This is a genomic window from Paracoccus sp. FO-3, assembly GCF_006386455.1.
GTDB lineage: Bacteria > Pseudomonadota > Alphaproteobacteria > Rhodobacterales > Rhodobacteraceae > Paracoccus > Paracoccus versutus.
Window position 1 is genome coordinate 1 of sequence record NZ_VCBQ01000012.1, and the last position, 55,305, is coordinate 55,305.

Consider the following 55,305-nt stretch of genomic DNA (forward strand, 5'->3'; position numbering starts at 1 on the left):
CGGCGAACAGCGCCGCCTCGGGGTCGGTGGGCACGCCCAGCGCCGGGCCGATGGCGGCGGTCGCGGCATGGCGCGCGGCTTGCGCGGCCCGCGCCGCCACCCTTTCGGGACTGTCGGTCACGCCCTTGACCAGTTCGGCGGGGGCCGGCGCCTCGGTCACGACCGGATCGTCGGCCAGCAGCATGAATTCGATGCGCCGGTTCGCCTCGCGCCCGGCATCGCTGTCGTTATCGGCGATGGGCCGGCTTTCGCCATAGCCCTTGGCGGTCATGTTGCGGGTGTCCATCCCGGCCTCGGTCATCGCCGCCAGCACCGCCTGCGAGCGGGCGCGCGACAATTCGGCGTTGAAACCCTCGGACCCCTGCGAGTCGGTATGGCCGCCGATCTCGATGCGGAAATCCGCGCAAAGCTTCATCGTCTCGGCCAGAAGCGCCAGGGTCGGTCCCGGATCGCCGGCGATGACGGATTTGTTCGGCTCGAAGCCGATCTCGGATTGCTGCATCGCCGCGTTCAGCCGGTCGACGCATTCGACGCCCGAGGGCAGGCCCAGGAGCGGGTCCATGCGCCGGTCGTAGCGGATCGCCAGCTCATAGCGCGCGCCCGCACCCAGCCGCTGCGCCAGCCGCGCCGCCGCCATGTCCGAGGCGGTCTGGCTGCCCGAGACACCGCTGATGCGCACCAGCTCGGGCGTCACCCTGGCCTCGCCGCGCACCAGCCCGTCCAGCGCCTCGAGCGCGGCGATGGCGCGCAGCGTCCAGCCCTCGGGGACCGAGGCATCGCTGCGCAGCGCGCTGTCCACCTGGCCGAAACGCGCCCGCGCCAGGCTTTCCACCGCGTCGCGCATCCGCTCGTCGGTGATGCGGCCGCGCAGGCTGACGCCGCCTGCATCGACCATGGCCGAGAACTCGGCCGGTCCCGCCTGGACCTCGCCGGGCTTTTCGTGCCGGGCGGCCAGCGTGAAGGCCGGGGGCAGCGCCGCCTCAAGCCGGCCCACCGTCTCGTCGAAGGCTGCCGCCGCGACCTCGGGGGGGGCAAGCAGCGCCACATCGGTATCCGAGATCGTGACCGAGCCCGCCCCCAGCGCCTCGACGGCGCGGATGGCAGGGACGGCGGCATCGGCCCAGCGCGGAGAGGGCGCGCCCAGGCCCAGCGTGCAAGGCGCCGCGTCCGGCACGCCGGCAGCGCGCCCGGCCTCCAGGATGCGGTCGCGCGCGCTTTCGGTGTCGGCGGCGCAGGCGTCGAAGCGGGCGCCCGCCCCGTCCTTGACGAAGCGCAGGGTAAAGGGCGCGATCACCGGCCGCGGCGCGGTGATGTCGGCGGTCAGCGTCACCGAGGCCGGCCTGGCGCGGTTCAGCGCCATCTCCAGGTCGCGTTTCTCGCGCGGGCTGTCGGCGATGGCGCGGACCGAGACCGCCCCGGCCGCGATCGAGATCTTGGCCCGCTTGGCCAGCTGCGCGGCCCTGAGGCCGAGGGCAAAGGCATCCTCCCAAGCCTCGGGAACCGGGTAGTCGGCGCTTTCCATCAGGTCCGAGACCTGGGCTACGCCGGTCTGGCGCTTCAGCCGCTCGACCAGCGCGGCGCGGTCCAGCGTCGCCGGGACCAGGCCGATGATCGAAACGCCCCGGTCGTTGCGCAAAAGCTCGATCTCGAAGGCGGGGGTGGCCAGTTCGGCGGCGGCGGCGACCTGCATCCGGTCGATCACCCGGCCGGCATCGACCACGGTTTCGGCGCGCGCGCGGGCGCGAAAACGCTGCACCTCGTCGGGCGCGATGCCCTCCAGCCGCACCTGCAGGCCGTCGGTGCTGACCTCTACCCATTCGTAATCGGCCAGGGCGGCGCGCAGATCCTGGGCCGAGCGGGTCTGGATGAAATCCGCGGCCGCGCGGGCGCCCAGGAACGACAGGCCGGCGGCCGCCGCAAGGGCGATCAGGCTGGCGACAAGAACAGGGCCACGACGCGCTTGCCGCTGGGGATGAGCCATCCGGGGAACCTTGGGACTGTTACCGACCCGCCGCATGTAAACCCTGCGCCGGGTTTTCGCAATCAGACCAGCCCCGCCAAGGCAAGAAACAGCGCAACCACCAGCCCGGCGTCGCGGTTGCTGCGAAACAGCCGCAGGCAGCCGGCGCTGTCGGTCATGTCGAAGCGCCACAGCTGCCAGGCCAGATGCGCAGCGAAACCGACCACGCCCAGCAGGCCGAAGGTCAGGCCCAGCCCCTGGGGCGCGGCCGCCATCACCGCCAGCCCCAGAAGCAGCACCGAGGCGGTGCCGAAGCCCGCCAGCCAGCGCGGCGTGTCGGCGCCGAACAGCCGGGCGGTGGACTTGACGCCGATCAGCGCGTCGTCCTCGGCATCCTGGTGGGCATAGATGGTGTCGTAGAAGATCGTCCAGGCGATGCCCGACAGATAGGCCAGCACCGGCGCCGGGGCCAGGTTGCCGGTATGCGCCGCCCAGGCCAGCAGCACGCCCCAGTTGAAGGCCAGGCCCAGGAAGACCTGCGGCCACCAGGTGAAGCGCTTGGCAAAGGGATAGACCGCCACCAGCGCCAGCGAGGCCACGCCCAGCGCGATGGCCGCACCCCCCAGCGTCAGCAGGATGGCAAGGCCGGCCAGCGACTGCGCCACCAGCCAGACCAGCGCCCCGCGGACCGTCACCTGCCCCGAGGGGATCGGGCGCGAGCGCGTGCGCGCCACCTTGTCGTCGATGTCGCGGTCGGTGATGTCGTTCCAGGTGCAGCCGGCGCCGCGCATCAGCACCGCGCCCACGCCGCAGGCCACGGCGATCCACAGGTCGCGCCATTCCGGCCCGTCGGCGATCATCGCCAGCCCGATGCCCCACCAGCAGGGCAGCAGCAAAAGCCAGGTGCCGATCGGCCGGTCGGCGCGCGACAGGCGCAGCCACGGCCTCCAGTCCAGCGGCGCATGGCGGTCCACCCAATTGTCGGGCGGCGCGTCGGCGACGGTGCTTGGGCCCTCTGGCGTCTGCCCCTCTGGCGTCTGACGGTCGGTCTGCATTAGGCTGCGCCCCATCATGGCGAAAATCAGACTGTTCATAGATCACCCGCTGGCCGAGGGACAAGGCGTCGAGCTGAATCCCGACCAGGCGCATTACCTTTCCTCGGTCATGCGGCAGGCCGCGGGGGACGAGATCCTGGTCTTCAACGGCCGCGACGGCGAATGGCTGGCGCGGATCGAACGCATCGCCAAGCGCGGCGGCGCGCTGGAGGCGCTGCGGCAAACCGCGCCGCAGCTGAACCCGCCCGACCTGTGGCTGGTCTTTGCCCCGATCAAGAAGGCGCGCACCGATTTCATCGTGGAAAAGGCGGCCGAGATGGGCGCCGCCCGCATCCTGCCCGTCCAGACCGACCATACCAATTCCGAGCGCATTCGCCAGGACCGCCTGCAAGCCCATGCCGTCGAGGCGGCCGAGCAATGCGGCGGCACCTATGTCCCCGAGGTCTGCGACCTGGTGCCGCTGTCGCGGCTGCTGGACGGCTGGGACGCCGGGCGGCGCATCCTGTGGGCGGACGAGGCGCTGGCAGGGCCGGCGCAGGTGCTGTCCGGCCTGCCGCGCGGCCCCTGGGCGATTCTCATCGGCCCCGAGGGCGGCTGGTCCGAATCGGAGCGCAGGCGGCTTTCGGCGATGGATTGCGTCACGCCCGTCGCCCTGGGCCCGCGAATCCTGCGCGCCGATACGGCTGCCGTCGCGTCACTGGCGCTTTGGCAGGCGGCCCTGGGCGACTGGCGCTGAACGATCCGGTCTGAAACGCGCAATCTTCCCGCTGGAAACCGGCTCCGCGCGGGAGAATATTGCACCGCAGCATGATTTCCAGGCCCTTGCCGCAAAAAGTCAGGAATTCCGGTCTCTTATGCACAAGCTGCATGGCAGAGATGCCGGTTTGTCCGTGGTTTTCGCAAACTGCCCGGCCTATATGCTGATGCATCAACGAAGCGCCCGATGAGCGGGCAATGATCTCAAGGTGAAAAACTATGTCGGCGATTGACACGAACCGCATCCATGGCGGGGCGGGCTCTATCGGTATTGGCTCGAAAATCTGGGCGACGCTGTCGGCCTGGAACGATGCGCGGGTGACCCGGAACGCGCTGAGCCGTCTTTCGGATCGCGAGCTGGACGATATCGGTCTGTGCCGCGGCGATATCGAACGGATTGCGCGCGCCCGCTAAGCAGCGGTTGAAGACGCGAAAACGGCTGCGGCAAGCCCGCAGACCCTTTCCCGGCCCGGATGGGCAAGACGAACAGGCGGCCCCGCAAGGCCGCCTTCAGTATTTTCGGCGGGGCGCTTGCGGCGATCAGCCGCGCCGGACGACCAGGGTGGACCATTCGCCCAGGTCGTCGCGCCGCTCCAGCGCCAACCCGCCCGCCGCATAGGCCGCGATCACCTCATCCGCCTGGGTGGCGAGGATGCCCGACAGGATCGCCCTGCCGCCCGGCGCGACATGGCGCGCCATGTCCGGCACCAGATCGATCAGCGGCTGCTTCAGGATATTGGCAAAGACCAGGTCGAAAGGCGCCGCATTCTCGATCAGCGGATGGTCGAAGCCCACCGCCTCGACGCATTCGACGCGCCCGTCCAGCCCGTTGGCGATGACATTGGCGCGGGCCACGTCCACCGCCTGCGGGTCGATGTCGCCGGCCAGCACGATCACCGGGAACGCCCGCGCCGCCGCCATGGCCAGGACCGCCGTGCCGCAGCCGACATCGACGATGCGCCGCGGCGCGGCGCCCTCTGCGATCATGCGGTCCAGCGCCAGCAGGCAGCCCTTGGTCGTGGCGTGATGGCCGGTGCCGAAGGCCATGGCCGCCTCGATCAGCAGCGCCTCGGCGCCCTCGGGCACCTTGTCGGCATCATGGCCGCCATGGACGAAGAAGCGCCCGGCCTCGACCGGCGTGAGTTCGCGCCGGACATGGGCGACCCAGTCCACCTCGGGCAGTTCCGAGACCGCGAAGGGCGGCGCGTCCCAGGCGGCGGCCAGCAGCGCCAGCCCCACCTCGTCCGGGGCCTCGGTGAAGTAAAGCCCCACCTCCCAGCGATCCGAGCCATCCTCGATCTCGAAGACGCCGCTGCCGACGGGCTCGGGGGTCAGATCCTCGCCCGCCTCGGCAAGCGCCTCGGCCGCCTCGCGGCCTTTGGTGTGGGTCAGCGCGGTCCAGGTCGCCATTCAATATCCCTCGGCTGTATCGGTCAGCGGGGCTTTGACACCCGTGCCGCGCAAGCCGCAATAGCCATTCGGATAACGGTCCAGATATTGCTGGTGGTCGTCCTCGGCCCGCCAGAAGGGACCGGCGGGGATGATCTGCGTGGTGATGTCGGGATAGCCCTGCACCGCCAGCCGGTTGCCGTAATCGGCCTTGGACAGTTCCGCCGCCGCCTTCTGGCTGTCGTTGAACACCATGACGAGCGAGCGGTATTGCGAACCCACGTCGTTGCCCTGGCGGTTGCCCTGGGTCGGGTCGTGGTTTTCCCAGAAGATCTGCAACAGCCGCTCATAGCTGACGCGCGAGCTGTCATAGACCACGCGCACCACCTCGGCATGGCCGGTGCCGCCGGCGCAGACCTGCTTGTAGCTCGGGTTCTCGGCCGTGCCGCCGGTAAAGCCGACCTCGGTCAGCCAGACACCCTCCTGCTGCCAGAACAGCCGCTCGACGCCCCAGTAACAGCCCATGCCGAAGATCGCCTGGTCATAGCCTTTCGGCATCTCGGCATCCAGCGGCCGGCCGAAGATCCTGTGGATGGGGGCGCTCATGGTGCAGTCCTTTCGCATGTCCTGCCGCATTAGGTAGGCGCGGCGGTTCAACCGTGCAACGCCGGAATGCGGGCGCGGGTTGCGGCCGGGGGCGCGCGTCGTGCAGATTGCAGGTCGATCCCCCTCGCAGGAGACCCCGATGCGACCCGGACCGCGAAACCTGATCACCGATGTCGCCGGCCTGCGGGTCGGCAATGCCCGCGACGACGCCCTGCGCTCGGGTGCGACGGTGCTGCTTGGCGAGGCGCCCTTCGCCTGCGGCTTCAACGTCATGGGCGGCGCCCCCGGCACGCGCGAGACCGAGTTGCTGGCCCCCGACAAGCTGGTGCAGGGGGTGGACGCGCTGGTGCTGTCGGGCGGCTCGGCCTTTGGCCTGGCCGCCTGCGACGGCGTCTCGGACGGGTTGCGCGCCATGGGCCGCGGCTTCGAGATCGGGCCGGTGCGGGTGCCCATCGTGCCCGGCGCCATCGTCTTCGACCTGCTGAACGGCGGCGACAAGGATTGGGGCGCCAACCCCTATCCCGGACTGGGCCGTGCGGCGCTGGAGGCCGCCGGGGCCGATTTCGCCCTGGGCAGCGAGGGCGCGGGCACCGGCGCGATGACGCATCGCTGGAAGGGCGGGCTCGGCTCGGCCTCGGCAGTGCTGGAGGGCGGCATCACCGTCGGCGCGCTGGTGGTGGTGAACGCGCTGGGATCGGTGACGGCGGGCGAGACCCGGCAGTTCTGGGCCGCACCCTGGGAGCTGGGGGACGAATTCGGCGGGCTGGGCCTAGCCGGCCCCTACCCGGCCGGCCATGAGCCAAGCCCGGCGAAACGGCTGGGCGAGGCCACGACCATCGCCATCGTCGCCACCGATGCGGCGCTCGACAAAGCCGGGCTGACCCGGCTGGCGACGGCGGCGCAGGACGGCATGGCCCGCGCCATCGTGCCCAGCCACACGCCCTTCGACGGCGACCTGGTCTTTGCCGTCTCGACGGGGGCCAGGCCCCTGCCCGATCCGGCGCTGACGCCGTTCCTGCTGGGCCATGCCGCCGCCTGCACGCTGGCCCGCGCCATCGCGCGCGGCGTCCATGCGGCAAGCCCGCGGCCGGGCGACCTGCAACCCTGCTGGCGCGAGGGGTAATTCCGCCAGCAGGGCGAATCGAAGGGATCAATCCGCCGGGCGCCTCGTCGCGCCCGCGCCGGTCAGAACCAGATGCGGTCGCTGAAGACGTATTGCACGATCCGGTCGCGGGTCAGGCCCATCTTGGCCAGTTCGGCGTCGGATTTCGCCTTCAGAACCTCGATCTCGGCGCGGCGCGACTGCTGGCGGATATAGGCCTCGGTCCCGCGCGCCAGCCAGTCGCGAAAGCCGGAATACAGCGCCGCGAGACTGATCCGAGGACGATTGCTTGCAATGATAGCCATGGGAAACCCTTTCGGTATTGGCGAATGGTTTCCTCCCCTGCCGTCCAATCTAGGGCGGTTTCGCCCAGCCCGCCATGGCATCTTTTGCAACGCTGCATTGCAGCATGGGCGTGGCCGGCCACGCGACGCAAAGGCGGTCGGCCCGGCATGGCCGGCGCCGCCCGGCGCAAGGCTTGCGCCCGGCCCACCGCAGCCCGGCGGAATCCGTCGGCCGAACGGAATGCGCTTTCCCCCAAGGGCTTCGGCCATTATACGGTTCGCGGCATTCATGACCGCAAGGGGTAAGCACAATGGCCAATGTGGTGGTCGTCGGCGCGCAATGGGGCGACGAAGGCAAGGGCAAGATCGTCGACTGGCTGTCGGAACGCGCTGATGTGATCGCGCGCTTCCAGGGCGGCCACAACGCCGGCCACACGCTGGTCATCGGCAACCAGGTCTTCAAGCTGTCGCTCCTGCCCTCGGGCATCGTGCGCAAGGGCAAGATGGCGGTCATCGGCAATGGCGTGGTGCTGGACCCCTGGGCGCTGTTTTCGGAAATCGACAAGCTCGCCGCGCAGGGGGTCGAGATCTCGCCCGCCAACCTGATGATCGCCGAGAATACGCCGCTGATCCTGCCGCTGCACCAGGATCTCGACAAGCTGCGCGAAGAGGCCGCGGGCGCCAGCAAGATCGGCACCACCGGCCGCGGCATCGGCCCGGCCTATGAGGACAAGGTCGGCCGCCGCACCATCCGCGTCGCCGACCTGGGCGACGAAGAGACGCTGGATTCGCGCCTCGACCGCCTGCTGGCCCATCACGACGCGCTGCGCCAGGGCCTGGACGCCGCGCCCATCGACCGGGCGGAACTGCGCGCAAAGCTGCTGGAGATCGCGCCGAAGCTGCTGCAATACGCCCAGCCGGTGTGGAAGGTGATGAACGACTACCGCAAGGCCGGCAAGCGCATCCTGTTCGAGGGCGCGCAGGGCAGCCTTCTGGACATCGACTTCGGCACCTACCCCTATGTGACCAGCTCGACCACCATGTCGGGCATGGCGGCCAGCGGCACCGGGCTCGGCCCCTCGGCGATTGGCTTCGTGCTGGGCATCGTCAAGGCCTATACCACCCGCGTCGGCGAAGGCCCGTTCCCGACCGAGCTCGACGATGCCGACGGCCAGCGCCTGGGCGAGCGTGGCCATGAATTCGGCACCGTCACCGGGCGCAAGCGCCGCTGCGGCTGGTTCGACGCGGTGCTGGTGCGCCAGACCTGCGCCATTTCCGGCGTGGACGGCATCGCGCTGACCAAGCTCGACGTGCTGGACGGGTTCCAGACGCTCAAGATCTGCACCGGCTATCAGGTGGACGGCCAGCATTACGACCACCTGCCCACCGCCGCCTCGCTGCAGGCCAGGGCGACCCCCGTCTACGAGGAGATGGAGGGCTGGCAGGAATCGACCCAGGGCGCGCGCAGCTGGGCCGACCTGCCCGCCAATGCGATCAAATACGTCCGCCGCATCGAAGAGCTGATCCAGTGCCCCGTCGCGCTGCTCTCGACCTCGCCCGAGCGCGACGATACCATCCTCGTGACCGACCCCTTCGCGGACTGACCCGGACAGGACATGGACCTCAAGACGCGCAAACGCTGGTCGCTGGTGATCCTGCTGGTCGGGCTGCCGCTCTATATCGTGGTGGCGGTCAGCCTGGTGAACTGGATGGACCGGACCTGGGGCCGCCAGCCGATCCTGGTCGAGCTTGCGGTCTATGTCGCCCTGGGCATCCTCTGGGCCCTGCCCTTCCGCAAGGTCTTCACCGGCATCGGCAAGGGCGAATGAGGCTCAGCAGCGCCCGCCCGGTCACGCTGATCGGCGGGGCGCCGGTCGGCCGCGCCGACCTCGACCTGGCGCTGCGGCTCGCGCCGGTGGTGGCCGCCGCCGACAGCGGCGCCGATACCGCGCTCAGTCACGGGCTGATGCCGGCGGCGGTCTGGGGCGATTTCGACAGCATCTCGGCCCGCGCCCGGTCCGAGATCCCCCTGGCGAACCAGCACCCCATCGCCGAACAGGACAGCACCGATTTCGAGAAATGCCTGTCCAACCTCGACGCGCCCTTCGTCGTCGCGCTCGGCTTCTCCGGCGCGCGCCACGACCATTTCCTGTCGGCCCTCGGCGTCATCGCCCGCCGCATCGGCCCGCCCTGCCTGCTGGTCGCCGGCGAGGACGTGATCACGCTCGCGCCCCCGCGCCTCGCGCTGGACCTCGCGCCCGGCACGCGGGTCTCGCTCTTCGCGATGGCCCCGGCCAGCGGCCGCTCCTCCGGGCTCAAATGGCCCCTCGACGGGCTCGCCTTCGCCCCCACCGGCCTCAGCGGCACCTCGAACGAGGCCACGGGCCCGGTCACGCTGGAATGCGAGGGCCCGATGCTGCTGATCCTGCCGCGCTCGGAACTGCCGACGCTCGCGCGCGCGTTCTGACGGCTTCCACCGTTTCCCAAATACCCGTTCCCAGGCGCCAGGCGGGTGCTTCTCTGTTCCCCAAATACTCCTGCGACCGCGCCGTTGAACGCCCCCGGATCCGCGGGCCCATAACCTCGCGCAACCCGTCGCCGACAGGGTCCACCGCGCATCTGGGCCGCTTCGTCAAGACCGGCAGCCGCCGGCAGGTCTTCAAGAACCCGCAGCACCCCCATAGCCGGCGGCTGATCGCGGCCCATCCCCTCGCCGATCCATCCCGTCGGGCACCTGCCGCCGCCCCCGGTCCATCGCGAGATGGAGCCATCTGGTGCCGGCCGGGCCGGCAACGTCTGGTTGAACGCCCTGTTGCGGGATTGTCACAAGCCGGCACAAGCCCTTGCCGGCCGCCGACTCTGCTTGATCGCCGGCCCTCGCGGCGGGAATAGCGGGCATATCAGCCAGCCATGCGCCAGTCAGCACCCGAACCCTATCGGATGGCTTGCCATGACACATCGACCCCTGATCCCCTTCGCCGCGCATGCGCGGCTGACGACGGCGCTTTCCGCCGGCATCCTGGCGCTTCTGGCCAGCCCGGCCATGGCGCAGGAGACCGAGGAAGGCACCGCCGGCACCGTCACCCTGGACGAGGTGACGATCACCGCCGCCCCCGGCACCCAGACCGAGGGCACCGAAAGCTGGACCACGGAATGGATGCGCTCGGCCACCGGCCTGGTGCTGAGCCAGAAGGAGACGCCGCAATCCACCAGCGTCATCACCGACGCGCAGATGAAGGACCGCAACATCACCACCGTCGCCGAGACGATGGACGCGGCGACCGGCATCACCGTGCAGGCGTTCGAAAGCGACCGCATCAACTACTATTCGCGCGGCTTCTACATCGACGCCTACCAATATGACGGCGTGCCCGCACCGCGCAACGGCGCCTGGACCTTTGGCGACAACAACACCGACATGGCGCTTTACGACCATGTCGAAATCGTGCGCGGCGCCACCGGGCTGATGCAGGGCGCGGGCGAGCCGGGCGCCTCGATCAACTTCATCCGCAAGCGCCCGACCGAGGAGTTCCAGAACCAGGCCGCCGTCTCGCTGGCCTATCCCAAGGGCGCGCGCGCCGAATCCGACGTGTCGGGGCCGCTGAACGACACCGGCAGCGTGCGCGGCCGGCTGGTCAGCGTCGTGGACAGCCGCGACGGCATGCTGGACGGCTATCACAAGGACAAATATGTCCTGTTCGGCGCGCTGGACGTGGACCTGGGCGAAAGCACGCTGCTGAGCACCGGCCTTACCTATCAGAAGTCCAAGGCCGACAACGTGACCTGGGGCGGCCTGCCGCCCTATTATGCCGATGGCGGGCTGATCGACTGGGACTGGGGATCGACCCTGGGCGCGGACTGGACCTATGTCGATACCGAGCGGACCGAGGCCTTCGCCTCGCTCGAGCACGAATTCCAGAACGGCTGGACAGCGCGCGTGGTCGCCACCCATATCCGCAGCGAGGCGGACATGGAGCTGGCCTGGATCACCGGCGCGCCCGACCGGGAAACCGGCCTTGGCCTCAGCCCCTGGGCGGCGAAATACAATGGCACCACCAAGGTCTCGTCGCTGAACGCGGTGCTGAACGGCGACTTCCAGGCCTTCGGTCGCGACCACCAGTTCGTCGTCGGGGCCATGGCTTCGGATTTCAAGAGCAACTACTACGGCCACGCGGTCGATCTGGACACGCTGGCTCCGGTCGGCAATGTCTTCGACTGGGACGGAAGCTATCCCCGCCCCGGCTTCTCGGACGAGGTGACCAGCAGCTGGACCAGCAAGCAGCGCCAATACGGGCTCTATGCCACCACCAAGATCCAGGTCGCCGAGCCGTTCTCGGTCATCGCCGGCGCCCGCGCCAACTGGTGGAAGGGCACCGAGGGCTCGCTGGGCAGCCCGACACATGAATACAGCTATAGCGGCGAGATCACGCCCTATCTCGGCTTCACCTACGACCTGAACCCGACCTATACCGCCTACGGCAGCGTCACCAGCATCTACAAGCCGCAGATCGCCCAGGACATCAACGGCGACTACCTCGACCCGACCTATGGCTGGAACTACGAACTGGGCGTCAAGGCCGACCTGATGGGCGGGGCGATGTATGCCTCGGCGGCGATCTTCAAGACCGACCAGAAGGACGTGGCGAACTGGGTGGGCTATGACGAGACCCGGTTGCGCGACATCTACGAAAGCATCGACGGCACCACCACCCGCGGCTTCGAGCTTGAGGCGGCGGGGGCGATCAACGACCGCTGGAACGTCTCGGCCGGCTACACCTTCCGCACCTCGAAGGACAAGGACGGCAACCGCTTCGCCGCCGACCAGCCCAAGCATACGCTGAAGCTGGCGACCGACTATCGGCTGGCGGGCATGTTCGACGACAAGCTGACGGTGGGCGGGGCGATGCGCTGGCAAAGCGGCACCGACAGCATGGATTTCGACACGGATGTCAACGTCAACGTGCATCAGGGCTCCTATGCCGTCTTCGACCTGAACGCCTCTTACCAGGTGACGGACAAGACCGAGCTGACGCTCAGCGTGAACAACATCCTCAACGAGAAATACTATGCCACGACCGGCTTCTACGACACCGTGGTCTATGGCGACGAACGCAGCGCCGAGCTGACGCTGCGGGCGAAGTTCTGAACGGGGCGGCCGGCTCTCCGGCCGGCACCCCCCGGATATGGCCGTCATGGCGAAAACCCCGGCAGGTGCCGGGGTTTTTTCGTTTCCTCCCCGGCGCGCGCGGGGCGCGGGCGCCCGCACGGCCTTGCGGCGCTTGGCGAAAGGCGTAACCTGCGGGCCGAAGGAGATCGTCCATGCCCGTCAAGAACCGCTTTGCCGAATTGCTGCCCGAGATCACCGCCTGGCGCCGCGACTTTCACCAGAACCCCGAACTCGACTACCAGGTCCACCGCACCGCCGGCCGCGTGGCCGAGCTGCTGCGCAGCTTCGGCCTGGATGAGGTCGCCGAGGGCGTCGGCCGCACCGGCGTGGTCGGCGTCATCCGGGGCCGCAGCAATGCCAGCGGCCGGGTGATCGGGCTGCGGGCCGACATGGACGCGCTGCCGATCAACGAGCAGACCGGGGCGGAATACGCCTCGAAGACGCCGGGGGTCATGCATGCCTGCGGCCATGACGGCCATACCGCCATGCTGCTGGGCGCGGCGAAATACCTGGCCGAGACGCGCAATTTCGACGGCACCGCCGTGGTGATCTTCCAGCCCGCCGAAGAGGGGGGCGCGGGCGGCCTCGCCATGGTCCGGGACGGGCTGGTCGAGCGCTGGGGCATTCAGGAATTCTACGGCATGCACAACATGCCCGGCTATCCGGTGGGCAGCTTCGCCATCCGCGAGGGCGCGATGATGGCGGCCGCCGACCAGTTCGACATCGTCATCACCGGCAAGGGCGGCCATGCCGCCAAGCCGCATGAGGCGGTCGACACCATGCTGGTCGCGGCGCAGGTCATCGTCTCGCTGCAATCCGTCGTCGCGCGCAATGTCGATCCGCTGAAAAGCGGCGTCGTCTCGGTCTGCGTGGTGCAGAGCGATTCGACCGCGCATAACGTCATCCCGCAGGTGGTGAAGCTGAAGGGAACCGCCCGCAGCCTGGCGCCAGAGGTGCGCGACCAGCTGGAGGAGGGCATCAGGCGCGTCGCCACCCATACCGCCGCCGCCTTCGGCGCCATGGCCGAGGTCACCTATGAGCGCGGCTATCCGGTGACGATGAACCATCCCGAAGCGACAGGTTTCGCGGCCGAGGTCGCACGGCAGGTGGCGGGCGCGGTGGACATGGAAATGGAGCCGCTGATGGCCGGCGAGGATTTCAGCTACATGCTGAACGAACGCCCCGGCGCCTATATCTTCGTCGGCAACGGCGACACGGCGATGGTGCATCACCCGGCCTATGATTTCGACGACAATGCGATCCCGGCCGGGTCGAGCTGGTATGCCGGGATGATCGAGGCGCGGATGCCGCTGCCGGCGTGATCGTCGCGCCGGGGGTTTCACACCCCCGGACCCCCGTGGGATATTTGGGCACGAAAGAAGCAGGGGCCGTGAGGCCCCCTTGCCGTTTCAGAAGTGGATGGCGCGGCCATAGGCCGAGAGCGTGGCCTCGTGCAGCATCTCGGACAGCGTCGGGTGCGGGAAGACCGTCTCCATCAGCTCGGCCTCGGTGGTTTCCAGCGTGCGGCCGACGACATAGCCCTGGATCAGCTCGGTCACTTCCGCGCCGACCATGTGGGCACCCAGCAACTCGCCGGTCTTGGCGTCGAAGACGGTCTTGATCAGGCCCTCGGGCTCGCCCAGAGCGATGGCCTTGCCATTGCCGATGAAGGGGAAGCGGCCGACCTTGACCTCATGGCCCGCGGCCTTGGCCTTTTCCTCGGTCAGGCCGACCGAGGCCACCTGCGGGTTGCAATAGGTGCAGCCGGGGATCGAGTTCGGCTTGATCGGATGCGGGTGCTGGCCGGCGATCAGTTCCGCGACCATGACGCCTTCATGGCTGGCCTTGTGGGCGAGCCAGGGCGCGCCGGCGACGTCGCCGATGGCATAGAGCCCGTCCACGCCGGTGCGGCAATATTCGTCGGTGACGACATGGGTGCGGTCGATCTTGGCGCCCAGTTTTTCAAGGCCGAGGTTTTCCACGTTGCCGACGATGCCGACGGCCGAGATCACCGTGTCGAATTCATGCGTCTCGGTCTTGCCGCCGGTCTCGATATGGGCGGTGACCTTGCCCTTTGCGCGGTCCAGCTTCTTGACTGCCGCCTTTTCCAGGATCTTCATGCCCTGCTTGACGAATTGCTTCTTCGCCAGGGCCGAGATTTCCGCATCCTCGACCGGCAGCACGCGGTCCATGACCTCGACCACGGTAGTGTCGGCCCCCAGCGTGTTGAAGAAGCTGGCGAATTCGATGCCGATGGCGCCCGAGCCGATCACCAGCAGCTTTTTCGGCATCCGCGGCGGCTGCAGGGCGTGCTTGTAGTTCCAGACCAGGTCGCCGTCGGGTTCCAGCCCCGGCAGTTCGCGGGCGCGGGCGCCCGTGGCCAGCACGATGGATTTCGCGGTCACTTCCTCGGCGCCCTTGTCGGTCTTGACGCTGATCTTGCCGGGGGCGATCAGGCTGGCCTCGCCCATGATGACGGTGACCTTGTTCTTTTTCAGCAAGTGGCCGACGCCGCCGGCGAGCTGCTTGGCCACGCCGCGCGAGCGTTGCACCACGGCACTGAGGTCATAGCCGATCTTGTCGGCGGAAAGGCCGAATTCCTTGGCGCGGTGCATGAGGTGAAAGACCTCGGCCGAGCGCAGCAGCGCCTTGGTCGGGATGCAGCCCCAGTTCAGGCAGATGCCGCCCAGATGCTCGCGCTCGATACAGGCCACCTTGAGGCCCAGCTGCGCGCCGCGGATGGCGCAGACATAGCCGCCAGGGCCGGAACCGATCACCACCATGTCGAAGCTTTGCGCCATGGGAATCCCCCTCTCAGAAAAGATAGTTCAGCGTTAAACCAATTTTCAGACGTCAGCAAGCGACAGCTTGCCCGCGACCAGCGCGCCATAGCCGCCGGCCTCCATGACGCGGATTTCCGCCGGCGTGGGCACGCGATTCAGCGCCGCGTTGCGCCAGGGGAAGCGGCCGAATTTCGCGATGGTGTCGCGGTGCAGCTCGGCATGGCGCAGGTTCTCGCCCGGCATGAACTCGGCGAACAGGGCCACCGCGCGCTCCTGGTCCGCCGGATCCTCGGAATGTTCGAAAGGCAGGTAGACGAACTGCCGGGCAGGCGGTTCGATGCGCAGGTGCAGGCCGCTGTCGACCGCCTCGCGGGCCAGGCTGCGGGCCAGGGGATCGGTGGCGAAGGCGCGGGCGTCCTCGCGGAACATGTTGCGGGGGAACTGGTCGGTCAGGATCAGCCCGGCCAGCATCCCCTCGGGCGTGGCGGCCCAGCCGGGCACCAGGTCGGCGGCGCGTTCCCAGGCCGGCCGGAAGCGCCGGCGGACGGTTTCGTCCAGCGCGTCCGAGCGCTCATACCAGCCCTTCTCGCCGACCTCCTCGAGCCAGAAGCGGTTGATCTCCTCGGGTGTCGCGGTGTCGGTCATGGCCTTGCCCTCCGTTTTGACCGATGGTCGCAGAGCCGGGGGCGGGTCGCAAGCCGTTCAGGCGGGTTTGTCGCCGTCGTCGGAACTGGCGGTTTCCAGCGCCGCCTCGACCGCGACGGGGGTGGCCGAGGGGGCGATGACGGCGAAGCTCTGGTCCAGGACCGGGGTCGGGCGGCGGGTGCGGCGCCAGCCGGCATAGAAGGCCAGCATCGCCAGGAGCAGGCCGATATAGACCCAGAACCCGTCCGGGCCTAGCAGAGACATCAGCCAGCCGGTGATCAGCGGCCCGGCCATGGCGCCGACGCCGTTGATGAACAGCAGGCCCGCCGATGCGGCGGCCATGTCGCTTTGGTCCAGGAAGTCGTTGGTATAGGCCAGAAGCAGCGAATAGACCGGATTGGCCACGCCGCCGATCAGCGCCGCGGCCAGCAGCAGGCCCCAGATCCCCGGTTGCAGCGTCACCGTGGCCAGGCTGACCACCGCGCCCAGCACCGACAGGCCCAGCACGATGAAGCGCCGGTCGCCGTGGTCCGAAAGCCAGCCGATCGGATATTGCAGCAAGAGCCCGCCGGCATAGATCGCCGCCACGAAGGCCGAGATCTCGCGCACCGAGAGCCCCTTGGTCGAGCCCCAGACCGAGGCCATGCCGAACAGCGCCGAGAACACCCCGCCCATCAGGAAGATGCCGATGCAGCCCAGCGGCGAGGCGCGGAACAGGCTGCCGAAGCTCATCCGCTTCAGCGTCGAGAATTGCGGCGCGGGCTGGGTCGAAAGCAGGATCGGCAGGAAGGAGAAGCTGACCAGCACCGAGGGGATCACGAACAGCAGGTAGCCCGCCGGGTCGGCCGTGTTCATCAGGAACTGCGCCGTGATGATGCCCAGCATCTGCATGATCATATAGGCCGACATGGCCTGGCCGCGGTTCTCGTTGGTGGTGCCGGCGTTCAGCCAGCTTTCCGCGGTGATGTAGACCCCCGAGAAGCAGAAGCCGATCAGCAGCCGCATCAGCGCCCAGGCGATCCAGTGCGGCGCCGCCGCATAGAGGATCAGCACCGACGAGATCAGCGAGCCGAGCGCGGCGAAGACCCGGACATGGCCGACCTTGCGGATCAGTTCCGGCACCACGCGCGAACCCAGCAGGAAGCCGCCGAAATAGGCGGCCATCACCACCGACATCTGGGTGGTCGAGATGTTCTCGATCTTGCCGCGGATGCCCAGCAGCGTGCCCTGCATCCCGTTCCCGACCATCAAGAGCAGGATGCCCAGAAGCAGCGGCCAGGTGGTGCGCAGGACGGTCAGCATCACGGATCCTTCGGAATCAGCAGGGAGGCGTCGCCATAGCTGAAGAAGCGATAGCCCGATTCCACCGCGTGATGATAGATGCCGCGGATGCGGTCCTGGCCCATCAGGGCGCTGACCAGCATCAGCAGCGTCGATTTCGGCAAGTGGAAATTGGTTATCAGCGCATCCGTCACGCGAAAGCGATAGCCGGGATAGATGAAGATTTCGGTAACGCCCTGGAACGGATGCACGATTCCGTCCTGGTCGGCGGCCGATTCGATCAGCCGCAGCGCCGTGGTGCCGACCGGGATCACCCGCCCGCCCTGGGCGCGGGTGGCGTTGATCGCGGCGGCCGCCTCGGGCGTGACCTCGCCCCATTCGCCGTGCATCTTGTGCGTCGTCACGTCCTCGACCTTGACCGGCAGGAAGGTGCCGGCGCCGACATGCAGGGTGACATGGGCGAAGCGCACGCCGCGCGCCGCCAGCTGACCGAGCAGGGCGTCGTCGAAATGCAGGCTGGCGGTCGGCGCGGCAACGGCGCCCGAGCGCCGCGCCCAGACGGTCTGGTAATCCTGACGGTCGGCATCGTCCGGGGCGCGCAGCGCGGCGATATAGGGCGGCAGCGGCATGGCGCCGACCTGGGCCAGCGCGGCGTCGAACGCCGCGCCCGTCGCGTCGAAGCGCAGGGTCAGCTCGCCTTCGGAAATCCCCGCCACCTCGGCCGACAGCGCCTCGCCAAAGCGGATCACCTCGCCGGGCTTCAGCTTGCGCAGCGGCTTGGCCAGCGCCTTCCAGCCATCGGCCGCGGGCTCCAGCAGCGTGACCTCGACCTTCGCCACCGCCTCGCCCTGCGGGGTCGGGCGCGCGCGGGTTCCGGTCAGCCGCGCCGGGATGACCTTGGTGTCGTTCAGCACCAGCAGGTCGCCCGGCCCCAGCAGGTCGGCAAGGTCGCGCACGTGCAGGTCGCGAATCGAATCGCCCAGGGCCAGCAGCAGCCGCGCGGCGGTGCGCGGCCGCGCCGGGCGGGTCGCGATCAGCCCTTCGGGCAGGTGAAAGTCGAAATCGTCCAGCTTCATGGGCTTAGGTTCTGTCCGGGCCGCCGAGGGGCGTCAAGGCAGGCGGTCATCACAAAGTGAAAAACTCGGGCTTTACTTATCCGAGGGAATGAGTAAGTTTTGGCCAACCGAGGTGAGTAAATGATCGTCTGCCACTGCACCCAGATTTCCGACCACGACATCAAGGCCGCGATTGACTGGATGCGTGCCGCCGACCCCGAGACGATCATCACCCCTGGCAAGATCTACCACGCACTCGGCAAGCGGGCCGATTGCGGGGGCTGTATGCCATTGTTTCTGGACACCATGCGCGGATGCGATAATCTGGCTGTGCCCCCGATCCTGCGGGGGCTGAAAGCCAACCGCACAGGGGTAAGCCATGAAGGGCGACGCAAAGGTCATCGAGTATCTCAACGCAGCGCTACGGTCTGAACTCACCGCGGTCAGCCAGTACTGGTTGCATTATCGCCTGCAAGAGGACTGGGGTTACGGCAAGATCGCCGACAAGTCCCGCGGCGAATCCATCGAGGAAATGCATCATGCGGACCGCCTGATCCAGCGAATCATCTTCCTGGAAGGCCATCCCAACCTGCAAAAGCTGGATCCCCTGCGGATCGGCCAGAACCTCAAGGAAACGCTGGAATCCGACCTGGCGGCCGAATACGACGCCCGCACGCTTTACATCGAGGCGCGGGAATATTGCGACAAGGTCGGGGATTACGTCAGCAAGAACCTGTTCGATTCGCTGCTGACCGACGAAGAGGGGCATATCGACTTCCTCGAAACCCAGCTGGGCCTCTACGAAGAGATCGGCGCGCAGAACTACGGCCAGCTCAACGCCAAATCCGCCGACGAGGCGGAATAGGGCCCTGGACCGGGGGGTCTTTGCGGCCCCCTTCGATCCCGGCTCAGCCCAGCCAATCGGCGGCCAGCCCCGGCAGGTCGTCGAAATGCGCCAGCATCGCCTCGGGCGCCAGCCGGCGCAGCGCCTCGCCCTCGGGGCCAAAGGCGACCAGGGCCACCCGCACGCCGGCGGCGGCGGCGGTCCTGCGGTCGGTTTCGGTGTCGCCGACCAGGAAGGATTGCGCCACCATGCCGCCCGCGGCCTCGACCGCTGCGGCATAGGGTCGCGGGTCGGGCTTGCGCACCGGCAGCGTGTCGGCGCCGATCATCGCGGCAAAGCGGTCGCGGATGCCCAGTTCGCGCAGCAATGTCTCGGCCAGGGCCTCGGGCTTATTGGTGCAGACCGCAAGGCGGTGGCCCGCCGCGGCCAGCCGGTCCAGCGCAGCCTCGGCGCCGGGGTAAAGCCGGGTATGGACGGCGATCGCCTCGCCGTAATGGGCCAACAGGCGCGGATAATCCTCGTCCTCGGCGCCGGGCGGCAGCAGCCTGTCGCCGGGCAGGCGGCCATAGCCGGCGCGCAGCATGGCCCGGCCGCCGTGAAAGGCGATCAGCGCATCCTCGACCGGGTCCAGCAGCGCGCCCAGGCCGCGCGCCGCAAAGCAGGCATTGGCCGCCGCGATCAGGTCGCCCGAGGTATCGGCCAGCGTGCCGTCCAGATCGAAGACCACCGTTCCCGCCATGCTGTAACCTTCCGTCAAGATGTTTGATCTGCCGGGGTCTTTCCCGGCTGCCGCCCTCTAGGTAGAACGCCCGGCAAGGATAAGGAACAGGCAAGAGGGCAGAGATGACCGATAAACCCGTCGCGCTGATCGTGCTGGCCGCCGGACAGGGCAGCCGCATGCAGTCGGACCTGCCCAAGGTGCTGCACCGGCTGGGCGGCCTGCCGCTGGTCGCCCATGCGCTTGCCGCCGGCCGGACGCTGGAACCCGAGGCGGCGGTCGTCGTCGCCGGCCATGGCGCCGAGGCGGTGGCCAAGGCCGTGGCCAAGCTCGACCCCGAGGCGCAGATCGCCCTGCAGCAGGAACAGCTGGGCACCGCCCATGCCGTCAGCCAGGCCCTGCCGGCGCTGGAGGGTTTCGCGGGCCGGGTGATCGTGCTTTACGGCGACACCCCCTTCATCGGGCAGGAAACGCTGGCAAGCCTTGCCGCCCATCCCGCCGATGTGGTGGTGCTGGGCTTCGAGGCTGCCGACCCCGGCCGCTACGGCCGCCTCGTCACCGGCCCCGAGGGGCTGGAGCGGATCGTCGAATACAAGGATGCCGACGAGGCGACGCGGGCGATCCGCCTGGTCAATTCCGGCGTGCTGGCGGCGGATGCGGCCTTGCTGCGCGAATTCCTGCCCCGGATCGGCAACCGCAATGCGGCGGGCGAATATTACCTGACCGACATCCCCGGACTGGCCCGCGCCGCCGGCCACCGGGTCGAGGTCGTGACCTGCGACGAAGCCGAGACGCTGGGCATCAACACCCGCGCCGAACTGGCGCAGGCCGAGGCCGCCTTCCAGGCACGCGCCCGCGCCCAGGCGCTGGAGGACGGCGTGACGCTGAGCGACCCCGCGACGGTCTGGTTCGCGCTGGACACCTGCATCGGCCGCGACGCGGTGATCGGGCAGAACGTGGTTTTCGGCCCCGGCGTGACCGTGGAAAGCGGCGCCGAGATCCTGCCCTTCTGCCACCTGGAGGGCTGCCATGTCAGCGCCGGCGCCACGGTCGGCCCCTTTGCCCGGCTGCGCCCCGGCGCGGAACTGGGCGGCGACGTGCATGTCGGCAATTTCGTCGAGATCAAGAATTCAGTGCTGGACGAAGGCGTCAAGGTCGGCCACCTGACCTATCTGGGCGATGCCCATGTCGGCGAGGCGACGAATATCGGCGCCGGCACCGTGACCTGCAATTACGACGGCGTCGGCAAGCATCGGACCGAGATCGGCGCCCATGCCTTCATCGGCTCGGACACCATGCTGGTGGCGCCGGTCCGGGTGGGGGCGCGGGCGATGACCGGCTCGGGCTCGGTCATCACCCAGGACGTGCCGGACGACGCGCTGGCGCTGGGACGCGCCAAGCAGGTGGTGAAGCCGGGCCTCGCCACGCGGCTGATGCAGGCCTTGCGCCAGAAAAAGGGGAACTGACATGTGCGGCATCATCGGAATCCTGGGCGATCACGAGGTTTCGCCGCAACTGGTCGAGGCGCTGAAACGGCTGGAATACCGCGGCTATGACAGCGCCGGCGTGGCGACCGTGGACGCCTCGGGGCGGCTGGACCGCCGCCGCGCCGTGGGCAAGCTGGTGAACCTGTCCGACCGGCTGGTGCATGAGCCGCTGACCGGGCATGCCGGCATCGGCCATACCCGCTGGGCCACCCATGGCGCCGCGACCGAGGCCAACGCCCATCCCCATCGCCGCGGCCCGGTCGCCGTGGTCCATAACGGCATCATCGAGAACTTCCGCGAGCTGCGCGACGAGGTCACGCGGCTGGGGATGCAGCCGGAATCGCAGACCGATACCGAGACCGTGGCGCTGCTGACCGCCTGGCACATGGACCAGGGCCTTGCGCCCGTCGAGGCGGCGCGGGCCACGCTGGCGCGCCTGCACGGCGCCTTTGCGCTGGCCTTCCTGTTCGAGGGCGAGCCCGACCTGATGATCGCCGCCCGCAAGGGCAGCCCGCTGGCCGTGGGCCATGGCACGGGCGAGATGTTCCTTGGCTCGGACGCGGTGGCGCTGGCGCCCTTCACCGACCGCATCACCTATCTGGAAGACGGCGACCACGCCATCATCCGCCGCGCGGGGGCCGAGATCTTCGACGCCGAAGGCCGCCCCGCCAGTCGCGAGATCCAGCAGATCGACGTGGGCGCGACCCAGATCGACAAGGCCGGCTACCGGCATTTCATGGCCAAGGAGATCGCCGAGCAGCCGGTGGTGCTGGGCGACGCGCTGAACCACTACATCAAGGGCGACCGGATCGTGCTGCCCGAGGCGCTGGATTTCCGCGACGTGGACCGGCTGGTGCTGGTCGGCTGCGGCACCGCCTTCTATGCCGCCCATGTCGCCCGCTACTGGTTCGAGGGGCTGGCCGGCCTGCCCTGCGACCTCGACGTGGCCTCCGAGTTCCGCTATCGCGAGCCGCCGCTTTCGCCGAAAAGCTGGGCGCTCTTCGTCAGCCAGTCGGGCGAGACGGCGGACACCCTGGCCGCACTGCATTACGCCCGCGACAAGGTGGCGCGCACGGTGGGGGTGGTGAACGTGGGCACCTCGGCCATCGCGCGCGATGCCGACATCGCCCTGCCGACGCTGGCCGGGATCGAGGTCGGCGTCGCCTCGTCCAAGGCCTTCACCTGCCAGCTTGCGGTGCTGGCGGTGCTGGCCTTGAAGGCGGCGCGGGATCGCGGCCGCATCTCGGAGGCCGAGCTGGCCGCGCATCTGGCGGACCTGCGCGCGCTACCGGGGCTGCTGAACCAGGCGCTGGCGGTCAGCGACGAATGCCGACGCCTGGCCGGCTGGCTCAGCGAGGCGCAGGATGTGCTGTATCTGGGCCGCGGCGCGCTTTACCCGGTGGCGCTGGAGGGGGCGCTGAAGCTCAAGGAGCTCAGCTATATCCATGCCGAGGGCTATGCCTCGGGCGAGTTGAAGCACGGGCCGATCGCGCTGATCGACCGCAACGTGCCGGTGGTGGTGCTGGCGCCGCGCGACGCCCTGTTCGAAAAGACCGTCTCGAACATGCAGGAGGTGATGGCGCGCCACGGGCAAGTGCTGCTGATCTCGGATGCCGAGGGGCTGGAGACCGGCGGCCATGGCATGCGGGCCGGGCTGGCGATGCCCGCGGGCGGTGGGCTGTTCCAGCCCATCCTTTACGCGGTGCCGATGCAATATCTGGCCTATCATACCGCGGTGGCGAAGGGCACCGACGTAGATCAGCCCCGCAACCTGGCGAAATCGGTGACGGTGGAATAGGGCGGGTCGGCAGTCGGGGTATATGGGAAGTTACTTTTAACCAAGCTTGCAACGTCCCATCGAGAAGCCGGGGATCGAGCGGCGCTGCTGGACCGGAAAATATATCGATTGGGCCGTCAGAATTGCCGACGGCGCTACTGCACCACCTGGAGCTTTGCAGGGCCGTGCCCTGCTCGATGATCCGAACCCGTTCGAGGGCTATGCTTGCGGAAGAACCGGAACCCCGGCCGACCGCGGTATTGCAGGTCTTTGCCGGGCGACAGACCTGCAGCTTAGCCTTGATTCCCGCGCTGCGCGGCTGTTTGTCCTGCAAGATCGGGCTTCGGGGGACACACGCCGATCCTATGCCGCCGGGGTCGAGAACGATTCGGTTCTTGCGGTGAACCGGCGCGGCATCCGCTATCAGGAAGGCGATATGTTGTCGGGGCGGCAAAACTCATGTGCCGGCCGGCAGAAGCGGGCGATGCCAATGGCGGGTTCATTTGCGGGCTGGCCCGGTTCAACGGCCAGGATGTCGGCAAGGCGGTGCGCTTCTGAGAGAATACGGCCAAACAGGGTAATATCGGCTCAAAGAACTTTCCAAGCGCAGTTTTCCTTAGCGGCAACGCATCCGCAGGGATCGCCGCAGATAGCGCGAAAATGCTCAGCTCTTTCGAGAATACGGCCGATGCCGGCAATACGCCGGGTTTCTATCACCTCACGCAGATGGACGCCGCAGCCGATGCGAATGGCAACCACAGTCGACGCCGCGGAGGCCTGCAAGTTCGCCTCGCGGCCAGCGGTGCGTCGCATGCGCGAGGCTGCTCGCCCTGCGCGACCAGCTGGCGCAGATGAACGCTGGGAACATTCTCGTTGGCAGGCCAAGGCCAGGACCGGTGTGCCCATGGCCCATGCCCTCCGAGCGCCCGAAAGGGCATGCGTCACCTGGCGGCAACGTGAGGGCCCAGAGGGCACGACGGGATCTCATGAAAGAGATACCCGGACGCTGTGCCACGGGTGACGCCCAAGCCGTATGCTTCCGACCCTGCCGTTCGGCATCGGCCTGGCGCTTGCCGACTTTGCGCGCCCCGGCGCTGCGCAGGGGATCTCCTGCATGCCAATCGAGAAGATCGAAACCCGCGGCGCGAAATGCCTGCCTGCGTCCAGCATCAGACAGGCGGGCACCCCTTTAAAGGGTAGCTGCCACGGCTTGGCGGAGTTCAACGGCACCCTATAGGGTCGTGACCGAACTCTATATCGAGGCTCTATCAAGGCGGGGGCTGATCACATCGCGCGTCTATCTGCCCGCATAGGGCCGGCGCAGCGGCATGTTGCAACTAGCCGCGGTCGAAGGCGGGATCGAAGCCGCGGGGTTCCGCAACTGTCAGGGCGTGAAGATGACGCTGAGCGGCCTCACGCCGTGCGAATGCATCGGCAACCCCTGGAGGTCGGACCCACATGGATTCATCGGTGATTCGATCCACCAAATGCGGTGACTAAACCGGCTAAGCCGGGTTTTCCTCGACGATGACAAGATCGCGCTCGGCCGCCTCTCGGGCGTGGTCCAGCGCCGCCTGATACTCGGCCGAACGATAGCAGGCCACCGCATCCTCGACGCTGGGAAAGCGCGCCACCACGTTGCGGGCGCGGTCCTTGCCTTCAAGCTGCACATAGCGCGAGCCGCGGGCAAGAAAGACCCCGCCATATGCGGCAATCGCCGGACCCGCCAGCCGGGCATATTCGCCATAGGCCTCGGGGTCGGTCACGTTGACATGGGCGATCCACAGCGCGGTCATGCTTTCTCTCCGATCAGGGTTTCGACGGCAGCGATCGCGCTGTCGGCAGCGGCAAGGCTGGGCGCCCCGCCCTGGGCGCGGTCGGGCCGGCCGCCGCCGCCCTTGCCGCCAAGCGCAACCGTCGCGGCCTGCACCAGTTCGATGGCGCTGATCCGGCCGGTCAGGTCAGGGGTCACGCCGGCCGCCACCGTCGCCTTGCCGTCCGCCTCGGCCAGCACCACCACTGCGCCCGAACCAAGCCGCGACTTCATCTCGTCGACCAGCGGGCCAAGCTCCTTGCCGCTCACCCCCTCGACGCGGCGGGCAATCAGCTTGACGCCGTTGATCTCGCGCGGCTTGTCCTCGGAGCCGCCGCCCATGGCCAGCTGGCGCTTGAGCTGCGCAACCTCGTTGGCCAGCGCCTTGCGCTCATCGGCCAGGGCGCGAACCTTGTTCACCACGTCGCCGGTCTGCGCCTTGAGGATGCCGGCGATTTCATTGAGTTCGCCATCCACGCGGCGCAACTCGTCCATCGCCGCCTGGCCGGTCAGCGCCTCGATGCGGCGGATGCCGGCGGCGGATGCGGTTTCCGAGGTCAGCGCGAACATGCCGATGTCGCCGGTGCGCGCGACATGCGTGCCGCCGCAAAGCTCCAGCGAATAGGTCTGGCCGCCGGTGCCCTTGCCCGAGCCCGGCAGATCGCCCATCGAGACCACGCGCACCTCGTCGCCATATTTCTCGCCGAACAGCGCCTGCGCCCCCAGGGCGCGGGCGTCGTCCGGGGTCATGATCCGGGTCTCGACCGGGCTGTTCTGGCGGATGAAGTCGTTCACTTCGCGCTCGACCCGCACCAGTTCCTCGGGCGTCATCGCCTTGGCATGGCTGAAGTCGAAACGCAGCCGGTCGGGCGCGTTCAGGCTGCCGCGCTGCGCGACATGTTCGCCCAGGGCGCGGCGCAGCGCCTCGTGCAGCAGATGCGTGGCCGAGTGATTGGCGCGAATGGCGCTGCGGCGGTCGTGGTCGACGGAAAGCTGCGCGCCCTGGCCGGGCTGGATCGTGCCCAGCGTCACCTCGGCGATATGGATGAAGACGCCGCCGGTCTTTTTCGTGTCGGTCACGCGCGCGGCGCCGGTCTCGGTCTTGATCAGCCCGGTATCGCCGACCTGGCCGCCGGATTCGGCATAGAAAGGCGTCTGGTTCACCACGATCTGCACCGCCAGGCCCTCGCCCGCCTCCTCGACGGCGGCACCATCCTGCACCAGCGCCAGGATCTGGCCCTCGCTGATCTCGGTGTCATAGCCCAGGAACTCGGTCGCGCCATGTTCTTCGGCGATGTCGAACCAGATCGCGGCGTCCTTGGTCTCGCCCGAGCCGGCCCAGGCGGCGCGGGCCTTGGCCTTCTGCTCGGCCATCGCCGAATCGAAGCCGGCGGTGTCGACCGCGCGGCCCTTTTCGCGCAACGCGTCCTGAGTCAGGTCCAGCGGGAAGCCATAGGTATCGTAAAGCTTGAAGGCCGCCTCGCCCGGCAGGTTCGCCCCCTCGGGCAGCTTCGCCAACTCGTCGTCCAGCAGCCGCAAGCCGCGGTCCAGCGTCTGCTTGAAGCGGGTCTCCTCCAGCTTCAGCGTCTCCTCGATCAGCGCCTGTGCGCGGCCAAGCTCGGGATAGGCGGCGCCCATCTCGCGCACCAGCGCCGGGACCAGGCGGTGCATCACCGGATCCTTGGCGCCCAGCATATGGGCGTGACGCATGGCGCGGCGCATGATGCGGCGCAGCACATAGCCGCGCCCCTCGTTCGAGGGCATGACCCCGTCGGCGATCAGGAAGCTGGTCGAGCGCAGATGGTCGGCGATGACGCGGTGATGCACCTTGCCGGGGCCGTCGGGGTCGGCGCTGGTCGCATGCGCACTGGCCTCGATCAGGCTGCGCATCAGATCGGTGTCGTAATTGTCATGCTTGCCCTGCAAGAGCGCGCCGATCCGCTCCAGCCCCATGCCGGTGTCGATGGACTGCATGTCCAGCGCCCGCATCGAGCCATCCTCGAACTGCTCGTTCTGCATGAAGACGAGGTTCCAGATCTCGATGAAGCGGTCGCCGTCCTCCTCGGCCGAGCCGGGCGGGCCGCCCCAGATCTGCTCGCCATGGTCATAGAAGATCTCGGTGCAGGGGCCGCAGGGGCCGGTCGGGCCCATCTGCCAGAAATTGTCGCTGGTGGGGATGCGGATGATGCGGTCGTCGGAAAGCCCCGCGACCTTCTTCCAGATGTCCGCCGCCTCGTCATCGGTGTGATAGACCGTGACCAGCAGCTTGTCCCTGGGGATGCCGAAATCCTTGGTCAGCAACTCCCAGGCAAAGGGAATCGCGCCTTCCTTGAAATAATCGCCGAAGCTGAAATTCCCCAGCATCTCGAAGAAGGTATGGTGGCGCGCGGTATAGCCGACATTGTCGAGGTCGTTGTGCTTGCCGCCGGCGCGGACGCATTTCTGCGCAGTGGTGGCGCGCTTGTAGTCGCGGGTCTCGACCCCGGTGAACAGGTTCTTGAACTGCACCATGCCCGAGTTGGTGAACATCAGGGTCGGGTCGTTTCGCGGCACCAGGGGACTCGACTCGACGACCCTGTGGCCGTTGCGTTCGAAATAGTTCAGGAAGGTCGAGCGGATGTCATTCAAGCTGGGCATATCGGGCCTTCATCGCAAAGCGGTCTTTCCGGCCAGAACCGGTGTGCCGCCCGGTCTAGCCCCAGCCATGGCGGCTGTCCAGCAATCCTGCATGGCCTGGCGCCGACGGCAGTTTCTTCCTTGTGCAAATATCCTGGGGGAACGCTTCCTGCGCCCCATCCAGGGGCGCAGGAAGCGTGGGGGCAAAGCCCCCGTGCCTCGTCTCGGACACCGACCCGATCGGGGGGTCAGTCTTCGGCCATCACCTCGTCCCCGTCATCCTTGACGCCGAAGTCCAGCCCATGGCTGGCGCGGATCTTGTCCTCGATCGCATAGGCCATGTCGGGATGGTCGCGCAGGAACTGCTTGGCATTTTCACGACCCTGGCCGATGCGCTCGTCGCCATAGGAATACCAGGATCCCGATTTCTCGACCACGCCGGCCTTGACGCCCAGGTCGATCAACTCGCCGACCTTCGAGATGCCCTCGCCATACATGATGTCGAATTCGACCTCGCGGAAGGGGGGCGCGACCTTGTTCTTCACCACCTTGACCCGGGTGGCATTGCCGGTCACCTCGTCCCGGTCCTTGATCGAGCCCGTGCGGCGGATGTCCAGGCGCACCGAGGCATAGAACTTCAGCGCATTGCCGCCGGTGGTCGTCTCGGGGCTGCCGAACATCACCCCGATCTTCATGCGGATCTGGTTGATGAAGATCACCATGCAGTTCGACCGCCCGATGCTGGCGGTCAGCTTGCGCATCGCCTGGCTCATCAGCCGGGCCTGGCTGCCCATCTGCATGTCGCCCATGTCGCCCTCGATCTCGGATTTCGGCGTCAGCGCCGCCACCGAATCGACCACGACCAGGCTGACCGCGCCCGAGCGCACCAGCGTATCGACGATCTCCAGCGCCTGCTCGCCCGTGTCGGGCTGGCTGATCAGCAGCTCGTCCAGGTTGACGCCCAGCCTCTTGGCGTATTGCGGGTCCAGCGCGTGTTCGGCATCGACGAAGGCGCAGACGCCGCCCTTCTTCTGCTCCTCGGCCACGACATGCAGCGTCAGCGTGGTCTTGCCCGAGCTTTCCGGCCCGAAGATCTCGATGATCCGGCCCTTGGGCAGGCCGCCGATCCCCAGCGCGATGTCGAGCCCCAGCGAACCGGTCGAAGTGGCCTCGATCTCGGCCACCGGGTTGTCGGCGCCCAGCTTCATGATCGAGCCCTTGCCGAACTGCCGTTCGATCTGGGCCAGCGCGCTGTCCAGCGCCTTCTGCTTGTCTGCGGATCGCTTGTCGTTCATGTCGAAAAGTGTTGCCCCTGCCATGCGGTCCTCATGCTTATTTCACACCCCGCCATCCGGGGCAATCAGCGCCCGCCCGCCCTTTTGTTCACGGGATGTTCCTATTTGCGCATCATTGCGCGGAAATGCAAGTCCTGCTTCGCGAATCGGAAGATCTCTCTTCTTCCTGGGCCAGGATGCCGCAAAAGGATTAAGAAACGGTTTACACTCCCAGGGCGAATGGCTATCCCGCGCCATGCCGCAATGGCTGAAAGTTTGCAGGAAATGCTGATATTCTGGGAAAGACGGCTGGTTTTCCTGGCCACGCCGAAAGCAGGATCCACCGCGGTCGAGACCGCGCTCGAGCCCCTCGCCAATGTCGCCGTCCAGCGCCCGGCCGAGCTGAAGCACGCCGATCTGCGCACCTATCGCCGCCATATCGAGCCCTGGCTGCATTCCGTCACCGGCGAGAAATTCACCACCATCGCCCTGATGCGCGAACCGATCGGATGGCTGCGCAGCTGGTATCGCTTTCGCCTGCGCGACGACGGCGAAGACCCGAACCATGCCATGATCGGCCTCAACTTCGCGGATTTCGCGCAGGCCTATGCCGATCCCGCGGGCCCCGACATCGCCCGCGTCGGCGCCCAGGCGGATTTCCTGACCGCGGAAGTGGATCGCATCGATCGCATCTTTCGCTACGAGGATATGGAGGCCTTCACCCATTTCCTCGAGGATCGGCTGGATTGCGCGATCAGCCTGCCCCGCGTCAACGTGCCTCCGGCGGTCGATGTCAGCCTGAATGCCCAGCAGGAATCCCTGCTGCGCAAGGTCATGGCGCGGGATTTCGCGCTTTACGATACGCTTTGATCCCCCCGCACCCGAGGTGACCTAGCCGCCCTCCAATTGTCGCGCCACCAGCGCGGTCAGGTCCGAAAGCGAGAACGGCTTTGCAAGGAAGGCCGCACCCGGCACCGGCGGCCGTCCCTCGGAAAAGATGTCCTCGGCATAGCCCGACATGAAGATGACCTTCGTGCCGGGCCGGTCGCGCAGCGCGGTGCGCACCCAGGCCGGCCCGTCCATGCCGGGCATCACCACGTCGGTCACGAAGACGTCGACCACAAGCCGCCGGTCGGCCAGCAGCGACAAGGCATCTTCGGCACAGGCGGCCTCGAGCACGTCAAAGCCCTGCAACTTGAGCGCCCGGCTGGCAAAGGCCCGCACCGGCGCCTCGTCCTCGACCAGCAGGACCGTCGCCTCGACGTCGCGGCGCGCGCGAATCGGCCCGGAGGGGGCCGGGGCCTGCACCTCTTCGGGGTTGCCGCGGTCATGGGCCGGGAAGAACAGGGAAAAGCAGCTGCCCTCGCCCGGCGTGCTGTCGCAGAAGATATAGCCGCCGGTCTGCTTCACGATGCCATAGGCGGTGGACAAGCCAAGCCCCGTCCCCTCGCCGGTGCGCTTGGTGGTGAAGAAGGGCTCGAAGATCTTGGCCAGGTCATCGGCGGCGATGCCGCAGCCCTGGTCGCAGACCTGGACGCGGACATAGTCCCCGGCCGGCAGGGTGGCGCGGCCGAATTCGGTCCTGGCCTCCAGCCGGAGATTGTCGGTGCAGATGGCGATGTCGCCGCCCTCGGGCATGGCATCGCGGGCATTCACCACCAGGTTCATGATCACCTGCTCCAGCTGGCGGCGGTCGGCATGGATCATCCGCAGGGCCGGATCATGGTCGAAGGTCAGCACGATCCGCTCGCCCACCAGCCGGTTGAGCAGATGCGTCAGCTCCGAAAGCGTGTCGCGCAGGTCCATGATCTGCGGCTTGAGCGTCTGCTTGCGCGAAAACGCCAGCAACTGCCGGACCAGCGCCGCCGCCCGGTTCGCGTTCTGGCTGATCTGGTCCAGGTCGGCATAATCGGGATCGGCCTTGTCGTGGCGCAGCATCAGCAGGTCGCAATGCCCAGTGATCGCGGTCAACAGGTTGTTGAAATCATGGGCAATGCCGCCGGCAAGCTGGCCGATGGCCTGCATCTTCTGGCTTTGCACGAATTGCGCCTCGAGCGTCTTGAGCGCGCTGGCATCGGAAAGCACGGCGGTCACATGTTCGTCCCGGCCGCGGGTCAGCGACAGCTGCACGAAACGGTCCGGGCCCTCGGCCCTGACATGCAGCACCTCGCTGCCGCCGACCGTGCGGCCGGCGCTGACATCCGAGATCCAACCCGCCAGTTCCCGCCCCAGCCCGTCCAGCAGCGTCGCCAGGTTCTGGCCCAGCACCGGCCCGCCCAGCAAGGCGCAGGCGGCGGCATTGGCGCGAACGATATTGGCGGCCGGATCGAGGATCAGCAACGAGACGGGAAGCAGGTCGAAATCGTCCCCATCCGCCCGCGGCGGCGGGGCGGGGGGCGGTGCCGGGCGCTCGGGCGCGGCCGCCTGCCACAGCTGGATGGCCGAGCCGGCCCGCCGCGTCACCAGATATTCGCCGGCATCGCCCAGATCGGCGCGCACCTTGCCACTGCGCGCCAGCCCAAGGCCAAGGTCGCTCCAAAGCGTCTTCGGATCGGCATGGCGCCGGCCCAGCGCATCCTGCACATGCCGGCCGACCAGGTCGCCGATCCTGTCCAGCCCCACCTGGTTCTGCGCCAGGACCAGGCCGTCAGGCCCGACGGCAAAGGCCGGCAGGTCATGGTCCAGGACGGCCGGCAGCACCTGGTTCAGGTCGCGCCGCACCGCCAGCCCGCGCCAGAGATGGCGGACCGAGAGCGCCCCCCCCAGCAGATACCAGGCGGTCACGGCCGCCCCCACCGCCAGGAAGGTCGCGCCCCCCGCGGCATGCTGGGGCTGCAAGGCCAGCCAAAGCGCCCCGACCACCGCAGGCAGCGTCAGGAAAGGCAGCAGGATTTGCGCCGCACGCAGGGATTCCGCCCGTTCCGAATTCATCCAGCCCCTCGCAACCCGCATTTTTCCGCTGCATAGCGCATGCGCGTTAACAGAGGGTTAACGGCGGCGCATCAGCGCCAGATAAAAGCCGTCCGAGGCCGAAAGCGGGGAAAAATGCCGCGTCAGGATCTGCTCGAACCGGGGATCGCGCGCCAGGAAACCCTGCACCTGCTCGTCGTTTTCAACGGCAAGGACCGAGCAGGTCATATAGGCCAGGTGCCCGCCTTCGGCGACGAAGCCCGCCGCCTGCTCCAGGATCAGGGCCTGCCGGCTTGCAAGCCGATCCAGATCGTCGCGGGTCAGCCGCCATTTGGCATCCGGGCTGCGCCGCCAGGTTCCGCTGCCCGAACAGGGCACGTCCGCGACGACCGTGTCGAAGCGGCCCGCCACCTGGCCGGGCGCCGCCAGACGGATGCGCACCCCCGCCCGTTCGGCGCGCGCGGGCAGGTCGGCCATGCGCGCCGCGTCGGTGTCATGCGCGACGATCGGGCTTGCGCCCCGCGCCGCCAGCGCCAGCGCCTTGCCGCCGCCGCCGGCGCAGAAATCCAGCAGGCTGCCCCGCGCCGGCAGGGCCGCGCAGGCCATCTGCGGCGACAGATCCTGCAACTCGACCAGCCCTTCGCGATAGGCGCGGCTGGCGGCCAGGCGCCGGGCGCCCTCGGTGATGCGCAGCGCCGTCGGCAGGTCGGGATGGGGCACGGCCGCGATGCCCTCCCCGGCCAGCGCGGCGACGGCGCGGGCGGGATCGGCGCGGCGCAGGTTGACCCGCAGCCAGACCGGCGCACGCTCGCGCATGGCCAGCGCCACGGGCTCGGCATCCGGGCCAAGCGCCTTGCGCCACAGCGGCAGCAGCCAGTCGGGCAGGTCCAGCGCCTCGTCCGGCGTGGGCGCGTGCCCCGCCGCCCGCTCGGCATCCGAAAGCAGCGGCGGCCCGTGGCCTTCGCCGGTGAAAAGCGCGTCCGGGTCCAGCCCCTCGTCGCGGCACATGCCAAGCAGCAGCCCGCGCCCGGACAGCGCCCCGCCCAGGACGGCGCGCGACCGCAGCCGGCGCAGGGCGTCGAAGACCAGATCCCGCACCGCGGCGCGGTCGCCCGAGCCGGCAAAGCGGCTGGCGCGCGCCCAGCGGATCAGCGCCGCTTCGGCGGCCTGCCCGTCAAGGATGCGGTCAAGGATGGCGATGGCCGCGGCGGCACGGGCGGCGGGCGTCATGTCAGGCAGCGTCCCAGGCGCGGCAGGTGGCGGATGGGGTCCAGAAAAGGTGCCGGCGAGGCTTTGTCAATCCCGCCGGGCCACCGCCCCCGGCTGCCAGAGCAAGGCGCCTTCGTCATCGGCCCCGGCCAGGCGGAGCGCGATCATCGGCCCACCCCCCGCCGCCAGGGGCGAACGTCCCGCCGCCAGCACCGCCAACGAGCCGGGCCGCCCCGTCACATCGCTGCCAAGGGGCGCGCCAAGCAGCATCACCCGCTCGCGCACCCGGCTGCGCCGAGCGGTGCCGATCGCGGCGAAGCTGTTATAGGTCTCGGGCGAATCCGCCATGCCCGAAAATCCCCGTTCGCGCAGCATCTGAAGCAGCGTGTCGAAACGGGCCAGGTAGCGCTGCGCATGGACCGGGGTGCGGGAATGGAACGCCCCCGCCGCCTGCCGCCAATCGCCCGTCTCGTCATGCAGCTGGCGCAGGAAGCGGGCGGCATAGCGGGCGTTTTCCAGCGGATCGAACATCTGCGCCACCGACGAGAAATGCGCGCCGTGCCAGCGATAGTTCAGCTGAAAGCAGCCGATGTCGAGATTGGTGCGCCCCTGCGCCAGACGATCCTGGGCAAAGGCGACGGCGCTGGCGGGATCGTCGAACCAGGTGCCCTCGCCCTCGGCATTGGCGCTCCAGGCCCAGGGGCGCACCAGCCCGTCCAGGCGGCGCCCGGTCTCGGTCAGCGTCAGCGCGCCCAGGATGTCGGCGGGAACCCCGCTCTCCGCCGCGGCTTGCTGCGCGGCCCATTCGCACACATCGGCCGAGGGCAGCGCCAGCGCGCGGATGGGCGCCAGGACCAGCGCCAGAACATATAGAATTGCAACGAGACGGAACATGAAACGGCCACAGACAAGGACTCTCTGGCCGTCTCTAGCGCGGGGCGGTTAAGATTCGGTAAGCGGGGCCCGTGGCCGGCCCCGCCGCAGGCCGGATCAGCCCAGCCGATAGTTCGGGCTTTCGCGGGTGATCTGCACGTCGTGGACGTGGCTTTCCTTCAACCCGGCGCCGGTGATGCGCACGAACTGGCAGCCGCCGCGCATCTCGGCCACGGTGGCGTTGCCGGTATAGCCCATGGCGGCGCGCAGGCCGCCGACCAGCTGGTGGATCACCGCTGCGGCCGAGCCCTTGTAGGGCACCTGCCCCTCGATCCCCTCGGGCACCAGCTTGTCGCTGGCCGCGTCCTTCTGGAAATAGCGGTCGGCCGAGCCGCGCGCCATGGCGCCCAGCGAGCCCATGCCGCGATAGGACTTGAAGCTGCGGCCCTGGTACAGGATCACCTCGCCGGGGCTTTCGTCGGTGCCGGCGATGGCCGAGCCGACCATGGCGCAGGACGCCCCCGCCGCGATGGCCTTGGCGAAATCGCCCGAGAACTTGATGCCGCCATCCGCGATCACCGGCACCTCGCCCGCGCCGCGCGCCGCATCCATGATGGCCGTCAGCTGCGGCACGCCGACGCCCGCGACGATGCGCGTGGTGCAGATCGAGCCCGGCCCGATGCCGACCTTGATCGCATCCGCCCCGGCATCGACCAGCGCGCGCGCGGCATCGGCCGTGGCCACGTTGCCGGCGATGACCTGCACCGCGTTCGAATGCGCCTTGATGCGGGAAACGGCGCGCGCCACGCCTTCGGAATGGCCATGCGCGGTGTCGATCACCACCAGGTCCACCCCGGCCTCGACCAGCGCCAGGCTGCGCTCGTAGCCCTCGTCGCCGACGGTCGAGGCGGCGGCGACGCGCAGCCGGCCCAGCTCGTCCTTGCAGGCCAGGGGGTTCAGCACCGATTTCTCGGTATCCTTCAGCGTCAGCAGGCCGGTCAGCTTGCCTTCGGCATTGGTGATCAGCAGCTTCTCGATACGGCGGGCCTTCATCAGGTCGATGGCCTCGGCCCGATCGGCCGGCTCGCGCAGGATGGCGAGGTTGCCCGAGGTCATCACCGCCCGCACCGGCATGTCGTCGCTGTTGGCAAAGCGCATGTCGCGGTTGGTGATGATGCCGACCACGCGCCCGGCCGCGTCCACCACCGGAAAGCCGGTGACGTTGTAGCGCTCCTGCAGGGCCTTGGCATCGGCGATGGTCTGGTCGGGGGTCAGGGTGATCGGGTCGTAGACGATGCCCGATTCGAAACGCTTCACCCGGCGGACCTCGTCGGCCTGCTGCTCGGCGGTCAGGTTGCGGTGGATCACGCCGATGCCGCCGGCCTGGGCCATGGCGATGGCCATGCGGCTTTCGGTGACGGTATCCATGGCGCTGGAGAGCAGCGGGATGTTCATGCGGATCTGCTTGGTGACATAGGTCGTCACGTCGGCGGTCGAGGGCATCACCGAGGACGCCGCAGGAACGAGGAGAACATCGTCGAAGGTCAAAGCCTCACGAATCTGCATGGGAGCATCCTTGTCAGGGGTTCGTTTGGCAGTTTCCCATTTCACGCGTCGGCGGGAATGTCCAGACCGTCAGGCAATGGCCGCGTTGGTTTTCATGGCCAGCCCGCCGCTGGCCCAGGCGCGCCAGACCCGGAACAGGATCGGCAGCACCACCAGGCTTGCCGTCACCAGCAGGATCTGCGCCGGCAGCGCCCAGCCCGGCGTAAAGCCCGAGACCGCAGTCCACAGCCCCGCCGTCGCCGCCAGCGGGAAGGTGAAGGCGCCCCAAAGCGGCGAGAACCCCGCCTCGACCAGCCAGCGCAGGCGCAGGGCGGCCAGGACCAGCGCCGCGGCCGCGGCCCAGGCCAGCCCCAGCGCCACCTGCTGCCAGCCAAACGCGGCGGCGACATTGCCCAGCATGGCTATGGGGGCCAGGTGGATCATCAGCAGCGGGCGCAAGGGCGCCGGCAGCCGCTCGGTCAGGGCCTGATACAGGCTGACGGCCCAGACAAAGCCCGCCATGGCCGCCATCGGCCACCACAGCGCCTGGGCCAGCGCCGTCCAGCCGAAGCCGGCGGCCGCCTGCGCGGCGACGATGGGCCCGACGAAGGTCAGCTGCCAGACCGGCGTCACCCGCCCCTGACCCGGCGTGCGGGCCATGACCGGGATCGCCACCGCCCAGAAGGCCAGATGCGCCGCCATGCCCGCGACCAGCACCCCCTGGGCCAGGGCCGGCGCAAAGGGGGCAAGCAGCTGCGCCGCGACATAGATGCCGACCAGCGCCGCCGCGATGCCGGCGCGGCCGGGCAGGACGCGCAATTCCTCGACCAGCACGGCGGGGCGGCGAAGCAGCTTGCTGCCATAGGCCAGGACCGCAAAGGCCCAGGCCGCGACGACCATGCCCACCATCATCCCCGAAAGCCCCGGCGGCAGGCCGAAGCGCGCCGTCGCCGCGCGCCAGGCCAGGGCAAGCCCCAGCGCGCCCAGCAGCGGCGGAAAGATCGCGGGCGGAACCCGGCGCCAGAGGCCGGGCGGGTTGAGCCGGGGTGGGGCAAAGCGCATGACGGACCTCCCTTGATCCTTCATGTCATAGCGTTGCCGGCAGGCCACGCCAGAGCGGCCGGATGCGTCAGAACGCCGCGTTACCGGGCGCCGGCGATTGACGCAAGCGGGCAGGCTGCCGCAGGTTGAACCAAGGGGTTCGTCACGAACCTGGCTAGGGAGGAAAACCATGAAAAGGATCGTCACCGGCATCGGCGCCCTGCTGGCAAGCGCCGCGCCCGTTCTGGCCGGCGGGATCGAGCGCGCGCCGCAATCGCTGGCGCCGCTGTTCGAGCAGGGCAATTACCTGGAACTGAGCTTCGGCGGGGTGAACCCGGACGTGTCGGGACAGGATCTGGCGGTCTTCGGCGGTCGGGGAACCGGTGATGTGGCCAAGGGCTATGGCTTCGCCGGCCTGAGCTACAAGCATCAGTTCACCGACCACCTGTCGGGCGTCTTCATCATGGAACAGCCCTTCGGTGCGGACATCGCCTATGCGGTCGGCGAGTCGGTGGCCTTCGGCGGCACCTCGGTCGAGGTCAACTCGACCACCTACACCGCCCTGCTGCGCTACAAGTTCGACAACAATTTCTCGGTCCACGGCGGACTGCGCGGCTCGCGCGCCGATGCGAATGTCACGCTGACCGGGGCGGCCTATGGTGCCCTCGGCGTCGCGCCCGGCTATAATGTCGATCTGGACAGCTCCTGGGGCGTGGGCTGGGTCGCGGGGGTCGCCTATGAGATCCCCGAGATCGCGGCGCGCGTCTCGCTGACCTACAACTCGCCCATCGAGCATGACTTCGACACCACCGAGTCCGGTCCGCTCATCGACCCGGACGGACCCGGTCCCGCACCAGCAATGCCCCTGCTTGACGGCACATCGCAAACCACCGTGAAGACCCCGCGCTCCTGGACGCTGGAGGGGCAGACCGGCATCGCCGCCGATACGCTGCTGTTCGGCTCGATCCGCTGGGTGAACTGGTCCGAGTTCCTTGTGAATCCCGAGCGCCTGGTCGCCGTCACCGGGGCCGGCTTGGTCGAGTTGGAGGACACCACGACCTACACCATCGGCGTGGGGCGCAAGTTCACCGAGAACTGGTCGGGCTCGCTGTCCTTCATGTACGAGCCTGATGGCGACGACCTGGTCTCTCCCCTGGCGCCGACCAATGGGCGCAAGGGCGTGACGGTGGCCGCGATCTATACCCGCGACAACATCAAGGTCACGACCGGCATCAGCTATGTCAAGCTGGGCGACGCCTATGCCGAAACCGGCACCCCGGACGTGGCGCGGGCGCGCATGTCGGGCAACCACGCCTGGGCCGCGGGCGTGCGGATCGGCTATTCCTTCTGATCCCGGCGGAACGGCCGCAACAGGCCCCGGCTCGCGCCGGGGCCATTTTCACAGCTTCTTCGTTGCTTAAATACCCATGGAACAGCGCCGGCGGGCGCCGTCGCAGGGGTATTTGCACAACAGAGAAGATCAGCGCCGCAACGCCTGGACCAGGGCGGTGAAATGCTCGCCGCGCTTTTCGAAATTCGGGTATTGGTCGAAGCTGGCGGCGGCGGGGGCAAGCAGCACCGTCTCGCCCGGCTGGGCCTCGGCCGCGGCGCGGGCGACGGCCTGCTCCATGGTCTCGGCGATCTCATGCGGGGTCTGGCCGATCTGGAGCGCGAAGTCGCGCGCGGAATGGCCGATCAGATAGGCCTTGGTGACATTGCCGAGGAAGGGGGCCAGCGCCTCGATGCCGCCGTCCTTGCCCATGCCGCCGGCGATCCAGCGGATGCGCGGGAAGGCGGCCAGCGCCTTGGCGGCGGCATCGACATTGGTGGCCTTGCTGTCGTTGACCCAGGCCACGCCGCCGATCTCGGCCACGGTCTGGCTGCGATGCGGCAGGCCCTGGAAGCTGTGGAAGGCGCGCTCGATCTCGCGCGGGGCGATGCCGACGGCGCGGGTCGCGGCATAGGCGGCGCAGGCGTTCTGGTGGTTGTGCTCGCCTGGCAGCCCCTTGACCTCGCGCAGGTCGATCGAACCGGCCTGGCGGCCCTTGCGGTATTCCGAAAGGAAGCCCTTGCGGGCAAAGACCGACCAGCCGAAATGGTCGAGCTTCTGCCCCGAGGAGATGCGGATCACCCGGTCGTCCGAAGGGGCCATGGCAAGCTGGCCGGCAAGATAGCGGCCCTCGGGCTCGTCGACGCCGATCACGGCGCGGTCCGGCCCGCCCTCGGCGAAAAGCCGGCGCTTGGCGGCGAAATAGCCGCCCAGGCCGCCATGGCGGTCGAGATGGTCGGGCGAAAGATTGGTGAAGACGGCGACATCCGGGGTCAGGGCGCGGGCCAGGTCGGTCTGGTAGCTGGAGAGTTCCAGCACCACCACCTCGCCGTCATGGGCGGGTTCCAGCGACAGCACGCCGGTGCCGATATTGCCGCCGATCTGGGTCGGGCGGCCGGCTTCCTTCAGGATATGGTGGATCAGCGCAGTGGTGGTGGATTTGCCGTTCGAGCCAGTCACGGCGATGACGCGCGGGGTGGTGTCGAACCGTTCCCATTCCGCCGTGGCGAAGCTGCGGAAGAACAGGCCGATGTCGTTGTCGACCGGCACGCCGAGTTCATAGGCTTTCGCGATGACCGGGTGCGGCCTGGGGTAGAGATGCGGGATGCCGGGGCTGGTGATCAGCGCCGAGATGCCGTCCCAGTTGGCGTCGCGGGTCAGGTCGAGGACGATCATGCCGCCGGCCGCCGCCTGTTCGCGGGTGTCCAGCCCGTCGTCCCAGACCACGACCCGAGCGCCGCCCGCGGCGAGGGCGGCGGCGGTAGCGCGGCCCGAGCGGCCGAGGCCGAGCACGGCGATGGTCTGGTTCTGGACGCCCTGGACCGGGATCATGCTGTTTCCTTCGCTGTTGCAGGCCGGGGGCGCTTCGCCCCCCGGACCCCCCGAGAGTATTTGCAAAACGGAGAAAGCCTGTCAGCGCAGCTTCAGGGTGGCAAGCCCGATCAGCGCCAGGATCAGCGCGATGATCCAGAAACGGATCACGATCTGCGCCTCGCCCCAGCCCTTCTTTTCGAAATGGTGGTGGATCGGGGCCATCAGGAACACCCGCTTGCCGGTGCGCTTGAAATAGAGCACCTGGATGATGACCGACAGCGCCTCGACCACGAAGAGCCCGCCGACGATGGCCAGGACGATCTCGTGCTTGGTGACGACCGCGATGGCGCCCAGGGCACCGCCGAGCGCGAGGCTGCCGGTGTCGCCCATGAAGACGGCGGCGGGGGGCGCGTTATACCACAGGAAGCCCAGGCCGCCGCCGATCAGCGCCGCGACGAAGACCGCAAGCTCCCCGGTGCCGGGCACGAAATGCACGCCGAGGTAATTGGCGAAATTCGCGTTGCCGACCATATAGGCGATCACCGCGAAGCTGCCGGCCGCGATCATCACCGGCATGATCGCCAGCCCGTCGAGCCCGTCGGTCAGGTTCACCGCATTGGCCGCGCCCAGGATCACCAGCACGGCGAAGGGCACGTAGAGCAGGCCCAGGTTGATCAGCGCATCCTTGAAGAAGGGCAGCGCCAGCTCGCCGCTGAGCGCCGCCGGGTGCAGCCAGGCGGCCGCGGCGCCGGCGGCGGCGGCGATGCAGAGCCCGATCAGCAGCCGCACCTTGCCCGAGAGCCCCGCGTGATGCTGCTTCGTGACCTTGGCATAGTCGTCGGCAAAGCCGATGGCGGCGAAACCCAGCGTGACCAAAAGCACGATCCAGACATAGCCGTTGTCGAGCCGCGCCCAGAGCAGCGTGCCGATGCTGAGCGCGGCGAGGATCAGCAGCCCGCCCATGGTCGGGGTGCCGGCCTTGGAGAAATGGTTCTGCGGCCCGTCGTCGCGGATCGGCTGGCCCTTTTTCTGCTTGCGGCGCAGCAGGTCGATCAGCGGCCGGCCAAAGAAGAAGCCGAAGAGCAGCGCGGTGAAGAAGGCGCCCCCGGCCCGGAAGGTGATATATCGGAAAAGGTTGAAGAAATCCCCGCCGTCGGAGAGGTTCGTGAGCCAATAGAGCATTACGCTGTCCTTTCGCCAGGGGGCGTGCTTTGGCGCGTCCGCCGCAGCGCGTCAACCACCGTCGAGACCCTGGAGGACTTCGAACCCTTCACGAGCACGATATCGCCGGGCGCGACCAGTTCGGCCACGCTCTCGGCCAGTTCTGCGGCGGTCTCGGCATGGCGCCCGCGGCGGGCCTGGGGCAGCGCCTCGTGCAGGGCGCGCATGCGCGGGCCGGCGGTATGGACCAGGTCGACGGCCGGCATCGCGGGATCGGCGGCCATGCCGGCATGGAGCGCGATCTCGTCCGGGCCGAGTTCCAGCATGTCGCCCAGGATCGCCACCCGGCGCCCGCCGGTCAGCCGCGCCAGCGTCGCAAGCCCGGCCGAAAGCGAGGTGGGGTTGGAGTTATAGGCATCGTCGATCAGCCGGATGCCGCCCAGATCCTCGACCGCGCCGCGGCCCAGCGGCGGGCGCCAGTCGGAAAGGCGCGCCGCCGCCTGGGCCACGTCGGCCCCCGCGGCCGACAGCGCCGCCAGCACGCCGACCGCGTTCATGACGAAATGCGTGCCCGGAGTCGCCAGGGTGAAATCCACCACATCGCCCAGCACGCGGGCGCGGACCTGGGTCGTGCCGTCCACCGTCTCCGCCTTCAGCGGCCGGGCCATGCCCTGCTGGCCGAAGCCGATGACGATGGCGCCGGCCTCGTCGGCGCAGTCGCGCAGCAATTGCGTGACCGGCAGATCCTCGGGCAGGATGGCGGTGCCGGGCTGCATGAGACCGCGAAAGATCGCGCCCTTTTCGCGGGCGATGCCCTCGATGGCGCCGAAAGCCTCCAGGTGGGCGGCGGCGACGGTGGTGATCATGGCCACATGCGGGCGGGCGAGGCGGGCCAGCGGCTCGATCTCGCCGGGATGGTTCATGCCGATCTCGATGATGGCGAAATCGGTGTCCTGGGGCATGCGCGCCAGCGTCAGCGGCACGCCCCAATGGTTGTTGTAGCTGGCCTCGGCCGCGTGGATGCTGCCCTGCCCGGCAAGCGCGATGCGCGCCATCTCCTTGGTCGAGGTCTTGCCGACCGAGCCGGTGATGGCGATGACCTTGCCGCCCATCCGGGCGCGGCCGGCGCGGCCAAGCGCCTCCAGCGCCGGCAGGACGTCGGGGACGACCAGCAGCGGCGCATCCGGGGCCACGCCCTCGGGGATGCGGCTGACCAGCGCGGCGCCGGCGCCCTTTTCCAGGGCCTGGGCGACGAAGTCGTGGCCGTCGCGGGCGGCCTGCAGGGCAACGAACAGGTCGCCCGGCCGGATGGTGCGGGTGTCGATGGAGACGCCGCCGACGGCAAAGTCACGGGTGGCGCGGCCGCCGGTCGCGGCGGCGGCATCCTGCGAGGTCCACAGCGTCATATCTTGCCATCCAGCGCCGCGACAGCCACCGAGGCCTGCTCGGCATCGTCGAAGGGGTAAACGTCGTTGCCGATGATCTGGCCGGTCTCGTGGCCCTTGCCGGCGATCAGCAGCGCGTCGCCCGGCTGCAAGGCATCGACGGCGCGCAGGATCGCCTCGGCGCGGTCGCCGACCTCGATGGCCTCGGGGCCGGCGCCGGCCAGCACCTCGGCGCGGATCGCGGCCGGGTCTTCGCTGCGCGGGTTGTCGTCGGTGACATAGACCAGGTCGGCGAATTGCCGCGCCGCCTCGCCCATCAGCGGGCGCTTGAGCCGGTCGCGGTCGCCGCCGGCGCCAAAGACCACGACGATGCGGCCCATGACATGCGGGCGCAGGCTTTGCAGGGCCGAGGCCAGCGCGCCCGGCTTGTGGCTGTAATCGACGAAGACCGCCGCACCGTTTTCCCGCATCGCCGCCAGTTCCATGCGGCCGCGCACGGTGGTCAGCCCCGGCAGGGTCTCGATCACGCGGGGCGCCTCGTCGCCGGCGGCAATGGCGAGGCCGGCGGCGGCCAGCACGTTTTCCGCCTGGAAGCCGCCGATCAGCGCCAGCCGCACCAGATGCGCCTGGCCATGCAGGCTGAAGCGCAAGTCCTGCCCGGTCGCGTCATAGCGCTGGCCCAGGATGCGCAGGTCGGCCGCCGCGTCCTTGCCGATGGTCGTCAGATCGAGGCCGCGTTCGCGCGCGATCCCCGCCATCTGCCGGCCGCGCGGGTCGTCGATATTGACGACCGCCCCGGCGCCCTCGTCCAGCAGATGATCGAAAAGCAGCGCCTTGGCGGCGAAATATTCGTCGAAGTTCTTGTGATAATCCAGGTGGTCCTGGCTGAAATTGGTGAAGGCGCCGGCCTTCAGCCGCACCCCGTCCAGCCGGCGCTGGTCGAGCCCGTGCGAGCTGGCCTCCATCGCCGCATGGGTGACGCCCGCAGCCGCCGCCTCGGCCAGCACCCGGTGCAGGGTGATCGGCTCGGGCGTGGTATGGGCCAGCTTGGCCTGGTAGTCGCCCTGCACGCCCATGGTGCCCAGGCTGATCGCCTTGTGGCCCAACGCCTGCCAGATCTGCCGGGTGAAGCTGGCGACCGAGGTCTTGCCCGAGGTGCCGGTGACGGCGACCATCGTCTCGGGCTGGGCGGCGAACCACAGGGCGCTCGCGCCCGCCAGCGCGGCGCGGGGATCCTCGGCCACCACCAGCGTGGCATCGGCGCCGGCCAGCACCTCGGCGGCGATCTCGGCGCCCTTGCGGTCGGTCAGGATCGCGGCCGCGCCCTGGCGCAGCGCATATTGGATGAACTCGCCCCCATGCGCGGCCGAACCCGGCAGCGCCGCGAACAGATGGCCGGGCCTGACCTGCCGCGAATCCATGGCAAGGCCCGTTATCTCGGGGTCGCGCCCCTTGTCCCCCCTCAGCCCCAGAAGGGACAGCCGCATCGCCCGCTCGGTCACGAAGCCTCCGCTCATCAGTTCGAGACGAGCTTTAGCCCATCGGGCAAAGGCCGTTCAACCATCGGCAATTGCGATTCGGTGGCCGGGCGCAGGCCCAAGAGCGGTGCGACGCGGCGGATCACCTCGGCCGCCACCGGCGCCGAGGTCGCGCCCGCGGTGCGGCTTTCGCCGCCGGGGCCGATGGTCGAGGGCTCGTCCAGCGACAGCACCAGCACATATTGCGGATCGCTGGCCGGGAATACCGAGGCGAAGGTCGAGACCACCTTGTTGCCGTAATAGCCCCCCGTCGGGCGCGGCTTGTCGGCGGTGCCGGTCTTGCCCGCGACCTCGTAGCCCTCGACATTGGCGCTGCGGCCGCTGCCGCGGACCACCACCTGGCGCAGCATCTGCACGGCGATCTGCGCGGCCTCGGGCGACAGCACCTGCTCGCCGCCGCGCGGGCGGCGGTCGTGGATCAGCGTCGGCATCACCCGCTTGCCGCCGTTCGCGACCGTCGCATAGGCCGCGGCCAGATGCAGCGGGCTGGCCGCCAGCCCGTGCCCGAAGGCCACGGTGGCCGAGGTCACGGCGGGCCAGCGCTTGGGCACCAGCGGCTTGCCGGTCGGCGCCTCGCTCATCTCGATCGGCGTCGGCTCGAAGAAGCCCAGCTTCTGCAGGAAATCCCTCTGCCGCTCGGCGCCCAGCAGCTGGGCCACCCGGACGGTGCCGACGTTCGACGACTTCACGATGATGTCCGTCACCGAAAGCGTGCCGTAATTGTGGCCCCGGAACTCGTTGATCAGGTATTTGCCGATCTTCATCGGCGCCTTGGCGTTGATCATCGTGGCCGGGCTGACCAGCTTGAGGTCGATGGCCTGCGCCACCGGGAAGATCTTGAAGGTCGAGCCCAATTCATACTGCCCCTGCACCGCGCGGTTGAACAGCGGGCTGTCCGAGGGATCGCCCTTGAGCAGCGGTCGCGGCCGGTCGTTGGGGTCGAAATCGGGCAGGCTGGCCATGGCCAGGATCTCGCCGGTCTTGACCTCCATCAGGATGCCGGTGGCGCCCTTGGCGTTCATGACCTTCATGCCGTTGCCCAGCACCTCCTCCATGGCGGCCTGGACGGTCAGGTCCAGCGAAAGCGCCAGCGGCGCGCCGTCATTGGCCGGATCGCGCAGCCAATGGTCGAAGGCCTTTTCGACGCCGGCGACGCCGACGACCTCGGCGCTGGCCACGTCTTCCTTGCCGAAGGTGGCGCCGCCCAGGATATGCGCGGCGATATGGCCGTTCGGGTAAAGCCGCATCTCGCGCGGGCCGAACAGCAGCCCCGGCTCGCCGATGTCATGCACGGCCTGCATCTGTTCGGGGCTGATCTTCTTCTTGATCCAGACGAAGGTGCGCTTGCCGGTAAAGTCCTTTTGCAGCCGTTCGATCTCCAGGTCGGGGAAGATGCGAACCAGTTCGCGCGCCGCGCGCTCGGGCTCGACCATCTGCTGGGGATGGGCGTAAAGCGAATGGGTCAGCAGGTTGGTGGCCAGCACCCGCCCCTGCCGGTCGGTGATGTCGGCGCGCTGCGAGATGATCTGCGCGCCGGTGGTCTGCACCCGCGGCTCGCTGGGCTGGCTGGCGGCCAGCACGCCCATCTTGGCGCCCACGGTGCCAAAGGCCAGCGCAAAGGCGCAGGACATGAAGAACAGCCGGGTCCGGGCGCTGCCGCGCGCCCTTTCCTGGATCGCGGCATGCCTTTGGGCGCGGTTCTCGGCCTCGATGGCATCGGGGTTCTCGCCTGTTTCGCGGGCGCGAAGGATGCGGGCCAGCGGGCGCAGCGGGGTGCGGATCATGGCGTGCTCTCCTGTGGTCTGCGGGGCGGGAAGCCGGCGGGACGTTCGACCGGCAGATCGGCATCGGCAGCGGAACCGGGGGCGGGCTCGGGCGACCGGGGCGCCGGGAAGGCCACCTGCCCCACGTCCACGAACTGGTCGGAACCGAAGGGCACCAGCTTCAGCCGCTCGAAATTCAGATCGACCAGCTGGCGCAGGCGCTCGGGGCGGTTCAGATAGGCCCATTCGGCGCGCAGCACGCCCAGATCCTCGCGCAGGCGGCCGATCTGGCGCTGGATGTCGCTCATCTCGCTGATGGCGGCCTGGGTGCGGTAATTCTCGCGATAGGCCCAGAAGGCCAGCCCCATCACCGAAAGCGCGGTCAGAAGGTAAAGCACCGAACGCATCACGCCCCCCTTTCCGACAGCAGCGGCAGGCCCAGCCCCGCCGGATCGACCCGGCCGGCCGGCGCCGCGGTGCGGATGCCGACCCGCAACAACGCCGAGCGGGCGCGCGGATTCGCCGCCAGCTCGGCCTCGTCCGCGCCGATGGCGCGGCGGAAGGGCAGCGTGAAGGCCGGCTCCTCGCGCGCGGCCTCGGGCGCATAGCGGCTGCCGCCGCCGGCGCTGTTCGAGCGCGCCTGCATGAACCGCTTGACGATCCGGTCCTCGAGCGAATGGAAGCTGACCACGGCCAGCTTGCCGCCCGGCCGCAGCGCCCGTTCGGCCGCCGCAAGCCCGGCGACCAGCTGGCCGAATTCGTCGTTCACCCAGATGCGGATCGCCTGGAAGGCGCGGGTCGAGGGATGGCTCTGCCCCGGCTTCGCGCGCGGCAGGCAGCCGGCGACGATGTCCGAAAGCTGGCCGGTGCGGCTCAGCGGCCGGGCGGCGACGATGGCCTTGGCGATGCGGCGCGAGGCGCGCTCCTCGCCGTAGAGATAGAGCACGTCGGCGATGACCGATTCGGGGGCGCTGTTCAGCAGGTCGGCCGCCGTCGGCCCCTCGCCGCCCATGCGCATGTCCAAGGGTCCGTCGCGCAAAAAGGAAAAGCCGCGCTCGGGCTGGTCAAGCTGCATCGAGCTGACGCCAAGGTCCAGCACCACGCCGTCGACCGGCCCACCGGCCAGCCTGTCGAGGTCCGAGAACGTGCCCTGGACCAGCCGCAGCCGGTCGCCATATTCGCCCGCCCAGGCCTCGGCCATGCGAAAGACCGCCGGGTCGCGGTCGATGCCGATCACTCGGTCGGCGCCCTGCTCCAGCAGGCCGCGGGCATAGCCGCCGGCGCCGAAGGTGCCGTCGACCCAGGTGCCCGTCACAGGCTGAACGGCCCGCAACAGCGGGCCAAGCAGGACGGGGATATGCGGAGCCTCGGCCATGCCCTAGCCCTCGTCCTTCGCCGCGGCGGGGGCCAGCAGCGACAGCGGATCGGCGCCCGGCTCAAGTTCCGGCACGCGGGCTTCCAGCGCGCGCTCTTCCTCGGCATAGGCATCGGGGGTCCAGACCTTCAGGCTGTCGCCGGCCGAGATGAAGAAGGCGCTGTCTGTCAGGCCGATCTTCTCGCGCAGCTTCTGCGGCAGGACCAGGCGGCCGTCGCCGTCGATCTCGGCCTCGTCGGCGTGACCCTGGTAGATGTTTTCCAGAAGGTTGCGGGCGGCCGAGCCGCGCGGCATGCGGGCGATGCCGTCCTCGATCTCTTCCATCGCCTCGATGGTGAAAAGCTGCAGCCAGTTCCAGTCGCGGGTGCCGTAGACGATGACCAGCTGTGCGCGCTTGCCGGCCTGCCAGTCGGGATCGGAGGCTTCAAAGACCCGGCGGAACTTGGCCGGGATGGAAACGCGACCCTTCGCGTCCACCTTGACCTCTTCCGACCCTCTGAAACGGCGTGCCAACGGCGCGCCCTCCTTTCACTGTCCCGACCTTTCCGGTTTGCCCGAAAAGGAAAGGCGGACCGGGCTGCTGCCACTGCCCGATCCGCCGCCCTCGTTCCCATCTCTGGGCCCCGTAGTTTCGGGGATCGCGCCCTGCGTTTCGCGCCACCTGGGGGAGGTGCTGCTCGCGCGCCGCAGAGGTCATTCGGAAACGGGTTGCCTGTATGAAAGCTGCTTGTCGCCTTTTGGGGTCTTGGCGCCCCTCGAGCCCGTTCCGTGAGCCAAGGGATGCCATGGGAATTCATGGGACGCAATGGATTTGTTTGGTCGGAACCTGGGCGCAGGCGGGCTATTGCCGGCGAACGCGGCGCGAACAAATTCACACCGGCGCGATCACAGGGGAAGGTATCGGATGCAGGGATAGAACAGCCACTAGATGTAGTATGGAGCGCCGATGTGGCAAATAAATCCCACCATTTCCCAGAATCGTCCCACGCGACCGGGTGGAGGGGCGATTCTTCCGTCGAAAAAGGGGAAAGCTTGCCGATTCGACCGGCCTTCACGGGCAATCACGCCGCGGTGATTCGGAATCCAGGGGCCGTTCCCATGATTTCCCGGACCCGTTTCCCGTGTTTTCCCGGCCGGGTGCGAAAGGCCAGGTCAGGCCATGCCGCCGGCGATCAGCCGCTCGGCCAGCCGGACGAAGGATTGCGCCACCGGCCCGTCGCCGGCCGCGATCGGCGTGCCGGCATCGCCCGCAAGCCGCAGGTCCAGGTTCAACGGGATCTCGCCCAGGAAGGGCAGGTCCAGCGCCGCGGCCTCGGCGGCGACGCCGCCATGGCCGAACAGATGCGCCTCGTGGCCGCAATTGGGGCAGATATAGGTGGACATGTTCTCGACCAGCCCCAGCACCGGGGTCTTGAGCTTGTCGAACATGTCGATGGCGCGGCGGGCGTCGATCAGCGCCACGTCCTGCGGGGTCGAGACGATGATCGCCCCGCTGACCTGCGCCTTCTGGCACAGCGACAGCTGCACGTCGCCCGTGCCGGGCGGCAGGTCGACCAGCAGCACGTCCAGCTCGCCCCATTTCACCTGGTTCAGCATCTGCTGCAGCGCGCCCATCAGCATCGGGCCGCGCCAGACCACCGCCTCGCCTTCCTTCATCATCAGGCCCAGCGACATGACGGTGACGCCATGGGCGTGCAGCGGCTCGATCATCTGGCCGTCGCTGGTGGGGCGCTGCCCGGTCAGGCCCAGCATGCGCGGCTGCGAGGGACCGTATATGTCGGCGTCCAGCAAGCCGACCCGCCGCCCCTTGCGCGCCAGCGCCACCGCCAGGTTCGAGGTCAGCGTCGATTTCCCGACCCCGCCCTTGCCCGAGCCGATGGCCAGGATCCGCGCCACGCCGCTGACCGGCGCGGGGCCGGCCTGGGGCGTGGGGTGGCGGCCGATCTTCAGGCTGGGCGGCGCCTCGCCGCCCGAACGGGCCGCGACCTGCGGGGCACCGCCGCGCGGCGCGGTCGGGGCGGTGGTGACGATCTGCACCTTCTCCACCCCCGGCAGGGCGGACAGCCGGCGCTGCGCCTCGGCCTCGACCGGGGCCAGCGCGCGGGCAGAGGCCGCATCGGCCGCCTCGATGACGAATCGCACCGCGCCCGATTCGACGTTGAGCGCGCGCACCAGATCGGCCGAAACCAGGTTGCCGCCCCCCGGAACCGCGATCTGGGCAAGTTCCTGAAGCACACGTTCCCGTGAGATGGTCATGGCTACCCCCGCATCAAAGCGCCCGCAGCATCGCAATTCGCGCGGGGATGGGCAAGCCGGGCTTGCGGGCTGATACCGCTAACCCCCTGTGACCCCGCGTAAAATACGACCGATCTGCTAGGGAAACTTGATCCAGCTTGTAAAAAGGCTGAAAAATTCACGGATTATTAACGCTTTGTAACAGTGTCCCAGAAACAGCCATGTAGATTCTGCATAGCAGCATCTCGCCCGCGGCCATTGTGCAGATGCAGAAAAGGGACCATGTTCGTCTCAACAGCGCGACAGGGAAAACCGACCGCGCCATCCGCAAGACGAAAGAGTGAATGAAATGGCTGTTCTCGATCTGATCCATGGCGGTATGCACCGCAACGACATCGCCGGCAACGGCGCGATCGCGAAATTCGTGGCCAATGTCCGTGACCATATGGCCCGCCGGGCGGTCTATCGCCAGACCCTGCGCGAACTGGGCGACCTGTCCAACCGCGAACTGGCCGACCTGGGCCTGAACCGCGGCAACATCCGCAGCGTGGCTTACGAAGCCGCCTGGGGCACGAAGTAAACGAATAGAACACCCGACCCACTCCTCCTCCCTTGGGTCCGGGTTCAGGCGGCATCCTCCCTCCTCCTCCCTGAGGATGCCGCCGCTCAGATACGGTGAAGCCCCTCCTCCTCCCTGGGCTTCACGGTTCCGGCGGCTCCCCCTCCTCCTCCCTGGGGATGCCGCCACCCCATACGGCGAGACCCCTCCTCCTCCCTGGGTCTCGCGGTCCGGCGGCAGCCTCTTTCCTCCTCCCGGAGGCGCCGCCAAACCGACACGGCGAAGCCCCTCCTCCTCCCTGGGCTTCCCGTTCTGCGCGGCGCCCTCCCCTCCTCCTCCCTGGAGGGCGCCGCCAAAACACCGCCGCAAGGCGGAACGGAATGCGACGGTCCTCTCCTCCTCCCTGGGACTGTCAGCTAGCGGTAATGGCCTCCTCCTCCCTGCCATTGCCGCACCCCATACGCGGCCCCTCCTCCTCCCTGGGCCAGCGTTGCGCGGCGGTGCCCCCTCCTCCTCCCTGGGCGCCGCCGCTTTTCATTTCCGGGCCATCGGGTTAATCGCGGGACATGTTGTCCTATCAGCACGCCTATCACGCCGGGAACCTGGCCGACCTGCACAAGCACGCGCTGCTGGCTTGGGTGCTGGCCTATCTGACCGCCAAGCCGAAGCCGCTGAGCTACCTGGAAACCCATGCCGGGCGCGGCCTCTACGACCTGTCGGCGCCCGAGGCGGAAAAGACCGGCGAGGCGGCCGCCGGCATCACCCGCGCGCTTTCCGAAAACTGGCTGCCCACGGATCACCCGCTGCGCCTTGCGCTGGAGGCGGTGCGCGCCCGTCATGGCGCGACCGCCTATCCCGGCTCGCCGCTGATCGCGCGGCATTTCCTGCGCCCTGGCGACGTGGCGCATCTGGCCGAGCTGCACCCGGCCGAGCACCAGGCGCTGGCCGAGGTCGCAGGCTTTGCGCATCTGCACCGGCAGGACGGGTTCCAGATGGCGCAGGCGATCTGCCCGCCCACGCCGCGGCGCGGATTGCTGCTGATCGACCCCAGCTATGAGGTCAAGGCCGATTACGACGCCATCCCGCGCCATGTCGCCAAGCTGGCGCGCAAGTGGAACGTCGGCGTGATCGCGCTGTGGTATCCGATCCTGGCAGACGGCCGCCATGCGCCCATGGTCGAGGCGCTGCGCCGCAACCATCCCGAGGCGCTGGTCTCGCAGGTGCGCTTCCCGCCGGCGCGGCCCGGCCATGGCATGGTCGGCTCGGGCATGGTGGTGCTGAATGCGCCCTATGGGCTGGAGACCGAGGCCCGGCGAATCGAGGCGCTTTTCTAGGACCGCTTGTTGGATCGTTGCGGGGGGACTTCGCGTCCCCCGTCCGCCGCTGCCGCGGCGGCCTCCCCCTGCGGGATATTTGGGCACGAAAGAAACCCGCGATAAGCCAGCGCCGCGGCCAGCCGGCGGTCGGTTTCGTCCTCGGGGCCATCGGCCCAGGGGCGGAAGCGCAGGCGGAAGGCGGCAAGGCGCGCCGGATCCTCGGGATAGCCGATGCGGGCCAGGCTGTCGGCCAGCGGCAGGTCGGGGCCCGGCCCCTCGGGCCAGACTGCAAGCCCCTGCAAGGCCAGCCGGCGCCAGTCGAAACGCGGGCCGGGGTCGATCTTGCGCCCCGGCGCCATGTCGGAATGGGCGATCACGCCCTGGGGCGGGATGGACCAGCGCGCCATGATGGCGCCGAGCAGCGCCTCGAGCGCCGCCATCTGCGGCTCGGGGAAGGGCCGGTCGCCGGGATTGACCAGTTCGATGCCGATGCTGCGCGAATTCACGTCCTCGCGCCCTTGCCACGCACCGGCGCCCGCGTGCCAGGCGCGGCGGTCCTCGGGCACCAGCGCCTCGGTCGTCCCGTCCTCATGGACCAGCCAATGCGCGCTGACCTCGGCGCCGGGATCGCAGAGCCGGGCGCGGGCCGAGGGGCCGTCCGCCATGCCGGTGTAATGGATCACGACCAGCGAAGGCTGTTGCCCGCGCCGGTCGCCGTGATTGGGCGAAGGGCTCAAAGCCCGGATTGGCGCAGCGGGCGCGGATCCCAGCCGCAGGCGAAACCATCGCCGTCCGGGTCGAGCCCGCGCGGGTCGATCACCGGCCCGCCCGCCGCGAGGAAGGCGCTTTGCGCCACATCCGCGCTGGCATAGCTGCGGCAGGCCCGCGCCGCCGCCGATTCGGAACTGCCGCTGCGCTGGTATTTCCGCGTGCCCGGCGCCTGGGTTTCCTGCTGCGCATAACGCACCAGCGAGGGAGTCGCGGCCTGCGTCGCCGCCGGTGCCCCGGCCGGGGGCGCTGCTGCGGCGGGGGCAGGCGCGGCTTGGGCGGCTGCCTGGGCGCGCGGCTTTGCCGCCGTGCCGGCGATCTGGGCTGCGGTGGGCGCCTGCGCCGGCAGGGCGATCGGGATCACCTTGGGCACCGGGCCCTTGCCATGCAGCGCGACCTCGCGCGCTTGCAGGTATTCCGCATAGGGCGAACCATTGTGCATGGCGCTGTAATTCGGGTTCCAGCCCGTATTCTCGCCGCAGCCGGCCAGGGCAAGAACGGGGCCAAGCAGGGCCAGGATCGCCAGGTTCCGCATCATTCTCTCCGGTTTGAGGCCGCTCACCACCAGCGCGAGGGTTTCGCCGCAAATCCTGCCGCAGATTCGAGGCTCTGTGCAAGGTTCAAGAGCCCGCCTTCGTCCCAGGGCCGGCCAATCAGCTGCATTCCCAGCGGCAGGCCCTGCCGATCCAGCCCCACCGGCACCGAAATCCCCGGCAGCCCGGCCAGGTTCACCGTGACGGTAAAGACGTCGTTGAGATACATCTCGACCGGATCCTTGCCCGACATCTCGCCCAGGCCAAAGGCGGCGCTGGGGGTGGCCGGCGTCAGGATCGCGTCGATGCCATCGGCAAAGACCTGGTCGAAGTCGCGCTTGATCAGCGCGCGGACCTTGCGGGCGCGGTTGTAATAGGCGTCGTAGAAGCCCGCCGACAGCACATAGGTGCCGATCATCACCCGGCGCTGCACCTCGGGGCCGAAGCCCTCGGCGCGGGTCTTTTCATACATCTCGACCACGCCGTCGCCGGCGCCCAGCCTGGCGCGGCGGCCATAGCGCACCCCGTCATAGCGCGCGAGGTTCGACGACGCCTCGGCCGGCGCGATCACGTAATAGGCCGGCAGCGCGTATTTCGTATGCGGCAGGGTGATGTCCACCACCTCGGCACCGGCGTCGCGCAGCATCTCGGCCGCCTTGTGCCAGAGCGCGTCGATCTCGTCCGACATGCCCTCCATGCGGTATTCGCGCGGAATGCCGATGCGACGGCCGCGGATGTCGCCGGTCAGCGCGGCCTCGTAATCCGGCACCGGGCGTTCGGCGCTGGTCGAATCCTTGGCATCGACCGAGGCCATGGCGCCCAGCATGATCGCGGCGTCGCGGACCGACTTGGTCATCGGCCCGGCCTGGTCCAGCGAGCTGGCAAAGGCGATCACCCCCCAGCGGCTGACCCGGCCATAGGTCGGCTTCAGCCCCACGGTGCCGGTAAAGGCCGCCGGCTGGCGGATCGAGCCGCCGGTATCGGTGCCGGTCGCGGCCAGGCACAGGTCCGCCGCCACCGCCGCCGCCGAGCCGCCCGAGGAGCCGCCGGGCGTCAGCTGCCGGTCGTCCACTTTCCACGGGTTGACCACCGGGCCATAGCAGGCGCTTTCGTTGGACGAGCCCATGGCGAATTCGTCCATGCTGAGCTTGCCCAGCATGACCGCGCCCGCATCCCACAGGTTCTGCGTCACCGTCGATTCATATTGCGGCAGGAAGCCTTCCAGGATCCGGCTCGCGGCCTGGGACGGCACGTCGCGGGTGCAGAACAGATCCTTGATGCCCAGCGGGATGCCGCACATGGCGGGCGCGTCGCCCGCGGCGATGCGCTTGTCGGCGGCCGCCGCCATTTCGCGGGCCTTTCCCGGGGTCTTGTGAGAATAGGCGTTCAGCGCGCCGGCGGCGTCGATGGCGCCGAGGCAGGCCTCGGTCAGCTCGGTGCTGGTGAAATCGCCCTTGCGCAGCCCGTCCCGGGCCTGGGCGATGGTCAGTTTGTTCAGGTCGCTCATTCCACCACCTTCGGCACGGCAAAGAAGCCCTCGCGCGCATCGGGCGCGTTCTTCAGGATCAGATCCTGCATCTCGCCATCGGTGACGACGTCCTGGCGGCGCTTGAGGCGCATCGGCTCGACCCCGGTCATCGGCTCGACGCCCTCGACATCGACCTCGTTCAGCTGTTCCATGAAATGCAGGATGCCGTTCAGCTCCTGCGCCAGCGCGGGCAGGTCGGCGTCCTTGACCGCAATCCGCGCCAGATGCGCGACCTTGCGGGCTTCGTCCTCGGTGATCGCCATGGGAGGCTCCTTTCGCTTGCGCCGGGTTTTACCGGGGCGGCCGGGGCGGGGCAAGCACCCGCGCAGGCGGAACCTTGCGGCGGAACTTTACGGCCGCCGCCGGGCTTGGCAGGATGCGGCAGCGCAAGAAAAGGAGCCCTTCCATGAAACTGACCTGGCTTGGCCATTCCGGCTTCCGGCTGGAGATCGAACAGGCGGTGATCCTGATCGACCCCTGGCTTTCGGGCAATCCGATGTTCCCCGAGGACAGCCGCGACGAGGCCATCGCGGGCGCCACCCATATCCTGGTGACGCATGGCCACGGCGACCATACCGGCGATACCGTCTCGATCGCCAAGGAGCTGGGGATTCCCGCCGTCGGCATCTACGACATGGTCTCGACCTGGATGAAGCACGAGGGCATCGAGGGCATCGGCTTCAACAAGGGCGGCACGGTCGATCTGGGCGGGGCCAGGGTGACGATGGTGAATGCCAGCCATTCCTCGTCCTTCGAGGGCGCCGAGGGGCCGGTCTATGCCGGCCACGAGTCGGGCTTCATGATCGCGGGCGAGGGCCATGTGATCTATGTCTCGGGCGATACCGACATCATGGCCGACATGGCGTGGATGGGCGAATATCACCGGCCCGACATCGGCATCCTCTGCGCCGGCGGGCATTTCACCATGGACATGGACCGCGCGGCCTGGGCGGCGCGGAAGTATTTCGACTTCAAGACCGTGATCCCCTGCCATTACAAGACCTTCCCGCTGCTGGCGCAGGATGCCGAGGTGCTGAAGGCCGGCCTGCCGGGCGTGCAGGTGATCGAGCCCGAGGTGATGCGGCCGATCTCGCTTTAGGGCCAGCGATAGGCGCTCGGCCCCGGCTCTGCCCGTCCCGCGGGCCGGGCCGGCGCGAAGATCTCGACCAGCAGCGGATGGCAGGCGGCGGCGTCGCTGGAATGCGCGCTGCCGCAATCGCCGCCCGGACAGGCCGAAAGCCCGCCGATCAGGTCGATCTCGGCAAAGAACTCGATATGGTCGCCGGGGCGCACCGGGCTTGCCTTCATGAAATATTCCCCGGTGTCGCGGGTGAAGCCCGTGCACATGAAGACGTTCAGCACGTCATGCACCAGGGGCTCGGCCGCCTCGCGCGACAGGCCCATCTCGGCCATCAGCGCGTTGACCAGGTTGGAATGGCAGCAATGGTGATAGTCCTGCCCGCTCAGCAGGCGATGGGTATAGGGGTCGCAGCGCGTGCCGATCACGTCATGGACCGAGCCGCCGTATTCGTCGATGCCATACCATTCCAGCGTATCCTCGGTCACGGTGGCCATCGGGCGCAGATGCGGAAAGCTGGACCACATGCGATGGCCGCGCGTCAGATGGGTGCCGTGCAGCGCGCGGGTCTTGCCGGAATAGAACCGTTCGCGCGGATCGGCGGCGGACCACAGGTTCAGGTCGCCGACCTGCGGCCCCTCGACGCTGGTGATGCGAAAGAAATGCCCGGCCGGCACGTGAAAGCAACGCGCCTCGCGCGGGGGCACCAGGCATTCCCCGGATTTGCGCGCCGTCAGGCGAACGGCCTGCAAGCCGGGCAGGTCCGGATCGGGAAGGGTATGGTTCGGATAGCAGATGACCGGGCGAATGGCCCGGCGCTCGGCGGCATCTTCGGGAATGGTTCGGATCATGGCGCGATGCTATGCGCGCGTCCCCGGCATCGCAAGGCTTGCGCACACCTTGCACAGCGCGCCTGCCGGCCCTGCCGCATGGGTATTTTGGAAACGGAAAAACGGTCCGCCTTTCACCGCTTCCCAAATACCCGAAAAACAAGAGCGCGGCCGGGAAGCCGC

50 protein-coding genes are annotated in these 55,305 nt (G+C 68.6%); 17 read left to right on the plus strand and 33 right to left on the minus strand.

Annotated elements, in window-relative coordinates; translation table 11 throughout:
- Together FE811_RS04970 and ubiA are read right to left on the minus strand one after the other, a co-directional pair.
- Positions 1 to 1,981: OmpA family protein (locus FE811_RS04970; protein WP_255469659.1), on the minus strand; the 1,981-nt coding region annotated here is incomplete at its 3' end.
- A 62-nt stretch (positions 1,982 to 2,043) separates the two neighbouring features.
- Positions 2,044 to 3,015, minus strand: coding sequence for a 4-hydroxybenzoate octaprenyltransferase (gene ubiA, locus FE811_RS04975; protein WP_116222978.1), 972 nt, complete (start codon positions 3,013 to 3,015; stop codon positions 2,044 to 2,046).
- Between the two features lie 16 nt (positions 3,016 to 3,031).
- Between ubiA and FE811_RS04980 the strand changes: the two genes are divergently transcribed.
- A complete protein-coding gene (locus tag FE811_RS04980) occupies positions 3,032 to 3,751 on the plus strand; it encodes a 16S rRNA (uracil(1498)-N(3))-methyltransferase (RefSeq protein WP_116222979.1) in 720 nt (239 codons plus the stop codon).
- A 239-nt stretch (positions 3,752 to 3,990) separates the two neighbouring features.
- Positions 3,991 to 4,185, plus strand: a complete 195-nt coding sequence (locus FE811_RS04985; RefSeq protein ID WP_036750106.1) for a DUF1127 domain-containing protein — start codon at positions 3,991 to 3,993, stop codon at positions 4,183 to 4,185.
- Between the two features lie 126 nt (positions 4,186 to 4,311).
- Here FE811_RS04985 and FE811_RS04990 read toward each other — a convergent pair whose 3' ends face one another.
- Together FE811_RS04990 and msrA are read right to left on the minus strand one after the other, a co-directional pair.
- Positions 4,312 to 5,181: a 50S ribosomal protein L11 methyltransferase gene (locus tag FE811_RS04990; RefSeq protein WP_116222980.1), complete on the minus strand. Its 870-nt coding sequence runs from the start codon at positions 5,179 to 5,181 to the stop codon at positions 4,312 to 4,314.
- The gene (gene msrA, locus FE811_RS04995; RefSeq protein ID WP_116223279.1) at positions 5,182 to 5,766 is read right to left on the minus strand and encodes a peptide-methionine (S)-S-oxide reductase MsrA; all 585 of its coding nucleotides are present in this window, start codon (positions 5,764 to 5,766) and stop codon (positions 5,182 to 5,184) included. It abuts the gene before it with no gap.
- A 139-nt stretch (positions 5,767 to 5,905) separates the two neighbouring features.
- Between msrA and FE811_RS05000 the strand changes: the two genes are divergently transcribed.
- Positions 5,906 to 6,889, plus strand: coding sequence for a P1 family peptidase (locus tag FE811_RS05000; protein ID WP_116222981.1), 984 nt, complete (start codon positions 5,906 to 5,908; stop codon positions 6,887 to 6,889).
- 62 nt (positions 6,890 to 6,951) lie between these two features.
- Here the strand turns inward: FE811_RS05000 and FE811_RS05005 are convergent, their stop codons facing one another.
- Positions 6,952 to 7,173 carry a hypothetical protein gene (locus FE811_RS05005; protein ID WP_114535154.1) on the minus strand — a complete coding sequence of 74 codons (222 nt, stop codon included), beginning with the start codon at positions 7,171 to 7,173 and terminating at the stop codon, positions 6,952 to 6,954.
- A gap of 290 nt (positions 7,174 to 7,463) precedes the next feature.
- On the opposite strand from FE811_RS05005, the gene FE811_RS05010 reads away from it, so the two are divergent.
- The 5 genes from FE811_RS05010 (at position 7,464) to FE811_RS05030 (ending at position 13,641) form a co-directional block, all read left to right on the plus strand.
- Entirely contained in the window at positions 7,464 to 8,756 is a 1,293-nt protein-coding gene (locus tag FE811_RS05010) for an adenylosuccinate synthase (protein WP_036750121.1), read from the plus strand.
- A 12-nt stretch (positions 8,757 to 8,768) separates the two neighbouring features.
- Positions 8,769 to 8,981: a DUF2842 domain-containing protein gene (locus tag FE811_RS05015; RefSeq protein ID WP_011746949.1), complete on the plus strand. Its 213-nt coding sequence runs from the start codon at positions 8,769 to 8,771 to the stop codon at positions 8,979 to 8,981.
- Positions 8,978 to 9,619: a thiamine diphosphokinase gene (locus FE811_RS05020; RefSeq protein ID WP_116222982.1), complete on the plus strand. Its 642-nt coding sequence runs from the start codon at positions 8,978 to 8,980 to the stop codon at positions 9,617 to 9,619. The genes FE811_RS05015 and FE811_RS05020 overlap by 4 nt, the downstream gene beginning before the upstream one ends.
- Before the next feature lie 483 nt (positions 9,620 to 10,102).
- Positions 10,103 to 12,298, plus strand: a complete 2,196-nt coding sequence (locus FE811_RS05025) for a TonB-dependent siderophore receptor (RefSeq protein ID WP_116222983.1) — start codon at positions 10,103 to 10,105, stop codon at positions 12,296 to 12,298.
- 173 nt (positions 12,299 to 12,471) lie between these two features.
- Entirely contained in the window at positions 12,472 to 13,641 is a 1,170-nt protein-coding gene (locus FE811_RS05030) for a M20 aminoacylase family protein (protein ID WP_036750131.1), read from the plus strand.
- Between the two features lie 87 nt (positions 13,642 to 13,728).
- Here the strand turns inward: FE811_RS05030 and lpdA are convergent, their stop codons facing one another.
- From lpdA to queA, 4 genes are read right to left on the minus strand one after another with little or no spacing between them, the layout of a single operon-like run.
- Positions 13,729 to 15,120, minus strand: a complete 1,392-nt coding sequence (lpdA, locus tag FE811_RS05035) for a dihydrolipoyl dehydrogenase (protein WP_116222984.1) — start codon at positions 15,118 to 15,120, stop codon at positions 13,729 to 13,731.
- Positions 15,121 to 15,165: 45 nt separating this feature from the next.
- On the minus strand, positions 15,166 to 15,747 hold the full coding sequence (locus FE811_RS05040) for a DUF924 family protein (protein ID WP_116222985.1): 582 nt from the start codon (positions 15,745 to 15,747) through the stop codon (positions 15,166 to 15,168).
- Positions 15,748 to 15,804: 57 nt separating this feature from the next.
- Positions 15,805 to 17,049, minus strand: coding sequence for an MFS transporter (locus tag FE811_RS05045; RefSeq protein ID WP_072461007.1), 1,245 nt, complete (start codon positions 17,047 to 17,049; stop codon positions 15,805 to 15,807).
- A complete protein-coding gene (queA, locus tag FE811_RS05050) occupies positions 17,049 to 18,104 on the minus strand; it encodes a tRNA preQ1(34) S-adenosylmethionine ribosyltransferase-isomerase QueA (protein WP_116222986.1) in 1,056 nt (351 codons plus the stop codon). The genes FE811_RS05045 and queA overlap by 1 nt, the downstream gene beginning before the upstream one ends.
- A 120-nt stretch (positions 18,105 to 18,224) precedes the next feature.
- Between queA and FE811_RS05055 the strand changes: the two genes are divergently transcribed.
- Positions 18,225 to 18,515, plus strand: a complete 291-nt coding sequence (locus FE811_RS05055) for a bacterioferritin-associated ferredoxin (RefSeq protein ID WP_072461009.1) — start codon at positions 18,225 to 18,227, stop codon at positions 18,513 to 18,515.
- Positions 18,463 to 18,948 carry a bacterioferritin gene (bfr, locus tag FE811_RS05060; protein WP_036750146.1) on the plus strand — a complete coding sequence of 162 codons (486 nt, stop codon included), beginning with the start codon at positions 18,463 to 18,465 and terminating at the stop codon, positions 18,946 to 18,948. Before FE811_RS05055 ends, bfr begins: the two co-directional genes overlap by 53 nt.
- A gap of 43 nt (positions 18,949 to 18,991) precedes the next feature.
- Here bfr and FE811_RS05065 read toward each other — a convergent pair whose 3' ends face one another.
- On the minus strand, positions 18,992 to 19,666 hold the full coding sequence (locus FE811_RS05065) for an HAD-IA family hydrolase (protein ID WP_114535148.1): 675 nt from the start codon (positions 19,664 to 19,666) through the stop codon (positions 18,992 to 18,994).
- 104 nt (positions 19,667 to 19,770) lie between these two features.
- Between FE811_RS05065 and glmU the strand changes: the two genes are divergently transcribed.
- Both glmU and glmS read left to right on the plus strand, forming a co-directional pair.
- Positions 19,771 to 21,111, plus strand: a complete 1,341-nt coding sequence (gene glmU / locus FE811_RS05070) for a bifunctional UDP-N-acetylglucosamine diphosphorylase/glucosamine-1-phosphate N-acetyltransferase GlmU (protein WP_116222988.1) — start codon at positions 19,771 to 19,773, stop codon at positions 21,109 to 21,111.
- Between the two features lies 1 nt (position 21,112).
- Entirely contained in the window at positions 21,113 to 22,930 is a 1,818-nt protein-coding gene (gene glmS / locus FE811_RS05075; protein WP_116222989.1) for a glutamine--fructose-6-phosphate transaminase (isomerizing), read from the plus strand.
- A 567-nt stretch (positions 22,931 to 23,497) separates the two neighbouring features.
- On the opposite strand, the gene FE811_RS05080 is transcribed toward glmS, so the two are convergent.
- The 4 genes from FE811_RS05080 to recA form a co-directional block, all read right to left on the minus strand.
- Complete coding sequence (locus FE811_RS05080; protein WP_139293894.1) at positions 23,498 to 23,722, minus strand: hypothetical protein; 225 nt, start codon at positions 23,720 to 23,722, stop codon at positions 23,498 to 23,500.
- A 692-nt stretch (positions 23,723 to 24,414) separates the two neighbouring features.
- Positions 24,415 to 24,705: a DUF1330 domain-containing protein gene (locus tag FE811_RS05085; protein WP_116222991.1), complete on the minus strand. Its 291-nt coding sequence runs from the start codon at positions 24,703 to 24,705 to the stop codon at positions 24,415 to 24,417.
- Positions 24,702 to 27,359: an alanine--tRNA ligase gene (gene alaS / locus FE811_RS05090; protein WP_116222992.1), complete on the minus strand. Its 2,658-nt coding sequence runs from the start codon at positions 27,357 to 27,359 to the stop codon at positions 24,702 to 24,704. The genes FE811_RS05085 and alaS overlap by 4 nt, the downstream gene beginning before the upstream one ends.
- Positions 27,360 to 27,586: 227 nt before the next feature.
- Entirely contained in the window at positions 27,587 to 28,657 is a 1,071-nt protein-coding gene (recA, locus tag FE811_RS05095; protein ID WP_036750166.1) for a recombinase RecA, read from the minus strand.
- A gap of 240 nt (positions 28,658 to 28,897) precedes the next feature.
- Here recA and FE811_RS05100 point away from each other — a divergent pair, with 240 nt between their 5' ends.
- Positions 28,898 to 29,482, plus strand: a complete 585-nt coding sequence (locus FE811_RS05100) for a hypothetical protein (protein ID WP_116222993.1) — start codon at positions 28,898 to 28,900, stop codon at positions 29,480 to 29,482.
- Positions 29,483 to 29,503: 21 nt separating this feature from the next.
- Here FE811_RS05100 and FE811_RS05105 read toward each other — a convergent pair whose 3' ends face one another.
- The 5 genes from FE811_RS05105 to FE811_RS05125 all read right to left on the minus strand — a co-directional run bounded on the left by FE811_RS05105 (position 29,504) and on the right by FE811_RS05125 (position 36,211).
- Positions 29,504 to 31,543 carry a PAS domain-containing hybrid sensor histidine kinase/response regulator gene (locus FE811_RS05105; protein ID WP_116222994.1) on the minus strand — a complete coding sequence of 680 codons (2,040 nt, stop codon included), beginning with the start codon at positions 31,541 to 31,543 and terminating at the stop codon, positions 29,504 to 29,506.
- Positions 31,544 to 31,600: 57 nt separating this feature from the next.
- Entirely contained in the window at positions 31,601 to 32,752 is a 1,152-nt protein-coding gene (locus tag FE811_RS05110) for an RsmB/NOP family class I SAM-dependent RNA methyltransferase (protein ID WP_116222995.1), read from the minus strand.
- Between the two features lie 66 nt (positions 32,753 to 32,818).
- Complete coding sequence (locus FE811_RS05115; RefSeq protein ID WP_116222996.1) at positions 32,819 to 33,625, minus strand: hypothetical protein; 807 nt, start codon at positions 33,623 to 33,625, stop codon at positions 32,819 to 32,821.
- Between the two features lie 96 nt (positions 33,626 to 33,721).
- Positions 33,722 to 35,170: an IMP dehydrogenase gene (guaB, locus tag FE811_RS05120; RefSeq protein ID WP_036750180.1), complete on the minus strand. Its 1,449-nt coding sequence runs from the start codon at positions 35,168 to 35,170 to the stop codon at positions 33,722 to 33,724.
- A gap of 69 nt (positions 35,171 to 35,239) precedes the next feature.
- Positions 35,240 to 36,211 (minus strand): tellurium resistance protein, encoded by a 972-nt coding sequence (locus tag FE811_RS05125; protein WP_166435611.1) that lies wholly within the window; start codon positions 36,209 to 36,211, stop codon positions 35,240 to 35,242.
- Positions 36,212 to 36,380: 169 nt separating this feature from the next.
- Between FE811_RS05125 and FE811_RS05130 the strand changes: the two genes are divergently transcribed.
- Positions 36,381 to 37,541 (plus strand): OmpP1/FadL family transporter, encoded by a 1,161-nt coding sequence (locus FE811_RS05130; RefSeq protein WP_116222998.1) that lies wholly within the window; start codon positions 36,381 to 36,383, stop codon positions 37,539 to 37,541.
- Positions 37,542 to 37,670: 129 nt separating this feature from the next.
- Here the strand turns inward: FE811_RS05130 and murD are convergent, their stop codons facing one another.
- The 9 genes from murD to FE811_RS05175 form a co-directional block, all read right to left on the minus strand.
- A complete protein-coding gene (gene murD, locus FE811_RS05135) occupies positions 37,671 to 39,071 on the minus strand; it encodes a UDP-N-acetylmuramoyl-L-alanine--D-glutamate ligase (protein WP_116222999.1) in 1,401 nt (466 codons plus the stop codon).
- A gap of 81 nt (positions 39,072 to 39,152) precedes the next feature.
- On the minus strand, positions 39,153 to 40,235 hold the full coding sequence (gene mraY, locus FE811_RS05140; RefSeq protein WP_036750191.1) for a phospho-N-acetylmuramoyl-pentapeptide-transferase: 1,083 nt from the start codon (positions 40,233 to 40,235) through the stop codon (positions 39,153 to 39,155).
- Positions 40,235 to 41,620, minus strand: coding sequence for a UDP-N-acetylmuramoyl-tripeptide--D-alanyl-D-alanine ligase (gene murF / locus FE811_RS05145; RefSeq protein ID WP_116223000.1), 1,386 nt, complete (start codon positions 41,618 to 41,620; stop codon positions 40,235 to 40,237). Before murF ends, mraY begins: the two co-directional genes overlap by 1 nt.
- Entirely contained in the window at positions 41,617 to 43,116 is a 1,500-nt protein-coding gene (locus FE811_RS05150) for a UDP-N-acetylmuramoyl-L-alanyl-D-glutamate--2,6-diaminopimelate ligase (RefSeq protein ID WP_370362663.1), read from the minus strand. Before FE811_RS05150 ends, murF begins: the two co-directional genes overlap by 4 nt.
- The gene (locus FE811_RS05155; RefSeq protein ID WP_036750197.1) at positions 43,116 to 44,921 is read right to left on the minus strand and encodes a penicillin-binding protein 2; all 1,806 of its coding nucleotides are present in this window, start codon (positions 44,919 to 44,921) and stop codon (positions 43,116 to 43,118) included. Before FE811_RS05155 ends, FE811_RS05150 begins: the two co-directional genes overlap by 1 nt.
- A complete protein-coding gene (locus FE811_RS05160; protein WP_036750200.1) occupies positions 44,918 to 45,307 on the minus strand; it encodes a cell division protein FtsL in 390 nt (129 codons plus the stop codon). Before FE811_RS05160 ends, FE811_RS05155 begins: the two co-directional genes overlap by 4 nt.
- Positions 45,307 to 46,275 carry a 16S rRNA (cytosine(1402)-N(4))-methyltransferase RsmH gene (gene rsmH, locus FE811_RS05165; RefSeq protein WP_114535134.1) on the minus strand — a complete coding sequence of 323 codons (969 nt, stop codon included), beginning with the start codon at positions 46,273 to 46,275 and terminating at the stop codon, positions 45,307 to 45,309. Before rsmH ends, FE811_RS05160 begins: the two co-directional genes overlap by 1 nt.
- A 3-nt stretch (positions 46,276 to 46,278) precedes the next feature.
- A complete protein-coding gene (gene mraZ, locus FE811_RS05170) occupies positions 46,279 to 46,788 on the minus strand; it encodes a division/cell wall cluster transcriptional repressor MraZ (RefSeq protein WP_116223001.1) in 510 nt (169 codons plus the stop codon).
- A gap of 639 nt (positions 46,789 to 47,427) precedes the next feature.
- Positions 47,428 to 48,531: an Mrp/NBP35 family ATP-binding protein gene (locus FE811_RS05175; protein WP_116223002.1), complete on the minus strand. Its 1,104-nt coding sequence runs from the start codon at positions 48,529 to 48,531 to the stop codon at positions 47,428 to 47,430.
- A 328-nt stretch (positions 48,532 to 48,859) separates the two neighbouring features.
- Between FE811_RS05175 and FE811_RS05180 the strand changes: the two genes are divergently transcribed.
- Positions 48,860 to 49,090 (plus strand): DUF1127 domain-containing protein, encoded by a 231-nt coding sequence (locus tag FE811_RS05180; protein WP_036750211.1) that lies wholly within the window; start codon positions 48,860 to 48,862, stop codon positions 49,088 to 49,090.
- 545 nt (positions 49,091 to 49,635) lie between these two features.
- Positions 49,636 to 50,403, plus strand: coding sequence for a 23S rRNA (adenine(2030)-N(6))-methyltransferase RlmJ (gene rlmJ, locus FE811_RS05185; protein ID WP_116223003.1), 768 nt, complete (start codon positions 49,636 to 49,638; stop codon positions 50,401 to 50,403).
- Here rlmJ and FE811_RS05190 read toward each other — a convergent pair.
- The 4 genes from FE811_RS05190 to gatC are packed head-to-tail and all read right to left on the minus strand — an operon-like array spanning position 50,400 to position 53,477.
- Positions 50,400 to 51,122, minus strand: coding sequence for an N-acetylmuramoyl-L-alanine amidase (locus tag FE811_RS05190; RefSeq protein ID WP_140846937.1), 723 nt, complete (start codon positions 51,120 to 51,122; stop codon positions 50,400 to 50,402). The two genes, rlmJ and FE811_RS05190, sit on opposite strands and share 4 nt — an antisense overlap.
- The gene (locus tag FE811_RS05195) at positions 51,119 to 51,691 is read right to left on the minus strand and encodes a hypothetical protein (protein ID WP_240540278.1); all 573 of its coding nucleotides are present in this window, start codon (positions 51,689 to 51,691) and stop codon (positions 51,119 to 51,121) included. The genes FE811_RS05190 and FE811_RS05195 overlap by 4 nt, the downstream gene beginning before the upstream one ends.
- Before the next feature lie 20 nt (positions 51,692 to 51,711).
- Positions 51,712 to 53,193, minus strand: a complete 1,482-nt coding sequence (gene gatA, locus FE811_RS05200) for an Asp-tRNA(Asn)/Glu-tRNA(Gln) amidotransferase subunit GatA (protein ID WP_072461027.1) — start codon at positions 53,191 to 53,193, stop codon at positions 51,712 to 51,714.
- A complete protein-coding gene (gene gatC / locus FE811_RS05205; protein ID WP_010393062.1) occupies positions 53,190 to 53,477 on the minus strand; it encodes an Asp-tRNA(Asn)/Glu-tRNA(Gln) amidotransferase subunit GatC in 288 nt (95 codons plus the stop codon). Before gatC ends, gatA begins: the two co-directional genes overlap by 4 nt.
- A gap of 143 nt (positions 53,478 to 53,620) precedes the next feature.
- On the opposite strand from gatC, the gene FE811_RS05210 reads away from it, so the two are divergent.
- On the plus strand, positions 53,621 to 54,313 hold the full coding sequence (locus FE811_RS05210; protein ID WP_114535129.1) for a metal-dependent hydrolase: 693 nt from the start codon (positions 53,621 to 53,623) through the stop codon (positions 54,311 to 54,313).
- Here FE811_RS05210 and FE811_RS05215 read toward each other — a convergent pair.
- On the minus strand, positions 54,310 to 55,143 hold the full coding sequence (locus FE811_RS05215) for a DUF1989 domain-containing protein (RefSeq protein WP_036750223.1): 834 nt from the start codon (positions 55,141 to 55,143) through the stop codon (positions 54,310 to 54,312). The two genes, FE811_RS05210 and FE811_RS05215, sit on opposite strands and share 4 nt — an antisense overlap.
- Between the last annotated feature and the right edge of the window lie 162 nt (positions 55,144 to 55,305).

What these genes read in the sequence shown, in the direction of transcription:
- ubiA (WP_116222978.1), bottom strand. Translation starts at nt 3,015, where the DNA reads ATGCAGACCGACCGTCAGACGCCAGAGGGGCAGACGCCAGAGGGCCCA.
- FE811_RS04980 (WP_116222979.1), top strand. Translation starts at nt 3,032, where the DNA reads ATGGCGAAAATCAGACTGTTCATAGATCACCCGCTGGCCGAGGGACAA.
- FE811_RS04985 (WP_036750106.1), top strand. Translation starts at nt 3,991, where the DNA reads ATGTCGGCGATTGACACGAACCGCATCCATGGCGGGGCGGGCTCTATC.
- FE811_RS04990 (WP_116222980.1), bottom strand. Translation starts at nt 5,181, where the DNA reads ATGGCGACCTGGACCGCGCTGACCCACACCAAAGGCCGCGAGGCGGCC.
- msrA (WP_116223279.1), bottom strand. Translation starts at nt 5,766, where the DNA reads ATGAGCGCCCCCATCCACAGGATCTTCGGCCGGCCGCTGGATGCCGAG.
- FE811_RS05000 (WP_116222981.1), top strand. Translation starts at nt 5,906, where the DNA reads ATGCGACCCGGACCGCGAAACCTGATCACCGATGTCGCCGGCCTGCGG.
- FE811_RS05005 (WP_114535154.1), bottom strand. Translation starts at nt 7,173, where the DNA reads ATGGCTATCATTGCAAGCAATCGTCCTCGGATCAGTCTCGCGGCGCTG.
- FE811_RS05010 (WP_036750121.1), top strand. Translation starts at nt 7,464, where the DNA reads ATGGCCAATGTGGTGGTCGTCGGCGCGCAATGGGGCGACGAAGGCAAG.
- FE811_RS05015 (WP_011746949.1), top strand. Translation starts at nt 8,769, where the DNA reads ATGGACCTCAAGACGCGCAAACGCTGGTCGCTGGTGATCCTGCTGGTC.
- FE811_RS05020 (WP_116222982.1), top strand. Translation starts at nt 8,978, where the DNA reads ATGAGGCTCAGCAGCGCCCGCCCGGTCACGCTGATCGGCGGGGCGCCG.
- FE811_RS05025 (WP_116222983.1), top strand. Translation starts at nt 10,103, where the DNA reads ATGACACATCGACCCCTGATCCCCTTCGCCGCGCATGCGCGGCTGACG.
- FE811_RS05030 (WP_036750131.1), top strand. Translation starts at nt 12,472, where the DNA reads ATGCCCGTCAAGAACCGCTTTGCCGAATTGCTGCCCGAGATCACCGCC.
- lpdA (WP_116222984.1), bottom strand. Translation starts at nt 15,120, where the DNA reads ATGGCGCAAAGCTTCGACATGGTGGTGATCGGTTCCGGCCCTGGCGGC.
- FE811_RS05040 (WP_116222985.1), bottom strand. Translation starts at nt 15,747, where the DNA reads ATGACCGACACCGCGACACCCGAGGAGATCAACCGCTTCTGGCTCGAG.
- FE811_RS05045 (WP_072461007.1), bottom strand. Translation starts at nt 17,049, where the DNA reads ATGCTGACCGTCCTGCGCACCACCTGGCCGCTGCTTCTGGGCATCCTG.
- queA (WP_116222986.1), bottom strand. Translation starts at nt 18,104, where the DNA reads ATGAAGCTGGACGATTTCGACTTTCACCTGCCCGAAGGGCTGATCGCG.
- FE811_RS05055 (WP_072461009.1), top strand. Translation starts at nt 18,225, where the DNA reads ATGATCGTCTGCCACTGCACCCAGATTTCCGACCACGACATCAAGGCC.
- bfr (WP_036750146.1), top strand. Translation starts at nt 18,463, where the DNA reads ATGAAGGGCGACGCAAAGGTCATCGAGTATCTCAACGCAGCGCTACGG.
- FE811_RS05065 (WP_114535148.1), bottom strand. Translation starts at nt 19,666, where the DNA reads ATGGCGGGAACGGTGGTCTTCGATCTGGACGGCACGCTGGCCGATACC.
- glmU (WP_116222988.1), top strand. Translation starts at nt 19,771, where the DNA reads ATGACCGATAAACCCGTCGCGCTGATCGTGCTGGCCGCCGGACAGGGC.
- glmS (WP_116222989.1), top strand. Translation starts at nt 21,113, where the DNA reads ATGTGCGGCATCATCGGAATCCTGGGCGATCACGAGGTTTCGCCGCAA.
- FE811_RS05080 (WP_139293894.1), bottom strand. Translation starts at nt 23,722, where the DNA reads ATGCGACGCACCGCTGGCCGCGAGGCGAACTTGCAGGCCTCCGCGGCG.
- FE811_RS05085 (WP_116222991.1), bottom strand. Translation starts at nt 24,705, where the DNA reads ATGACCGCGCTGTGGATCGCCCATGTCAACGTGACCGACCCCGAGGCC.
- alaS (WP_116222992.1), bottom strand. Translation starts at nt 27,359, where the DNA reads ATGCCCAGCTTGAATGACATCCGCTCGACCTTCCTGAACTATTTCGAA.
- recA (WP_036750166.1), bottom strand. Translation starts at nt 28,657, where the DNA reads ATGGCAGGGGCAACACTTTTCGACATGAACGACAAGCGATCCGCAGAC.
- FE811_RS05100 (WP_116222993.1), top strand. Translation starts at nt 28,898, where the DNA reads ATGCTGATATTCTGGGAAAGACGGCTGGTTTTCCTGGCCACGCCGAAA.
- FE811_RS05105 (WP_116222994.1), bottom strand. Translation starts at nt 31,543, where the DNA reads ATGAATTCGGAACGGGCGGAATCCCTGCGTGCGGCGCAAATCCTGCTG.
- FE811_RS05110 (WP_116222995.1), bottom strand. Translation starts at nt 32,752, where the DNA reads ATGACGCCCGCCGCCCGTGCCGCCGCGGCCATCGCCATCCTTGACCGC.
- FE811_RS05115 (WP_116222996.1), bottom strand. Translation starts at nt 33,625, where the DNA reads ATGTTCCGTCTCGTTGCAATTCTATATGTTCTGGCGCTGGTCCTGGCG.
- guaB (WP_036750180.1), bottom strand. Translation starts at nt 35,170, where the DNA reads ATGCAGATTCGTGAGGCTTTGACCTTCGACGATGTTCTCCTCGTTCCT.
- FE811_RS05125 (WP_166435611.1), bottom strand. Translation starts at nt 36,211, where the DNA reads ATGCGCTTTGCCCCACCCCGGCTCAACCCGCCCGGCCTCTGGCGCCGG.
- FE811_RS05130 (WP_116222998.1), top strand. Translation starts at nt 36,381, where the DNA reads ATGAAAAGGATCGTCACCGGCATCGGCGCCCTGCTGGCAAGCGCCGCG.
- murD (WP_116222999.1), bottom strand. Translation starts at nt 39,071, where the DNA reads ATGATCCCGGTCCAGGGCGTCCAGAACCAGACCATCGCCGTGCTCGGC.
- mraY (WP_036750191.1), bottom strand. Translation starts at nt 40,235, where the DNA reads ATGCTCTATTGGCTCACGAACCTCTCCGACGGCGGGGATTTCTTCAAC.
- murF (WP_116223000.1), bottom strand. Translation starts at nt 41,620, where the DNA reads ATGACGCTGTGGACCTCGCAGGATGCCGCCGCCGCGACCGGCGGCCGC.
- FE811_RS05150 (WP_370362663.1), bottom strand. Translation starts at nt 43,116, where the DNA reads ATGAGCGGAGGCTTCGTGACCGAGCGGGCGATGCGGCTGTCCCTTCTG.
- FE811_RS05155 (WP_036750197.1), bottom strand. Translation starts at nt 44,921, where the DNA reads ATGATCCGCACCCCGCTGCGCCCGCTGGCCCGCATCCTTCGCGCCCGC.
- FE811_RS05160 (WP_036750200.1), bottom strand. Translation starts at nt 45,307, where the DNA reads ATGCGTTCGGTGCTTTACCTTCTGACCGCGCTTTCGGTGATGGGGCTG.
- rsmH (WP_114535134.1), bottom strand. Translation starts at nt 46,275, where the DNA reads ATGGCCGAGGCTCCGCATATCCCCGTCCTGCTTGGCCCGCTGTTGCGG.
- FE811_RS05175 (WP_116223002.1), bottom strand. Translation starts at nt 48,531, where the DNA reads ATGACCATCTCACGGGAACGTGTGCTTCAGGAACTTGCCCAGATCGCG.
- FE811_RS05180 (WP_036750211.1), top strand. Translation starts at nt 48,860, where the DNA reads ATGGCTGTTCTCGATCTGATCCATGGCGGTATGCACCGCAACGACATC.
- rlmJ (WP_116223003.1), top strand. Translation starts at nt 49,636, where the DNA reads ATGTTGTCCTATCAGCACGCCTATCACGCCGGGAACCTGGCCGACCTG.
- FE811_RS05195 (WP_240540278.1), bottom strand. Translation starts at nt 51,691, where the DNA reads ATGATGCGGAACCTGGCGATCCTGGCCCTGCTTGGCCCCGTTCTTGCC.
- gatA (WP_072461027.1), bottom strand. Translation starts at nt 53,193, where the DNA reads ATGAGCGACCTGAACAAACTGACCATCGCCCAGGCCCGGGACGGGCTG.
- gatC (WP_010393062.1), bottom strand. Translation starts at nt 53,477, where the DNA reads ATGGCGATCACCGAGGACGAAGCCCGCAAGGTCGCGCATCTGGCGCGG.
- FE811_RS05210 (WP_114535129.1), top strand. Translation starts at nt 53,621, where the DNA reads ATGAAACTGACCTGGCTTGGCCATTCCGGCTTCCGGCTGGAGATCGAA.
- FE811_RS05215 (WP_036750223.1), bottom strand. Translation starts at nt 55,143, where the DNA reads ATGATCCGAACCATTCCCGAAGATGCCGCCGAGCGCCGGGCCATTCGC.